Annotated in this window: 56 protein-coding genes (1 of these 56 cut by a window edge); 26 read left to right on the top strand and 30 right to left on the bottom strand. The window is 68.1% G+C overall.

Annotated elements, in window-relative coordinates; translation table 11 throughout:
• Positions 1-23 precede the first annotated feature (23 nt).
• Complete coding sequence (locus BM162_RS09705) at positions 24-713, top strand: hypothetical protein (RefSeq protein WP_093421015.1); 690 nt, start codon at positions 24-26, stop codon at positions 711-713.
• Between the two features lie 115 nt (positions 714-828).
• Entirely contained in the window at positions 829-1992 is a 1164-nt protein-coding gene (locus tag BM162_RS09700; RefSeq protein ID WP_093421013.1) for a pyridoxal phosphate-dependent aminotransferase, read from the top strand.
• A 4-nt stretch (positions 1993-1996) separates the two neighbouring features.
• Here the strand turns inward: BM162_RS09700 and BM162_RS09695 are convergent, their stop codons facing one another.
• Entirely contained in the window at positions 1997-2353 is a 357-nt protein-coding gene (locus tag BM162_RS09695; RefSeq protein WP_093421010.1) for a response regulator, read from the bottom strand.
• Positions 2354-2559: 206 nt separating this feature from the next.
• Here BM162_RS09695 and aroQ point away from each other — a divergent pair, with 206 nt between their 5' ends.
• From aroQ to BM162_RS09650, 9 genes are all read left to right on the top strand, one after another.
• A complete protein-coding gene (gene aroQ, locus BM162_RS09690; protein ID WP_093421008.1) occupies positions 2560-3000 on the top strand; it encodes a type II 3-dehydroquinate dehydratase in 441 nt (146 codons plus the stop codon).
• The gene (locus BM162_RS09685; RefSeq protein ID WP_093421005.1) at positions 2997-4094 is read left to right on the top strand and encodes a Gfo/Idh/MocA family protein; all 1098 of its coding nucleotides are present in this window, start codon (positions 2997-2999) and stop codon (positions 4092-4094) included. Before aroQ ends, BM162_RS09685 begins: the two co-directional genes overlap by 4 nt.
• Positions 4095-4098: 4 nt before the next feature.
• A complete protein-coding gene (locus BM162_RS09680; RefSeq protein ID WP_093421003.1) occupies positions 4099-4872 on the top strand; it encodes an HpcH/HpaI aldolase family protein in 774 nt (257 codons plus the stop codon).
• A 136-nt stretch (positions 4873-5008) separates the two neighbouring features.
• On the top strand, positions 5009-5449 hold the full coding sequence (locus BM162_RS09675) for a metallophosphoesterase family protein (protein WP_245759222.1): 441 nt from the start codon (positions 5009-5011) through the stop codon (positions 5447-5449).
• 102 nt (positions 5450-5551) lie between these two features.
• Positions 5552-6634: an endonuclease/exonuclease/phosphatase family protein gene (locus BM162_RS09670; protein ID WP_093420996.1), complete on the top strand. Its 1083-nt coding sequence runs from the start codon at positions 5552-5554 to the stop codon at positions 6632-6634.
• A gap of 79 nt (positions 6635-6713) precedes the next feature.
• The gene (locus BM162_RS09665) at positions 6714-7730 is read left to right on the top strand and encodes a cytochrome c oxidase subunit II (RefSeq protein WP_093420994.1); all 1017 of its coding nucleotides are present in this window, start codon (positions 6714-6716) and stop codon (positions 7728-7730) included.
• Entirely contained in the window at positions 7727-10285 is a 2559-nt protein-coding gene (locus BM162_RS09660; protein ID WP_093420991.1) for a cbb3-type cytochrome c oxidase subunit I, read from the top strand. Before BM162_RS09665 ends, BM162_RS09660 begins: the two co-directional genes overlap by 4 nt.
• Positions 10282-10725 (top strand): hypothetical protein, encoded by a 444-nt coding sequence (locus tag BM162_RS09655; protein WP_245759221.1) that lies wholly within the window; start codon positions 10282-10284, stop codon positions 10723-10725. Before BM162_RS09660 ends, BM162_RS09655 begins: the two co-directional genes overlap by 4 nt.
• A gap of 40 nt (positions 10726-10765) precedes the next feature.
• On the top strand, positions 10766-11914 hold the full coding sequence (locus BM162_RS09650) for a c-type cytochrome (protein ID WP_093420989.1): 1149 nt from the start codon (positions 10766-10768) through the stop codon (positions 11912-11914).
• A 190-nt stretch (positions 11915-12104) separates the two neighbouring features.
• Here the strand turns inward: BM162_RS09650 and BM162_RS09645 are convergent, their stop codons facing one another.
• The 9 genes from BM162_RS09645 to BM162_RS09605 all read right to left on the bottom strand — a co-directional run bounded on the left by BM162_RS09645 (position 12105) and on the right by BM162_RS09605 (position 20863).
• Complete coding sequence (locus BM162_RS09645; RefSeq protein WP_093420987.1) at positions 12105-13343, bottom strand: Gfo/Idh/MocA family protein; 1239 nt, start codon at positions 13341-13343, stop codon at positions 12105-12107.
• 97 nt (positions 13344-13440) lie between these two features.
• On the bottom strand, positions 13441-13752 hold the full coding sequence (locus BM162_RS09640; RefSeq protein WP_093420984.1) for a type II toxin-antitoxin system RelE/ParE family toxin: 312 nt from the start codon (positions 13750-13752) through the stop codon (positions 13441-13443).
• Positions 13753-13755: 3 nt separating this feature from the next.
• The gene (locus tag BM162_RS09635; RefSeq protein WP_093421136.1) at positions 13756-13983 is read right to left on the bottom strand and encodes a type II toxin-antitoxin system ParD family antitoxin; all 228 of its coding nucleotides are present in this window, start codon (positions 13981-13983) and stop codon (positions 13756-13758) included.
• A gap of 96 nt (positions 13984-14079) precedes the next feature.
• Positions 14080-15516 carry an alkaline phosphatase D family protein gene (locus tag BM162_RS09630; RefSeq protein WP_093420981.1) on the bottom strand — a complete coding sequence of 479 codons (1437 nt, stop codon included), beginning with the start codon at positions 15514-15516 and terminating at the stop codon, positions 14080-14082.
• A gap of 374 nt (positions 15517-15890) precedes the next feature.
• Positions 15891-16796, bottom strand: coding sequence for a sugar kinase (locus BM162_RS09625; protein ID WP_093420978.1), 906 nt, complete (start codon positions 16794-16796; stop codon positions 15891-15893).
• Positions 16797-16818: 22 nt separating this feature from the next.
• Positions 16819-17976 (bottom strand): fumarylacetoacetate hydrolase family protein, encoded by a 1158-nt coding sequence (locus BM162_RS09620; RefSeq protein WP_093420976.1) that lies wholly within the window; start codon positions 17974-17976, stop codon positions 16819-16821.
• 189 nt (positions 17977-18165) lie between these two features.
• Entirely contained in the window at positions 18166-19074 is a 909-nt protein-coding gene (locus tag BM162_RS09615; RefSeq protein ID WP_093420973.1) for a dihydrodipicolinate synthase family protein, read from the bottom strand.
• Entirely contained in the window at positions 19071-20267 is a 1197-nt protein-coding gene (locus BM162_RS09610) for a mandelate racemase/muconate lactonizing enzyme family protein (protein ID WP_093420971.1), read from the bottom strand. Before BM162_RS09610 ends, BM162_RS09615 begins: the two co-directional genes overlap by 4 nt.
• Positions 20264-20863: a LysE family translocator gene (locus BM162_RS09605; protein WP_093420968.1), complete on the bottom strand. Its 600-nt coding sequence runs from the start codon at positions 20861-20863 to the stop codon at positions 20264-20266. Before BM162_RS09605 ends, BM162_RS09610 begins: the two co-directional genes overlap by 4 nt.
• Positions 20864-21012: 149 nt before the next feature.
• Here BM162_RS09605 and BM162_RS09600 point away from each other — a divergent pair, with 149 nt between their 5' ends.
• The 4 genes from BM162_RS09600 (at position 21013) to BM162_RS09585 (ending at position 25886) form a co-directional block, all read left to right on the top strand.
• On the top strand, positions 21013-21774 hold the full coding sequence (locus BM162_RS09600; RefSeq protein WP_093420965.1) for an SDR family oxidoreductase: 762 nt from the start codon (positions 21013-21015) through the stop codon (positions 21772-21774).
• 10 nt (positions 21775-21784) lie between these two features.
• On the top strand, positions 21785-22708 hold the full coding sequence (locus BM162_RS09595) for an NAD(P)-dependent oxidoreductase (RefSeq protein WP_093420963.1): 924 nt from the start codon (positions 21785-21787) through the stop codon (positions 22706-22708).
• 48 nt (positions 22709-22756) lie between these two features.
• Positions 22757-23647: a phytanoyl-CoA dioxygenase family protein gene (locus BM162_RS09590; protein WP_093420960.1), complete on the top strand. Its 891-nt coding sequence runs from the start codon at positions 22757-22759 to the stop codon at positions 23645-23647.
• Positions 23648-23792: 145 nt separating this feature from the next.
• Positions 23793-25886, top strand: a complete 2094-nt coding sequence (locus tag BM162_RS09585) for a DEAD/DEAH box helicase (protein WP_093421134.1) — start codon at positions 23793-23795, stop codon at positions 25884-25886.
• 80 nt (positions 25887-25966) lie between these two features.
• Here BM162_RS09585 and BM162_RS09580 read toward each other — a convergent pair whose 3' ends face one another.
• Complete coding sequence (locus tag BM162_RS09580; RefSeq protein ID WP_093420958.1) at positions 25967-26287, bottom strand: AzlD domain-containing protein; 321 nt, start codon at positions 26285-26287, stop codon at positions 25967-25969.
• The gene (locus BM162_RS09575) at positions 26284-27027 is read right to left on the bottom strand and encodes an AzlC family ABC transporter permease (protein WP_093420955.1); all 744 of its coding nucleotides are present in this window, start codon (positions 27025-27027) and stop codon (positions 26284-26286) included. Before BM162_RS09575 ends, BM162_RS09580 begins: the two co-directional genes overlap by 4 nt.
• A 141-nt stretch (positions 27028-27168) precedes the next feature.
• Between BM162_RS09575 and BM162_RS09570 the strand changes: the two genes are divergently transcribed.
• Complete coding sequence (locus BM162_RS09570) at positions 27169-28950, top strand: IlvD/Edd family dehydratase (protein ID WP_093420953.1); 1782 nt, start codon at positions 27169-27171, stop codon at positions 28948-28950.
• A gap of 91 nt (positions 28951-29041) precedes the next feature.
• Positions 29042-29779 carry an SDR family oxidoreductase gene (locus BM162_RS09565; RefSeq protein ID WP_093420950.1) on the top strand — a complete coding sequence of 246 codons (738 nt, stop codon included), beginning with the start codon at positions 29042-29044 and terminating at the stop codon, positions 29777-29779.
• Between the two features lie 120 nt (positions 29780-29899).
• On the opposite strand, the gene BM162_RS22765 is transcribed toward BM162_RS09565, so the two are convergent.
• Positions 29900-30778 carry a diacylglycerol/lipid kinase family protein gene (locus BM162_RS22765; protein WP_177215118.1) on the bottom strand — a complete coding sequence of 293 codons (879 nt, stop codon included), beginning with the start codon at positions 30776-30778 and terminating at the stop codon, positions 29900-29902.
• A 135-nt stretch (positions 30779-30913) separates the two neighbouring features.
• Between BM162_RS22765 and BM162_RS22760 the strand changes: the two genes are divergently transcribed.
• The gene (locus BM162_RS22760; RefSeq protein ID WP_177215117.1) at positions 30914-32008 is read left to right on the top strand and encodes a hypothetical protein; all 1095 of its coding nucleotides are present in this window, start codon (positions 30914-30916) and stop codon (positions 32006-32008) included.
• A gap of 30 nt (positions 32009-32038) precedes the next feature.
• Here BM162_RS22760 and BM162_RS09550 read toward each other — a convergent pair whose 3' ends face one another.
• The 4 genes from BM162_RS09550 to BM162_RS09540 all read right to left on the bottom strand — a co-directional run bounded on the left by BM162_RS09550 (position 32039) and on the right by BM162_RS09540 (position 35097).
• A complete protein-coding gene (locus BM162_RS09550; protein WP_439332828.1) occupies positions 32039-32710 on the bottom strand; it encodes an NAD-dependent epimerase/dehydratase family protein in 672 nt (223 codons plus the stop codon).
• Positions 32711-32777: 67 nt separating this feature from the next.
• The gene (locus BM162_RS22375) at positions 32778-33050 is read right to left on the bottom strand and encodes an NAD-dependent epimerase/dehydratase family protein (RefSeq protein WP_143096135.1); all 273 of its coding nucleotides are present in this window, start codon (positions 33048-33050) and stop codon (positions 32778-32780) included.
• Complete coding sequence (locus tag BM162_RS09545; protein WP_093420942.1) at positions 33047-33880, bottom strand: glycosyltransferase; 834 nt, start codon at positions 33878-33880, stop codon at positions 33047-33049. Before BM162_RS09545 ends, BM162_RS22375 begins: the two co-directional genes overlap by 4 nt.
• Positions 33877-35097 carry an NAD-dependent epimerase/dehydratase family protein gene (locus BM162_RS09540; protein WP_093420939.1) on the bottom strand — a complete coding sequence of 407 codons (1221 nt, stop codon included), beginning with the start codon at positions 35095-35097 and terminating at the stop codon, positions 33877-33879. The genes BM162_RS09545 and BM162_RS09540 overlap by 4 nt, the downstream gene beginning before the upstream one ends.
• A 218-nt stretch (positions 35098-35315) precedes the next feature.
• Here BM162_RS09540 and BM162_RS09535 point away from each other — a divergent pair, with 218 nt between their 5' ends.
• Together BM162_RS09535 and BM162_RS09530 are read left to right on the top strand one after the other, a co-directional pair.
• Positions 35316-35495, top strand: a complete 180-nt coding sequence (locus tag BM162_RS09535; RefSeq protein WP_093420937.1) for a hypothetical protein — start codon at positions 35316-35318, stop codon at positions 35493-35495.
• Position 35496: 1 nt separating this feature from the next.
• Complete coding sequence (locus BM162_RS09530) at positions 35497-36969, top strand: sodium:solute symporter family protein (protein ID WP_093420934.1); 1473 nt, start codon at positions 35497-35499, stop codon at positions 36967-36969.
• 70 nt (positions 36970-37039) lie between these two features.
• On the opposite strand, the gene BM162_RS09525 is transcribed toward BM162_RS09530, so the two are convergent.
• A complete protein-coding gene (locus tag BM162_RS09525; protein ID WP_093420932.1) occupies positions 37040-38419 on the bottom strand; it encodes a sensor histidine kinase in 1380 nt (459 codons plus the stop codon).
• A complete protein-coding gene (locus tag BM162_RS09520) occupies positions 38416-38910 on the bottom strand; it encodes a putative pterin-binding protein (protein WP_177215116.1) in 495 nt (164 codons plus the stop codon). Before BM162_RS09520 ends, BM162_RS09525 begins: the two co-directional genes overlap by 4 nt.
• Positions 38911-39113: 203 nt before the next feature.
• Between BM162_RS09520 and BM162_RS09515 the strand changes: the two genes are divergently transcribed.
• Positions 39114-40961, top strand: coding sequence for an ABC transporter ATP-binding protein (locus tag BM162_RS09515; RefSeq protein WP_093420926.1), 1848 nt, complete (start codon positions 39114-39116; stop codon positions 40959-40961).
• An 8-nt stretch (positions 40962-40969) separates the two neighbouring features.
• Here the strand turns inward: BM162_RS09515 and BM162_RS09510 are convergent, their stop codons facing one another.
• A complete protein-coding gene (locus BM162_RS09510; protein WP_143096134.1) occupies positions 40970-41803 on the bottom strand; it encodes a putative nucleotide-diphospho-sugar transferase in 834 nt (277 codons plus the stop codon).
• Positions 41804-42054: 251 nt separating this feature from the next.
• Here BM162_RS09510 and BM162_RS09505 point away from each other — a divergent pair, with 251 nt between their 5' ends.
• Positions 42055-43035, top strand: coding sequence for a response regulator (locus tag BM162_RS09505; protein ID WP_177215115.1), 981 nt, complete (start codon positions 42055-42057; stop codon positions 43033-43035).
• Positions 43025-43414, top strand: coding sequence for an Hpt domain-containing protein (locus BM162_RS09500; protein WP_093420921.1), 390 nt, complete (start codon positions 43025-43027; stop codon positions 43412-43414). Before BM162_RS09505 ends, BM162_RS09500 begins: the two co-directional genes overlap by 11 nt.
• A gap of 73 nt (positions 43415-43487) precedes the next feature.
• On the opposite strand, the gene BM162_RS09495 is transcribed toward BM162_RS09500, so the two are convergent.
• The 8 genes from BM162_RS09495 to BM162_RS09460 all read right to left on the bottom strand — a co-directional run bounded on the left by BM162_RS09495 (position 43488) and on the right by BM162_RS09460 (position 50892).
• On the bottom strand, positions 43488-43889 hold the full coding sequence (locus tag BM162_RS09495) for a response regulator (protein ID WP_093420919.1): 402 nt from the start codon (positions 43887-43889) through the stop codon (positions 43488-43490).
• A gap of 185 nt (positions 43890-44074) precedes the next feature.
• The gene (locus BM162_RS09490) at positions 44075-44461 is read right to left on the bottom strand and encodes a Na+/H+ antiporter subunit G (protein ID WP_093420916.1); all 387 of its coding nucleotides are present in this window, start codon (positions 44459-44461) and stop codon (positions 44075-44077) included.
• Between the two features lie 7 nt (positions 44462-44468).
• Complete coding sequence (locus BM162_RS09485) at positions 44469-44738, bottom strand: K+/H+ antiporter subunit F (protein ID WP_093420914.1); 270 nt, start codon at positions 44736-44738, stop codon at positions 44469-44471.
• The gene (locus tag BM162_RS09480; protein WP_093420911.1) at positions 44735-45226 is read right to left on the bottom strand and encodes a Na+/H+ antiporter subunit E; all 492 of its coding nucleotides are present in this window, start codon (positions 45224-45226) and stop codon (positions 44735-44737) included. The genes BM162_RS09485 and BM162_RS09480 overlap by 4 nt, the downstream gene beginning before the upstream one ends.
• Positions 45223-46755: a monovalent cation/H+ antiporter subunit D gene (locus BM162_RS09475; RefSeq protein ID WP_093420909.1), complete on the bottom strand. Its 1533-nt coding sequence runs from the start codon at positions 46753-46755 to the stop codon at positions 45223-45225. Before BM162_RS09475 ends, BM162_RS09480 begins: the two co-directional genes overlap by 4 nt.
• Positions 46752-47087, bottom strand: coding sequence for a Na+/H+ antiporter subunit C (locus BM162_RS09470; protein ID WP_093420905.1), 336 nt, complete (start codon positions 47085-47087; stop codon positions 46752-46754). Before BM162_RS09470 ends, BM162_RS09475 begins: the two co-directional genes overlap by 4 nt.
• A 1-nt stretch (position 47088) precedes the next feature.
• Positions 47089-49935 carry a monovalent cation/H+ antiporter subunit A gene (locus BM162_RS09465; protein ID WP_093420902.1) on the bottom strand — a complete coding sequence of 949 codons (2847 nt, stop codon included), beginning with the start codon at positions 49933-49935 and terminating at the stop codon, positions 47089-47091.
• Between the two features lie 120 nt (positions 49936-50055).
• Positions 50056-50892: an acyl-homoserine-lactone synthase gene (locus BM162_RS09460; protein ID WP_093420900.1), complete on the bottom strand. Its 837-nt coding sequence runs from the start codon at positions 50890-50892 to the stop codon at positions 50056-50058.
• A gap of 372 nt (positions 50893-51264) precedes the next feature.
• Between BM162_RS09460 and BM162_RS09455 the strand changes: the two genes are divergently transcribed.
• Both BM162_RS09455 and BM162_RS09450 read left to right on the top strand, forming a co-directional pair.
• A complete protein-coding gene (locus tag BM162_RS09455; protein ID WP_093420897.1) occupies positions 51265-52698 on the top strand; it encodes a sensor histidine kinase in 1434 nt (477 codons plus the stop codon).
• 195 nt (positions 52699-52893) lie between these two features.
• Positions 52894-53916, top strand: coding sequence for a response regulator (locus tag BM162_RS09450; RefSeq protein WP_143096133.1), 1023 nt, complete (start codon positions 52894-52896; stop codon positions 53914-53916).
• 121 nt (positions 53917-54037) lie between these two features.
• Here BM162_RS09450 and BM162_RS22755 read toward each other — a convergent pair whose 3' ends face one another.
• Positions 54038-54184: a hypothetical protein gene (locus tag BM162_RS22755; RefSeq protein WP_177215112.1), complete on the bottom strand. Its 147-nt coding sequence runs from the start codon at positions 54182-54184 to the stop codon at positions 54038-54040.
• Positions 54185-54377: 193 nt separating this feature from the next.
• Complete coding sequence (locus BM162_RS09445) at positions 54378-54830, bottom strand: hypothetical protein (RefSeq protein WP_093420892.1); 453 nt, start codon at positions 54828-54830, stop codon at positions 54378-54380.
• A 315-nt stretch (positions 54831-55145) separates the two neighbouring features.
• Here BM162_RS09445 and choX point away from each other — a divergent pair, with 315 nt between their 5' ends.
• Positions 55146-55496: the beginning of a choline ABC transporter substrate-binding protein gene (choX, locus tag BM162_RS09440; protein WP_093420890.1), read on the top strand. It continues 579 nt past the right edge of the window; only the first 351 of its 930 coding nucleotides appear in the window; the start codon lies at positions 55146-55148; its stop codon lies beyond the right edge, outside the window.

The raw sequence follows: 55496 nt of genomic DNA, 5'->3' as shown, positions 1-55496 counted from the left end.
CGAGGACAGGCAGGAGCAGCCGCATGCAGAGCAGGCGGATCACCGGCGTCGGCGCCGGGGTGGTCAAGTACGACATCCTTACGGCGCTCAGCCTGATCGGGCTCACCGGCTCTCCGGGCTTTCGCACGTCGATGCTCAGGCTGATCTCGATGGTGACCTCGCGCTACAACTGGATCAACGACGAGGTCAGCGTGGGCCAGCGCGACCTGGCGCGGATGTGGGGCGTCGACGAGCGGACCGTCAAACGCGAGATCAAGCGGCTGACGGCGGCGAACCTCATCGTGTGCACCCGACCCGGCGTGCGGGGCAGGGTGGCCGCCTATCGGCTGAACCGGGCCGAGGTGCTGCGCCTGTCGCGGGATCGCTGGGGCGACGTGGGCACCGACTTCGCCGACCGCATGGACGGCCACGCCGAGGACGAGACGCCGCGCGTGGTGAAGGTGGATTTCGGCAGGAAGGCGCAGTCGGCCGCGGCGGGGCAGGGGACCTGGGCCGCCACCCGGCAGCGGCTTGAACGGGAGGACCCGGCGCTGTTCGGGGCGTGGTTCCAGCACGTCGACTGCGAGACGTTCACCCGCGACGCGGTGGTGCTGACCTGCGCCAAGCGCTTCGTGGCGAGTTATATCGAGACGCACCTGTCCGCCCGACTGATGTCCGCGGTCGAGGCCGAGCTCGGCCCGGTCGACCGGCTGACGATCCGGTGCGAGGACTGAGTGCGCCCGCGCCACGGAGTGCTGTGCATTACGTACGAAAAACGAGCGCCGAAGATGTTCGACGTTGACGCAGCGACGGGTATGATGCGCCGCGCAGAAAGCAGGAGAGGGACCATTGCTTAAATTCGCCGAGAGCATTCACCGCCTGGGCACCGAGTCCGCGTTCGAGGTCCTGGCGCGGGCGTCGAAGCTGGCCGCACAGGGACACGACATCATCAACCTCGGGATCGGTCAGCCCGACTTCCGCACGCCCGAGCACATCGTCGAAGCCGGCATCCAGGCGCTGCGCGACGGACATCACGGCTACACTCCCGCAAATGGCCTGCCGGTCCTGCGCGAAGCGGTGGCCGCCGACCTGGAAAAGCGCCACGGCGCTCCGGTTAACCCGGACAACGTGGTCGTCGTGCCCGGCGGAAAGCCCACGATGTTCTTCGCCGTGATGATGTTCGGCGAGCCGGGGGCCGAGATCATGTACCCGAACCCGGGCTTTCCGATCTACGAGTCCGTCATCCGCTATTCCGGCGCGACGCCGGTGCCGATCCCGCTGGAAGAGAAGAACGGCTTCGCCTTCGACGCCGACGAGGTGTTGTCGAAGATCACCGACAAGACCCGGCTCATCATCATCAACAGCCCCGCCAATCCCACCGGCGGCGTGACGCCGAAGGCCGAGATCGACAAGCTGGTCGCCGGGCTGGCCAAGCACCCGGACGTGGCTTTGATGTCGGACGAGATCTACAGCCAGATGCTCTATGCCGGGCGCGAGCACGTGAGCCTGCTGACGTATCCCGAGGTCCGGGACCAGCTCATCATGCTCGACGGCTGGTCCAAGACCTATGCGATGACGGGCTGGCGGCTGGGCTACGCTGTCTGGCCGGACTCGATGGTCGAGCATGTCACGCGCCTGTGCATCAACGACCATTCCTGCGTGAACGCCTCGGCCCAGTACGCGGGGCTGGCGGCGCTGACAGGGCCGCAGGACGCGGTGGCCGAGATGGTGGCGCAGTTCGATAAGCGGCGCCAGATCATCGTCGAGCGTCTGAACGCGCTGCCCGGGGTGCGCTGCGCCGATGCGGCGGGGGCCTTCTATGCTTTCCCGAACATCGAGGGCACGGGGATGAGTTCGCGCGAAGCGCAGGACCGGTTCCTGACCGAGGCGGGCGTGGCCACCGTGGCCGGCACCAGCTTCGGGTCATGGGGCGAAGGCTACTTGCGCTTTTCCTATGCCAACAGCGTCGAGAACATCGAGCGCGCGCTGGACCGGATCGAGACCCTGCTGTGATTGCTCAGACGCGGGGCAGGGCGGAGGGGCCGTGATCCAGCAAGCGCGGCACCGTTTCCATCGGCACGGGCTTCTGCAAGACCTGCACGTCGCGGTAGCGGTCCGGCAGGTGCGCGCGCCCGTGGGCGGTCAGGAAGACGAACGGCACGTCGTCCTCGATCAAGGCTTCCGCCACGGCCTCGCTCGTCTGGCCGGCGAGGTTGAAGTCGAGGAACGCCATGTCCGGCCGCGCCTCCTTGCAGGCGGCGACGGCCGCCTCGGGGCGGGCGAAGGGGCCGAGCACCCGGTGGTCGGCATCCTCGATCATCTGGCTCAGGTCGAGCGCGAGAAGCGCTTCGTCTTCGACGACGAGCACGAGCATGTGGCCTCCTCGGGCCGGGGCCCTTGTCTGACGGGTAACGCACCGGAGTGGAGGCGCGGCCCGTATTGCACCTGCAAGAAACGAATGCCCCTGCGCGGGGCTTTGTTCCGACCGGCGCGCTTGCGACGGCCCGGCATTTCTGGCACCGGTTTCCGCAACGAAAAGGCGAGGGCGCCCGCAGGGCGCGAACGAGAGGAGACCGCCCGGTGAGCCGAACGATCTTTGTCCTGAACGGGCCGAACCTGAACCTTCTGGGCAAGCGGCAGCCCGAGATCTACGGCCATGCCACGCTCGCCGATGTCGAGGCCGAGTGCCGTCGCGTGGGCGAGGGCTTCGGGCTCGAGGTGCGGCTGATGCAGTCGAACTGGGAAGGACAGATCGTCGACTGGATCCATGAGGCGCGCGAGCACGCGGCCGGGATCATCCTCAACCCGGCGGCGCTGACGCACACCTCGGTCGCGGTGCTCGATGCGCTCAATACCTTCGAGGGGCCGGTGCTCGAGGTGCACATTTCGAACGTGCACCGGCGGGAAAGCTTCCGGCACCACTCGTATGTCTCGCTGCGCGCGGACGGAGTGATCGCGGGCTTGGGCGTTGAAGGCTACGCCCTGGCCATGCGCCGCATGGGCACCCTGGTCGGATCGTGAGCGGGCGATTTTTCGACGAATATCCGCGCCTGGCGGTCGTTGGAGCCGGCCTGATCGGCGCGCGCCACGTGGCGGCGATCCGCGCGGCGCAGGGCGTCGACCTGGCGTGTGTGGTGGATCCGTCCGACGCGGCGGCCGAGGTCGCGACAGGGGCGGCGCATTACCGCTCGCTCGACGCGATGTTCGCCGCCGACCGGCCCGACGGCGTCATACTGGCCACGCCGAATTCGCTTCATGCCGAGGGGGCGCTGGCCTGCATCGCCCGAGGCGTGCCTGTGCTGGTGGAAAAGCCCATCGCCGCGGACCTTGACGGGGCCGAGCGGATGGTGACGGCCGCGCGCGAGGCTGGCGTCGCGCTGCTGGTGGGGCATCACCGCCGGCACAACGGGCTGGTCGCCAAGGCGAAGGACATCGTCGATTCCGGCGCGCTCGGCCGCATCGCGGCGGTGCACGGGCAGACATGGCTGCGCAAGCCCGAGGACTATTTCGACGTCGCGTGGCGGGGGCAGGTAGGAGCCGGGCCAGTCTATGTCAACCTGATCCACGACGTCGACTTGCTGCTGCACCTTTGCGACCGGGTCGAGAGCGTGCAGGCCATGCAGTCGAACGCCGTGCGCGGGTTCGAGGTCGAGGACACGGCGGCGATCCTGCTGCGCTTCGAGAGCGGCGCGCTCGGCACGTTGACGGTGTCGGACACCGCCGTGGCACCCTGGAGCTGGGAGCTGACGGCGCGCGAGAACCCGGCCTATCCGGCCACGCCCGAGGATTGCTATCGCATCGCGGGGACCGAGGGGGCGCTGGCGCTGCCGAACCTGACGCTCTGGCGCCACGACGGGCAGGCGAGCTGGTGGGAGCCGCTTTCGGCCACGCGCTATCCGTTCGAGCTCGAGGACCCGCTGGTGCGGCAGGCGCGCCATTTCGGCGCCGTCATCCGCGGCGAAGAGACGCCGCTGGTGCCGGGCGAGGCCGGGCTGGCCGCGCTGCGGGTGGTCGAGGCGGTGAAGCTGTCGGCCGCGACCGGGCGCGCCGTGGACCCCCGCACGCTGACGGCAGACGACATTCGCGGCGCGCAGGCCGCAGATCGGGAGGATTGAGTTCATGGACATGCCACGCAACCGCTTCAAGGCCGCGCTCCGAGAGGGGCGCCAGCAGATCGGCATCTGGAACACGCTGGGCGGCAACACGGTGCCCGAGCTTCTGGCCGGGTGCGGCTTCGACTGGGTGCTGGTGGACACCGAGCATTCGCCGGTCGAGGCCTGCCAGGTGATGCCGGCGCTGCAGGCGATCTCGGGCTACCCGGACGTATCTGCCGTCGTGCGGCCCGACATCAACGACGTCGCGCTGATCAAGCGCTACCTCGACATGGGCGCGCAGACGCTTCTGATCCCGTATGTCCAGACGCCGGAAGAGGCCGAGGCCGCGGTACGCGCCGTTCGCTATCCGCCGCGCGGGGTGCGCGGCGTGGGCGGATTGGTGCGCGCCAGCCGCTTCGGCAAGGTGGCCGACTATGTCGAGCATGCCGAGGAAGAGCTGTGCCTTCTGGTGCAGGTCGAGACGCAGGAGGCGCTGTCGCGGCTCGAGGAGATCGCGGGGGTCGACGGCGTCGACGGCGTGTTCATCGGCCCGGCCGACCTGGCGGCGAGCATGGGCCATCGCGGGCAGGCGGCGCATCTGGAGGTGGTCGCGGCGATCGAGGACGCCATCGGGCGGTTGAAAAAGACGGGCGTCCCCGCCGGGATCCTGACAGTCGACCCGGCCTTCGCGCGGCGCTGCGTGGAACTGGGCACGACCTTCACCGCAGTGGGCATCGACATGGCGCTGATGCTCGACGGGCTGGCGAAGCTGTCGAATTCGGTGTCGGACCTGCGGTGAGGGACGCGAGTCTTCTGCGAAGACCCGGAGGCCCGTGCCGGGCCTGCCTCCGGCGGGGATACTTGAAGACCGAAGATGAGGCGGGCGCTTTGTCCTTCGGGTGGAGCGCCCTAGCTGCCGGGACATGCGGATCGGCGTGATATCGGACACTCACGGGCTGCTGCGGCCCGAGGCGCTGGCGGCGCTCGAAGGCGTTGCGCACATCCTGCACGCGGGCGACGTGGGCAAGCCGGGGATACTCGAGGCGCTGGAGGAGATCGCGCCAGTCACCGCGATCCGCGGCAATGTCGACACCGCGCCTTGGGCCGCGGCGTTGCCCGACACGGTGACGGTCAAGCTGGGCGGGCGGCGCTTTCACATGCTGCACGACGTCAAGGAGCTGACCGCGCCGCCGCCGGGCGCGGACGCGGTGATCTTCGGCCACTCGCACAAGCCGGGGGCGGAGGCGCGTGACGGGGTGCTGTACCTCAACCCCGGCAGCGCCGGGCCGCGTCGCTTCAGGCTGCCGGTGACGCTGGCCGTCGTCGAGACCGGCCCGGAGGGGTTGCACCACGAGATCCTACCGCTGCTGGACTAGCGCGGTGTGGAACCTGCGCCGGCCGCTCCTGTTCCTGCTCCGTCCGACACCGGCGAGCAGGAGGATGGGGTGCCCGAGGAAAAACGCAGCAGGATCAGAAGAGTGGCGCGGCAGATCTGTGCCGGGCTGCTGGCAATCCTGGCGGCCGTGTCGTTCCTGCCGCTGCTGGAGACCGACGCCTGGTGGATCCGGATCTTCGACTTCCCGCGCATCCAGCTGGCCATCGGGATCGCGCTGCTGGCGGGTCTTCTGGCGGCGCTCGCCTGGCCGCGCGGGCCGGGGCTGGCGCCGGTCGCGCTGGCGGCGGCGGCGCTGGTCTATCACCTGGTGCAGCTTTACCCCTATGCCCCCTTCGCCGAGGAGCGCGCGGCGCAGGTCGCCACCTGCGACGAGGCGCGGCGGCTGAGCGTGCTGGTCGCCAACGTGCAGGAGAGCAACGAGCAGGGGCAGGAGTTCCTGGAGATGGTAGAGCGGCATCCGGCCGACCTGGTCCTCGTGCTCGAGACGGACGACTGGTGGGACCGGCATCTGTCGGCGCTGGACGAGGCCTATCCCCGCCACGTGGGCCACGTGGCCGAGGAGGATGCGGCCTTCGGCATGCACTTATATTCCCGGCATCCACTGGTCGAGCCGGATTTCGTGTACCTCTTCGACGCCTTCACGCCGTCGGTCTCGACCGGCGTGCGGCTGCCGGGCGGAGACGAGGTGCGCTTCCTGGGCCTGCATCCGCGCCCGCCGCAGGCGTGGTCGCAGCCCACGACCTCGCGAGATGCGCACCTGCTGGCCGCCGCGCTTCAGGCCGAGGCGGCCGAGTCCCCGGCGATTCTGGCCGGGGACTTCAACGCGGTGCCGTGGGAAGAGACGAACCGCCGTGCCGCGCGCCTGGGCGGGCTGCTGGATCCTCGGCATGGACGGGGGCTCTTCAACACGTTCAAGGTCGGCAACCCGCTGATCGAGTGGCCGCTCGACCAGGTGCTGTTCCAGGAAGAGCTGGCGCTGGTGTCGTTCGAGGTGCTGCCGGGCTTCGGCTCGGACCACCGGCCGGTGCGGGCCGAGCTGTGCCTGCACCCCGACGCCGCCGCGATGCAGACCCCGCCCGCGCCGCAGGAGGACGATCGGGCCGAGGCGCGCGCCACCATCGCGGCGGCCGAGCAGATGGACATGGCCGCGCCGGCCTCGGAGTGAGCCGGACGCCACTGCTGCCGAAGAAGATGCGGCAGCGGGTGGAACCGGGGCGGCCAAGCCCCCGTTCCTCAACGGTTCCATGCAATCGGGGGAGGGGACGTCGCTTCGTATCGTACACCATCCGCGGGGCCGCCGCCTGATCGTGCTGATGCCGCTGTGGCTGGCGGGGTGCGACGGGCCGCAATCCTGGCTCGCCCCGGCCGGCCGCGGCGCGGACACGGTGGCGGGGCTGTTCTGGGTCGTCGTGCCGGCGGCGGCGGTGATCTGGACGGTGGTGATCGGGCTGGCCGTCTATGCCGGGGCGATCACGCCGCGTCCGCATTCCGAGAAGGGGGCCAGCCGGCTGATCCTGTGGGGCGGCATCGTCGCGCCGACGGCGACGATCTTCGCGCTGATGGTGGTGTCGCTGTTCCTGCTGCGCGACGTCACCGGAAATTCCGCCGACCTGACGCTCAACGCGCGGGGCGAGCAGTGGTGGTGGCGGCTGGCCTACGAGGATCCGCAGGGCCGGCTGGTGCCGGTGCCCAACGAGCTGCGTCTGCCGGTCGGCCATGAGGCCGAGATCCTGCTGACCGCCAACCGCGTGATCCATTCGTTCTGGGCGCCGACGCTGGGCGGCAAGATCGACATGATCCCGGGGCGCGAGAACCGCATGACGCTGACGCCCACGACCCCCGGCGTCTATCGTGGACAATGCGCCGAGTTCTGCGGCGAGGCGCATGCGCAGATGGCCTTCCCGGTGGTGGTGATGCAGCCCGATGCCTTCGATGACTGGCTGGCGGGGCAGGCGCAGCCGGCGCGCGCCCCCGCGACCGAGGCCGCGCGACGCGGGGCAGAGCTGTTCCTGTCCGAGGGGTGCGGCGCCTGCCACACCGTGCGCGGCACGCCGGCCTCGGGCGAGGTCGGGCCGGACCTGACACATGTCGGCTCGCGCCTGACGATCGGGGCGGGCGTGCTCGAGACGTCGCGCGAGGCTCTGATCGACTGGATCGCCGCGCCCGAGGTGGTCAAACCCGGCGCGCGGATGCCGGGCTATGCCATGCTGAGCGAGGCCGAGCTGGGATATCTCGCGGATTACCTGATGGGGCTGGAATGACCGACGCCGAGGCGAACCGGGCCGACCGCCCCTCTCCGCAGGACGACCCCGAGCTGCGAACGGCGCAGGAGGAGCGGCTGAAGGCGGTCTGGAAGGAACCGACCGGCTGGCGCTATTTCTCGGCGGTCAACAACGACATCGTGGGCAAGTGGTACACGCTGGGGGCGTTCTTCTTCTTCGCTTTCGCCGGGGTGCTGGCGCTTCTGATGCGCACGCAGCTGATGTTCCCCGACAACGACTTCCTGTCGATGGAGCTTTATAACCAAGCCTTCACGATGCACGGGACCATGATGATGTTCCTGTTCGCCGTGCCGGTCTTCGAGGCGGTGTCGATCATGCTGCTGCCCGAGCTTCTGGGCAATCGCGACCTGCCGTTTCCGCGCCTGTCGGCCTTCGGCTTCTGGTGCTTTATCATCGGCGGCGTGTTCGTCACCGGCTCGATCTTCTTCGGCGCGGCGCCGACGGGCGGCTGGTTCATGTACCCCCCGCTTAGCTCGGAGCCGCAGCAGATGGGCATCGGCGCCGACATCTGGCTGCTGGGCCTGAGCTTCATCGAGATCGCGTCCATCGCCGCGGCGGTCGAGCTGATTGTGGGCGTGCTGAAATCGCGTCCGCCGGGGATGCGGCTGAACCTGATGCCGCTTTACTGCTGGTACGTGCTGGTCGTGGCCGGGATGATCCTGTTCGCCTTCCCGCCGCTGATCGCCGGCGACCTGCTGCTCGAGATGGAGCGCGCCTTCGACTGGCCGTTCTTCGACCCCGAGAGGGGCGGCGACCCGATCCTCTGGCAGCACCTGTTCTGGATCTTCGGCCACCCCGAAGTCTACATCGTCTTCCTGCCCTCGATCGCCATCGTTGCGACCATCGTGCCGACGTTCGCGCGGGTGCCGATGGTGGGTCATTCGTGGGTCGTGCTGTCGGCCGTGGGCACCGCCTTCATCAGCTTCGGGCTGTGGGTGCACCACATGTTCACCACGGGGCTGCCGAACATCTCTCTCGCCTTCTTCTCGGCCGCGTCCGAGGCGGTGGCGATCCCGACGGGGGTGCAGATCTTCGCCTTCATCGCGACGCTGCTGGTGGGGCGGGTGACGTACTCGGTCCCGATGCTCTATGCCACCGGGGCGCTGGCCATCTTCGTGGCCGGCGGGCTGACCGGCGTGATGGTGGCGATGGTGCCGTTCGATTTCCAGGCGCACGACAGCTACTTCGTGGTGGCCCACCTGCATTACACGCTTATCGGCGGCGTGCTCTTCCCGCTTCTGGGCGGGATCATCTACTGGTACCCGTTCATGACCGACAAGCTGCTGTCGGACAGGCTGGGCAAGTGGGCGTTCTGGCTGATGTTCGGCGGCTTCAACATCGCCTTCCTGCCGATGCACCTGACCGGCGCGCTGGGAATGCCGCGCCGCGTCTGGACCTATGCCGAGGGGCTGGGCTGGGACGAGCTGAACATGATCTCGACGCTCGGCGCCTATTTCATCGGCGCGGGCTTCGCCGTCTTCGCCTGGGACGTGCTGCGGCCCAAGGGCAAGCAGCCCTACGCCCCGCGCAACGTCTGGAACGCGGGCACGATGGAGTTCAGCCAGCTCGTTCCGGCCGAGCACTGGGGCGCGCGCTGCGTGCCGGTGATCACCACCCGCTACCCCCTGTGGCAGCAGGAGGGTTTCCTGAAGGACCTGGACGAGGGACGCTTCTATCTCAACGACGCCGAGGAGGGGAAACGCGAGACGATGGTGACCTCGGTGCTCGACGCGGACCCGATGCAGGTGCTGCGCGTGCCGGGGCCCAGCTACAAGCCGATGGGCGCCGCCGTGTTCGTCGGGCTGCTGTTCATCCTGGGAACCTTCGGCCTTTATGCCGCCGCCGTGATCTGCGGGGCGGTCGGCGGGGTGGTCATCCTGTGGTGGCTCTGGACCGGCACCTCGCCCATTCCCGAGAAAGAGATGAAACACGCCGGCCGCGGCGTCCATCTGCCGCTTTACCGCGCGGGGTCGGACTCGGTGGGATGGTGGGCGATGTTCATCACCATGATCGGCGATCTGACCGCGTTCTTCGGCCTAGTCTTCGCATTCTTCTTCTTCTGGACCATCCACCCCGACTTCCCGCCGCCCGGCGCCGACATTCCCGAGTTCTGGCTGGCCTGCCTGGGAATCGTGCTGGCGGGGCTCGCGTGGCTGACGGTCTGGCGCGGGCAGGCGCGCCACCATTCCGGATCCGTACGCGCGGCGCGCTTCGGCCTTCCGGCGGCGTCGCTGCTGGCGGCGGGCGCGGTCGCGGCCTTCATCGAGTCCGCGCGCCGGGGCGGGTTGGTGCCCACCAGCCACGCCTTCGACGCGACCTGCTGGATCATCGTGCTGTGGCTGGGCCTGCACTTCGCGGCGGGCGTCGTCATGCTGCTCTACTGCCTGGCGGGCAGCTTCACCGGCAAGATGACGCCGCGCTATGACGCAGACTTCGCCAACGTGCTTCTCTACTGGCACTTCATGCTCGTGACCGCCTGCATCACCTTCGCGCTTCTGGGCCTCTTCCCGCTTTTGACCGGAGACGGACCGTGACGAAGATCGACGAACGCGCCCGTGACGCCGAACTTTCGCACACCCCGCCGGGCGAGGAGCCGCCCAAGCGGCTGCTGGAAGAGGGGTCGGTCTGGATCATGATCGCCGCGCCCTGCATCTGGGCGCTGCACTTCCTGTTGTCCTACTGGGCCGCCGCGGTCTGGTGCGCCAAGCTGGCCGACCGGTACGACCCGATCCTGCCGGTGCGGGCCGGGGTGGCTGTGCTGACGCTGGTCGCGTTGGCGGTGGTGGCGTGGCTCGCCCGCTACGCCGTGCGCCGCTACCAGGGCCGGCTGCTGATACAGGAGGACCTGACCGAACACAGCGAGGCCGAGAGGACGCGATTCCTGGGCCACGCGACGCTGCTTCTCTGCGCGCTCTCCGCCGCCGCCATCATCTTCGACTCGATGCCCATCCTGGTGTTCGATTCATGCTATTAGGTTCGCCCCACTCCGACGTACATCCCGAGCGGGGGCGGGCATGAGGCTGCCGGGCCTGCACTCCCGCCGCGGGCAAGCAGGCTGGATCGCCGGCGCGGCGGTGGTGGTCCTCGCGCTCTTCGTCTGGGTCGCGCCCTACAACATCGCCGCGCGCCTCCCGCATCTGCCGGGGGTGTCCTGGCTGCTGCACACCTACATGCAGAACGCGGTGCGCACCTGGTCGCTGGGGACCGAGGCGCCGGACTGGTACGACGAGGATGACCCTGCGCTCGTCCGGCTGGGCGCGGGACATTTCGAGACAGGTTGCGCCCCCTGCCACGGCGCGCCGGGCCGCCCGCCGAATCCGGTTACCCGCGGAATGCGCCCCGCGCCGCCGCCGCTTGATGAGCCGGCGGCCGACTACGCCCCGCGCGAGTTGCACTGGATCGTGCGCAACGGCTTCAAGTACACAGGTATGCCGGCCTGGCCGAGCGCCGATCGCGAGGACGAGCTTTGGGCGCTGGTCGCCTTCCTGCGCGACTACCCGGCGCTCGACGCCGAGGATTATGCCGCGCTCGCCTATGGCCCGAGCGCGCCGCCGGACCTGAACGCGGCGCGCCGGATCACCTTCGGCGGCCTGAACGACCGGCTGGACGAGCTGACCGACACCTGCGCGCGTTGCCACGGCGAGGATGGCCTGGGCCGCGAGGGCACTGCCCCGCGCCTTGCCGGTCAATCGCAGGCTTACATGGAGGAAACCCTCGACGCCTACGCCAGCGGCTTGCGCCCCAGCGGCATCATGGAGCCCGTCGCGGCTACGCTTTCGCAAGCTGAGATCGCGCAGCTCGCGGAGCATTACGCCGGCCTTCCCGCAGGCCCCGCCGCGCCTGCCGACCCGGACCGTGACGCGCTGATCACCGAGGGCGCGGCGCTGGCGAAGCTGGGCGATGCCGAGCGCCCGTCCTGCCTGTCATGCCACGGCGAAGGCGGCGAGGTGCGGCGCAACCCGCTGTTCCCGCGCATCGCCGGGCAGGACGAACGATTTCTGCTGGTCTGGCTTCGGCTCTGGCGCGACCGTCCTTTCGGCGGCACGCCCTATGCGCAGGTCATGCACGAGGCCGCGCGCTGGCTGACGGACGCGCAGACCGAGGCGCTGGCCGCCTATTTCTCGACGCTCGACCCCGAGAGCCGCAGCGACCCCGCCGAGTGAGGCGGGGCGCAAGACGGTTGGGGCTGTCGGACATGAGGGGGCCGGCCTGCGTATACTCGGCGAGCCGAAGAACGGTGTCCTGCCGGAGCGCCCTCCCACGTCCAGACACCACGCACGCATCCTGTTCGGTCGTCGCATGGCGTTCCCGCGCGGGACCGCTCCATGACGGCCGCGGGCACTGAGCACGCATTCAGCCGTCGATCATCGTGCCGTCCGGCGCCAGATCGACCCAGCCTCCGCGATCGGCCGAGGCGTACATCGACTTGATCAGCGCCACGTCGCGCAGGCCCATCGCGCCCGGCGTGCGCGGCTCGAACCCCTCGCGCACCGCGCGCGACAGGTGGTCGATCTCGCCCGTGAACTGCCGGGCCGAGGTCGCGCCCACCGGCACCACGCGACTGCCCACCTCGGGCCCAGTCTCGTGCAGCTCGTTCCCGCTATAGGACGTCGCCGGATCCAGCAGGCCGGTGCCCTGCGTTCCCAGCATCTGGATGCGGTTTTCCGACATCGTGTAGGACGTCGCCAGGTTGGCCAGCGGGCCCGACTCGAAGCGAAGCTGCGCGGTCAGCATGTCCTCGACCTGTTGGAAGCGGATGTCGTCGGGCGGGTTCTGGATTGTGGCGACCAGCGAGGTCGGGGGCTCGTCCAGGAACCACAGGATGCCGTTCAGGGCATAGATGCCGATGTCCATCATCGACCCGCCCCCGGCGAGGTCGCGCAGCACCCGCCACTCGTCGCGCGGGCGCGACAGGTCGAGCGGGCGCATCGTGGTGCCCAGCACCATCTTCACGTCGCCGAAAGCGCCGTCCCGCTTCATCTGCACCGCGCGCTGGTTGTGCGGCTCGAAATGCGCGCGGTAGGCGATCATCAGCTTCCGGTCGGCCGCATCGGCGGCGGCGATCATGGCGCGGCATTCCTCGACCGTGTTCGCCATGGGCTTTTCGCACATCACGTGCTTGCCCGCCTGCAACGCGCGGATCGTGTACTCGGCGTGCAGCCCGTTGGGCAGGACGATGTAGACGATGTCGATGTTCGGGTCGTTGGCGATGTCGTCGAACGAGTCGTAGTCGTAGATCGCCGCGTCCGGCACGCCGTAGTTCTCGGCCACCCTCTCCGCCTTGTCGGCGTTGCCCGACACCAGCGCCGTCAGCCGGGCCGTCTGCGAGCGGATGATCGCCGGGATCACGTGGTTCAGCGCGAAGGCCCCCACGCCCACCACGGCCCAGCCCAGCCGTTCGCCGGGCGGCAGCGGCATATCGAGCTCGGCCTCCGGAAACGGGCGGCCGGTGGCCGCGTTGGGGATGTCTGGCAGCTCGGCCGGCTGGGCGCGGCCGCCATTGGCCGACAGCGCGCCCGCGACGGTGCCGGTCGCGCCGGCCAGGAAGGTGCGGCGCGACAGCGCGGGAAGGGTGGGGAAGGTCGGTGGCATCGGGAACTCCTGCGGGTGGATGCCGCACAGCCGGAGCGCGCGGCGTCCCGGCACAACCGCCCGCGGCCCCGACCGTTCCCGCGGTGTCGTGCCCGCGCTACTCGCCCTCGATCCGGTCGGCGAAATCCAGCGCCGCCTGGTTGCGCCGTTCGTGGATGACGGCGAGGATCACCGGGCCGTCCTCCTCGGGCAGATAGAAGATCACGTAGCCCCGGTGGCGCAGTGACCGCAGGCCCGGCAGGAACGCTTCGCGCGCGCGGCCCATCATCGGGAAGTCCGACAGCCGCTCGATCGCCTCGATCAGCCCTTCGAGGAAGTCGCGCGTTCGCGCCTCGCCCCAGTGATCCTCGCCCCAGGCGCGGATCGCCAGCAGGTCCGCCCGCGCGCGGGGCTTGAGCCGGACCTTCACCCGTCAGCCGTGCGGCGGCAGCAGCAGCTCGCGCAGGTCTTCCTCCTGCGTGGGCTCCTCGGCGGCGGCGGCAAGGTCGCGGCGCAGAAGGTAGAACGCCGCCGCGCCGTCATCCTCCATCAGTCGGCGCAGGCCCGCCCGCACGACTTCCGAGAGATTGGCGTAGACGCCCGCCTCGACCTGCCGCTCGGCATAGTCCTGCATTGCTTCGGGAAGCGAGATGTTGGGCATGGTCAGCCCTCCGATGTCCTGTTCCGCCAATATTTGGCCGAACGCGCCCTCCGTCAAGCGGCGACGCGCCGGAGCCTACCCGGAAAACGTCCCGCTTCACAGCGCCAGGGGCGCGGTCGCGCCGCTTTCCTCAAGCTGCCAAACGGCGGTCCAGTCGCCGTCTTCGCGTTCGAGCATCAGGTAGTTCCGTTCGGCCGCATAGATCCGGCGCAGGCCGGGAAGCGGGTGCAGGCGGATTGGGTGCTCTTTCAGCGGCGCCTCGCCCAGCCGGGCCAGCGTGCCCAGCCCGCGCGCATAGGCCTTTGGCGGCGCGGGGTGTGAGATGCCCGAGGCAACGAGCTGGTGCAGCGGCCCGTCATCGGTCCGCATCGTGCCGCGCGTGGCCAGGTGGATCTCGCCCGACAGTACCGTCAGGCTGGTGTCGTCGCGGCCATGCACCTCGATCAGCGCGCGCAGGAAGTCGCGCCACTCGTCCCGGTGCGCGCGGCTTTGCCACTGGTCGCGCAGGTCGTCCTCGTACTTCTCCATCCGCTTGGTGAGCTGCATCAGTTGCTCGACCAGCGACAGGCGCGGCCCCAGCGCCGGGACGCTCGACATCAGCAGCACCTTGCCCGGCCCCGCCTCGTCGAGCGCGCGGCGCAGCACGTCCCAGCCTTCCGCGTCCATCACCCGGTCGGGCCGGCGGGACGAACGGAGGTCGGGCGCGATGACGCTGAGGCCGGGCAGGGCGACGGACCACGTCAGGCTGCGCCCGCTGCGGTCGGGGCAGATTTCGGGGATCTCGTCCGGGGCATGACCCTGCTGGAACAACAGGAACGCCTCGCGCGCGGTGTCGAACAGGATGCGGCCCACGGGCGAGTCCAGTGCGGCGGCGGGCAGCGAACCCCAGCCGTCGCAGATGTCGTGATCGTCCCACATGGCGAGCGAGGGCACCCGCGCCGTGACCGCGTTGTAGCTGCGCTGCGCCAGCTGGCGCGCGTAGCGGTCGAAGAACGCACGCGCCAGAGTCTCGCGCAGGTCGTGTTCCTGCTCCGGCGTCAGCGTGTCGGGCAGATCCTCGGGCCAGCCGCGCGACAGCGGGTGCGCGTCTGTAACCTCGTCGGCATAGATCTGGTCGCCGCCGTGCAGGATCAGGTGCAGCGGCCGGCGCGCGTTCTGCTTTCCCAGGTGGCGCCACATCGCGTTGCGCGCGCGTTCCGGCCGGTCGAGGTCGCCGTGCTCCTGCCCGTTGCAGGACACGTAGGCGATGCGCAGATCGCCCGTCGTGTCGGCATCGACCGCGTGGCGCGCGCCGTCGAATTCATACCACGCGTCGTTGCGGGGCGGCAGGTCGAAGGCATAGCGCCAGACCGTCGCGCCAGCGCGCGTGACGAGCTTCTCGGGCGCGTGGGTGTCGCCTTCTGTGCGCAACTCACCCGGAGGCGCGCCCTCGGGCCGGACCACGAGCGCGGCCAGCCGCATCCCCCCGGCCCCGGCGTGCCGGAGAAACAGGATCGGCGCCGTGGCCGGCGCGTCGGTCTGGGTGTCGGACATGCCTGCCTCCGTGACTGCTCTCGGATGCAACTATGTGCTGCCGAAGGGCGAGGGAACCACCCTCGTGCAAGGCGGCGGAGGTAACCCGTGGATTACCCCGCGCCCCGGTGGCGCTTCGGGGCGTCCTGTCATCCCAGTGCGAACGGGACCTCCCGCCCCACGCGCCGGTATTGACCGAGCGGCTCGACTTCCCGCTCTCCGCTTTGCCTCAATCGCAGCGTCGGGAGGTTCCCGCGTCCGCGGGAATGACAGCTGAGGCGGCGAGCCCCGCCCACCGTGCCCCCCCGCCCGGGCCCGCGGCCGGGCTCTGCCCTGCGGGTGGTGAGGACCTCCGGCCGATCTTCGTGTGGCAGGCCGGGGCGGGCGGCGAAGGCTCAGTCCTCTTCCAGTTCCACCAATGCGCCGCGTTGGCTCACCACGCGGGCGGCAACGGTCATGCCGCGGCGCACGGCGTTCTCGAGGGAGCCGCCGGTGAGGTGGACGGAGAGGAACCCGGCGTCGAAGGAGTCCCCGGCGGCAGTGGTGTCGACCACCTGCGCCACAGGCTCGGGGTGGAAAACGTGCTCGCCCGTCTCCGCCGACCAGACGTGGAGCGCAGCCGGGCCGTTCTTCACCACGACCAGCTTCGCCCCCAGTTCGCGGTAGCGGGCGATCGTATCCTCCGGCGTGATGTCACCGTAGAGCGACTGCTCCTCGTCGAAGGACGGAAGCACCACGTCCGAGGCCCGCGCGCCCAGCGTCATGCCCGCGCGCATCTCGGCCTCGTCCCGCCAGAGGCGCGGGCGCAGGTTGGTGTCGAACACCGTCATCCGCCCTTCGCGCGCCTTCTGGAGCCCGGCGCAGAGGCGGCGGCGGGCATCGGGCGACAGGATCGCCAGCGTGATGCCCGAGATGAAGATCACGTCGGCCTCGGCCAGCACGCCCGCCAGCCACGCGGGGTCGTCGGCCAGCGTCTTCGCCGCCGACTGTCCTCGCCAGTACGAGAAGCTGCGCTCCCCGTCCTTGAGCTGGATGGTGTAGAGGCCGACGGTGCGGTCGTGCAGGCGGCGGATGGCGCCGGTGTCGATCCCGTAGCCCTGCATCATCGCCAGCATGTCGTCGGACACCGCGTCGTCGCCGACGCAGGTGCCGTAGGCCACGCGCCAGTCGTCCGGCAGAAGCTTGCGAGCGTAGTAGGCGGTGTTGAACGTGTCCCCGGCGAAGCCCATCCGGAACAGGCCGTCCCCGGCCGGGGCCAGTTCGACCATGCATTCGCCGAGGGACAGGAAGGTCTGTGTCATGGGGCCTCCGCCGGGGATGGGATCACAGCAGGCCGCGGCCCGCGAGGTTCCGCATAAGGGCCGAGGCGCCGAAGGTCCACTCCGGGCATTCGGTCGAAAGCCGCACCACGTTGCGCAGCTCGCCCAGCTTGTCCTCGCGGATCGTCACCACGTCGCCCGCCTTGTGGGTGAAGCCCTGCCCGTCGGCGTCGCGGTCCTGCGTCGGCGCGAAGAGTGTGCCGAGGAACAGGAAGAAGCCGTCGGGATACTGGTGATGGCGGCCGATGGTCTGGCGCACGATGTCCTCGGGGTCGCGGCTGATCTTCGTCATCGAAGAGCGGCCGTCGAGCACGAAGCCGTCCTCGCCCTCGACCCTCAGCGTCAGCTCGGCCTCGCGCACGTCGTGCATCGAGTAGTTCTCGTCGAAGATGCGCAGGAACGGGCCGATGGCGCAGGAGGCGTTGTTGTCCTTGGCCTTGCCCAGCAGCAGCGCCGAGCGGCCCTCGACGTCGCGCAGGTTCACGTCGTTGCCGATGGTCGCGCCGCGCGGACGGCCCTGGCTGTCGATTGCCAGCACGATCTCGGGTTCGGGGTTGTTCCAGCTGGAGATCGGGTGGAGGCCCACCGACGCGCCCCAGCCGACCGAGGCCATGGGCTGACACTTGGTGAACACCTCGGCATCGGGTCCGATACCGACCTCGAGGTACTGCGACCAGAGCCCCTCGGCCTGGAGCACCTGCTTGACCTGCATCGCCTTGTCGGAGCCGGGTTTGATGCCCGACAGGCTGTCGCCGATGATGCCCGCGACGCGCTGGCGGATGTCGAAGGCGAGGTCGGCGTCGCCGGCCGCCTGCTCCTCGATCACGCGCTCGACCATGGATTCGGCGAAGGTCACGCCGCTGGCCTTGATCGCCTGCAAATCGGGCGGAGCGAGGAAGCGGGGGACGCTGGACTCGCCGAGTTCGTTGGAGCCGGCGGCGACCTCTTCAAGCGTGCCGATGGCCTCGCCCTTTGCATCGCGGAGGTAGTCCACGAGGTCGTCACGCTCCAGCAGGTCGCGCATGGTCGGCGCTTCCTGCGAGGTGATGTCGTGCAGCGTGTCGCCGCGCAGCAGGGCGAGCGAGGGGCCGATGCCGGGCCGCCACACGCGGGTGACGAGAAGGGCGTCGCCGGGGAGGTCGTTGTCGAGGGGGAGGGTCATGGGGCGCTCCGGTTGGTCGTGTGGGATTGAGTTGGTGGCTCGCGCCGGGAAGACGAGGGCAGCGTCCGCCCGTGGTGGGCGCTGCCCGGCGTGGCCGCCGGGCGTGCGGGTTGTGAGGAGCGCGCACTTGTCCTTGCGGCGGGCCGCTGGTTGCCGTTGCAAAGTCGAAATGAGCGCGCGCCGCGTCCATCACTTGCCCCAGCGCAGGACGAGCGGGTCGAGGGGGCGGAGGAGCTCCATCAGCATCGCGCGGGTGTCGGGGTGGAGCGGCGGGATCGGGTGGCGGCAGAAGTCGGACCTGATCACGCCGCCCTCCACCATCGCGGCCTTGGCCGAGCGGAAACCGCACTGGCGGTTCTCGTGGTTCACCGCCGGAAGCACGCGGGCGTAGCCGTCGAACGCCGCCTGCCGGTTGCCGGCAAGGAAGTCGCGCACGATTGGGCCGATCAGGTCGGGGATCATGGCGCTGGTCATGGTGCCGGTCGCGCCCGCGTCGAGGTCGGCGAGAAGGGTGATCGCCTCTTCCCCGTCGAAGGGCCCCTCGATGGCGTCGCCGCCCTCGGCGATGAGCGTGCGGAGCTTGGCGGCGGCCTGCGGGCACTCGATCTTGAAAAGCTTCAGCATCTCGATCTCGCGCGCCATCTTCACCAGCAGCGGCACCGGCAGGTCCACGCCCGAGAGCGGCGCGTCCTGCACCATGATCGGGATGCCGACCTCGCCCACGGCGGCGAACTGTTCGTAGGTCTGCTGCGCCGTGCCCTTCATCAGCGCGCCGTGGTAGGGCGGCATCATCATGACGATGTCCGCGCCGAGGTCTTTCGCAAAGCGGGCGCGCTCCACGACGATGGGCGTGGCATAGGCGCTGATGGTGACGATTACCGGCACCCGGCCCGAGACGTGTTCGAGGCAAAGGCGGGTGAGCGTCTCGCGCTCGGCGTCCGAAATCAGGAACTGCTCGGAGAAGTTGGCGAGGATGCAGATGCCGTCGACGCCCTGATCGATCATGCAGTCGAGCACGCGCTTCATGCCGGGAAGGTCGAGCGTGCCGTCGTCGTTGAAGGGCGTCGGCGCGACGGGCCAGATGCCGGAATATGTCATGGGGTCTCCGATGTCTGTCTGGATACGGTGAAGGCGCGGTCGAGCTCGGGGTTGAGCTCGAGCCCCAGGCCGGGGCCGGGGGGCACGGTGATCTGTCCGTTCTCGACCGGCGGCAGGGCGGTGACGAGGTCACGGTACCAGGTGCGGTAATAGGCGCGCACGCTTTCCTGGATCAGCGCGTTCGGCATGGCGAGCGACAGGTGCGTCGAGGCGGCGAGCACCACCGGCCCTGTGCAGTCGTGGGGCGCGATAGGAAGCTGCGCGGCCTCGGCCATCGCGGCGATCTTGCGCGCCTCGGTCAGGCCGCCGCACCACGCGACGTCGAGCATGATCACGCCGGCCGCACCGGTTTCGAGCAGGTCGCGGAAGGCGCCGAGGCCGCCGAGGGTCTCGGAGGCGCAGATGGGCGCGGGCGAGACCTCGGCGTAGCGCTTGAGGAGAGACAGGCTCTCCATCTTCAGCGGGTCCTCGTGCCAATAGGTGCCGTAGGGGGCGAGCGCGCGGGCGATCTTCATCGCGGGCAGGAGTTTCCAGAGCGAGTGGAACTCGACCATGATGTCCATGCGGTCGCCCACGGCGCGGCGGATCTTCTCGAACGGCTCGAGCGCGGCGGTCAGGTCGGCGGCGGAGATGTCCCAGCCGTCGGTCTTCTCGGCGGCGGCGTCGAAGGGCCAGATCTTCATCGCCGTGATGCCGTCGCCGAGCAGAGATTCAGCCAGCTCGTCGCCGCGGTGAAGAAAGCCGTTTAGGTCGTCGAAGTCGCCGCCCCGGCCCAGCCCGTAGTTCCCGGTCTGTTGTCCCTTCGCCTCGGCCATGTATCCGGTGCCGGCGCAGGTGTTGTAGGTGCGGATACGCTCGCGCGTGAAGCCGCCCAGAAGCTGCGCGACCGGCTGGCCCGTGGCCTTTCCGTTCAGGTCATGGAGCGCGATGTCGAAAGCCGAGTTGGCGCGGCTTTCGACCCCGGTGGAGCGGAAGCCCAAATATCCTTTGACCTTGCGCGACAGGTGCTCGATCCGGCGCGGGTCCTCTCCGATCACCAGCGGGGCGAGGGTTTCGTGGACATGCGCCTCGACTGCGCGGGCGCCGAAGAAGGTCTCGCCCAGGCCGGTCAGCCCCTCGTCCGTGTGGACGAGCAGCCAGAGCAGGTTGGGGCGCTCGGCGATGCGGATGGTTTCGAGCTTCGTGATCCTCATGCGACCTCCACGGCCGAAGCGATGGCGAGGGCGACGACGGCGAGCATCGAGCCCGCCATGACGAAGTTGATCCGCCGCTGCGCGCGCGCGCTCAGGTCCAGCCGATGCAGCGCGGCCCCGGCCCAGAGCCAGGCGAGGTGGATCGGAATCCAGATCAGGTTGACGATGACGAGCTTGGTCGCCGTCTCGACGGCGAGGCTGGCGGGATAGAAGGCGAAGCCGGTGAAGAGCGCGGTGTTCACGGCATAGGCCTTGGGATTGATCGCCTGAAGCGCGATCCCCGCGCCCGCGCCGGGGGCCTCGCGTGCCTCGATGAAGGCAATCTTCGATCCGGCGAAGGCGATCTTGGCGGCGAGGTAGAGAAGATAGGCGATCGAGGCCGCCATCAGCACGCTGCGAACCCACGGCACGCCCAGCACGATGGCGGCAAGGCCCGAAATCACGGCGGCGGCGACGAGGTTCGTGCCGATGAACAGGCCCGTGACGTAACGCAGGCCGAAACGGAAGCCGAAGGCCGAGCCGACGCCGGCGGTGGAGAGCACGCCAGGCCCGGGCGTCACGATCAGGAAGAAGACCGCCGCGGCGAAAGTCAGCATCGGCGCCTCGGCGCCGTGTCCGTGGTCTCGGTCATCCGTGTCCCCCCTGGCCGCCCGGTCCGGGGGCGGCTTGCATGGTCGCCAAAATGGTATACCATTTCGCAGCAGCATCAAGGCGGTTCCCGGAGCCGCTGCAAGGGAGCGATTTCATGCAGATTTTCGACCTGAGCGGGCGCACCGCGCTGGTCACCGGTTCGTCCATGGGCATCGGCAACGCGCTGGCGCGGGGGCTGGGGCAAGCAGGTGCGCGCGTCGTGCTGAACGGGCGCAACACCGAGCGGCTGGAAGAGGCGGCCGAGGCATTGAGGGCCGAGGGTGCGGACGTGGGCGTGCTGGCTTTCGACGTGTGCGACGCGGGCGCCGTGCAGGAGGCCGTCGACCGGTTCGAAGCCGAGGAGGGCGCGCTCGACATCCTGGTGAACAATGCCGGGATGCAGCACCGCGCCCCGCTCGAGGAGTTTCCGGTCGAGGCGTTCGAACGGCTGATGCGGACGAACGTCGAGTCGGTGTTCCTGGTGGGGCAGGCGGTGGCGCGCCACATGATCCCGCGCGGACAGGGCAAGATCGTCAACATCGCCAGTGTGCAGACCGCGCTCGCCCGGCCGGGCATCGCACCCTACACCGCCAGCAAGGGAGCGGTGGCGAACCTGACCAAGGGCATGGCGACCGACTGGGCGCGGCACGGGCTGAACTGCAACGCCATCGCGCCGGGCTATTTCGACACGCCGCTGAACGCCGCGCTGGTCGCGGACCCCGAGTTCTGCACCTGGCTGGAAAAGCGCACGCCCGCCGGGCGCTGGGGCCGGGTCGAGGAACTGGTCGGCGCCTGCGTGTTCCTGTGTTCGGACGCCGCGAGCTTCGTGAACGGGCACACCCTGTTCGTCGACGGCGGGATCACCGCGAGTTTGTGAGGGAGGAAAGATGAGCGACAAACCGACAATCGGCTTCATCGGCGTGGGCTACATGGGCCACGGCATGGCGAAGAACATCCTGAAGGGCGGCTATCCGCTGTGGGTGAAGGGCAACGTCAACCGTTCGCCGGTGCAGGACCTGGTCGAGCAGGGGGCGCAGGAGGCGTCCTCCCCGCGCGAGATGGCGGAGCACTGCGACATCATCCATATCTGCCTGTCGAACTCGCCCCAGGTCGAGGCGATCGTGCGGGGCGAGGACGGGATCCTGGCGAGCGGGAAGAAAGGGCTGATCGTCATCGACGCCACGACCTCGGATCCCGTCTCGACCGAGGCGCTGGCCGAGGAACTGGACGACGCGGGCATGACCATGGTGGACGCACCCCTGGGGCGCACGCCGGCCGAGGCCGAGGCAGGCACCCTCGACGCGATGGTGGGCTGCTCGGACGAGACGTTCGAGAAAGTGCGCCCGGTGATCGAGTGCTGGGCGGGCAACATCAACCACGTCGGGCCCGTGGGCAGCGCGCACAAGATGAAGCTGATCATGAACTTCATCTCGATGGGCTACGGCGCGCTGTTCGCCGAGGCTCTGACGCTGGGCGCGAAGGTGGGGCTGTCGCCGCAGACCATCCAGAAAGTCATCGGCGGCAGCCGCCTGTCGAACGGCTTCTTCGAGACCTTCATGCGCTATGCCGTGGACCGCGACCGCGACGCGCACAAGTTCACCATCGCCAACGCCAGCAAGGATGTCCGCTATGCCGCGAACATGGCGAGTGCGGCAGACGTGATGAACCTGATGGGCGCGTCGATCAAGCACTACTACACCCACGTCGAAGCCATCGGGAAAGGCGGGGACTATGTCCCGATGCTCGCCGACCATGTGGCGCGGCTGAATGGCATCAACATGGCCGCCGAGGTGGAGAAAGGAAAGAAGTGACAGGGACGGCCGCGAGAGCGGCCGTTCTTCGTTCCAGGGAGGAGAGACATGCTGACGGCCGAGCAGAAACGCTTCTACGGCGACAACGGCTATCTGATGGTCGAGAACGCGGTCACGCCCGAGCAGCTGGGTGAACTGCGGCGCATCGCCTACGAGTTCATCGACCGCTCGCGCGCGGTGAGCGAGAGCGACGACGTGTTCGACCTCGACTCGGGGCACAGCGCCGAGACGCCGCGGCTGACGCGGATCAAGCTGCCCCACAAGCAGCACCCGTTCTTCTGGAAGGTGCTGCAAGACTCACCCATGCCTCGGGTGCTGAACGACCTTCTCGGGCCGGACACGCTGCTTCAGACCTCGAAGCTGAACACGAAGGCGCCGGGCGGCGGGGCGGCGGTGGAGTGGCACCAGGACTGGGCTTTCTATCCACATACCAACGACGACATGCTGGCCTTCGGCCTGATGCTCGAGGACGTGGACGAAGAGAACGGCCCGCTGATGGTGGTGCCCGGCACCCACAAGGGGCCGCTTCTGAGCCATCACCACGACGGGCGCTTCTGCGGCGCGATCGACCCCGACGACCCGCTGTTCGAGAAGGACCGGATCGTGACGCTGACCGGAAAGGCGGGCAGCATGACGGTGCACCACGCACGCACGCTTCACGGCTCGGCCCCGAACATGAGCGACCGCAACCGGCTGATCCTGTTCTACGAGTGCCACGCGGCGGACGCCTGGCCGCTTCTGGGCTCGAACAGCTATATCCACTCGATCGGGCAGCAGAGGTTCTGGGCGGACCTGCAGGAGCGGGTGATCACGGGCGAGGTGTGCCTGACCCCGCGGCTGGAGCCGGTGCCGGTGCGCATGCCGCTGCCGCCGGCAAAGGACGCGAGCTCGATCTTCACCATGCAGAAATCCGGCGGGGCGAAGAGCGCTTTTGCCTGACGAGCGCGGCTGGCGCAAAGCAGTCGCGCGATTTCGTCAGTATACAGGCGCGCCCGAACGCGGTAGAGGTGCACATCTGGCCCGTCGATTCGACGAGGCCGCCGACGCTGTTGCGTCGCCCATGCACCTTCCAGATCGGCTTTCGATGATCCAGACCCTTTCCGACGCGCTCGCCGAGCGCGGATACGACACGCTGACGCCCGTTCAAAAGGCCGTCACCGACCCCGACCTGCAAGGCGCCGACCTGCTGGTCTCGGCTCAGACCGGCTCGGGCAAGACGGTGGGCTTCGGGCTGGCCATCGGGCCGACGCTGCTGGACGCGGAGGGCACGCTGGGGCCGGCGGCGGCGCCCTTGGCGCTGGTCGTCGCGCCCACGCGCGAACTGGCCTTCCAGGTGATGCGCGAGCTGTCCTGGCTTTATGCCAAGGCGGGGGCGCGCGTCGCCTCGTGCGTGGGCGGGATGGACATGCGCGACGAGCGCCGGGCGCTCGAGCGCGGTGCGCACATCGTGGTGGGCACGCCCGGACGCCTGCGCGACCACATCCAGCGCGGTTCGCTCGACATGAGCAGCCTGCGCGCGGTGGTGCTGGACGAGGCGGACGAGATGCTCGACCTGGGCTTCCGCGAGGACCTGGAGTTCATGCTGGGCGAGGCCCCCGAGGAGCGGCGTACGCTGATGTTCTCGGCCACCGTGCCGCCGATGATCGCCACGCTCGCGCAGCACTACCAGCGTGACTCGGTGCGCGTGACGACGCTGTCGGACCGCAGCCAGCACGCCGACATCGCCTATCAGGCGCTGAAGGTTGCGCCGCAGGACGCCGAGAACGCGATCATCAACGTGCTGCGTTACCACGAGGCGCAGAACGCCATCGTCTTCGCCAACACGCGGGCCACCGTGAACCGGCTGACGGCGCGCTTTGCCAACCGCGGCTTCGCCGTCGTCTGCCTGTCGGGCGAGTTGAGCCAGAACGAGCGCAGCCACGCGCTTCAGGCGATGCGCGACGGGCGGGCGCGGGTCTGCGTGGCCACCGACGTCGCCGCGCGCGGCATCGACCTGCCGAACCTTGAACTGGTGATCCACGCCGAGCTTCCCTCGAACGCCGAGGGGCTTCTGCACCGCTCGGGGCGGACCGGGCGCGCGGGGCGCAAGGGGATCTCGGCCCTGGTTGTGCCGCCGAAGGCGATGAAACGCGCCGAGCGCCTGCTGAAAAGTGCCCGCGTCACGGCCGAGTGGACCACCGCGCCCGATGCCGAGGACATCCTGCGCCGCGACGAGGAGCGGCTGCTGTCCGACCCGGCCTGGGACGCCGAAATGAGCGAAGCGGAGGCCGATTTCGCCGCCCGCCTGCTGGCGCAGCGTGCGCCCGAGGCTGTGGCGGCGGCCTATCTGCGCCTGTACCGCACCAAGCATTCCGCGCCCGAGGAGCTGTCGGCGCCAGACGCGCGCCCCGCGCCGCGCGAGCGCGCGCCGTTCGGGCCGAGCGCCTGGGTCGCGCTGTCGGTCGGGCGCGACGACCGGGCCGAGCCGCGCTGGCTGCTGCCCCTGCTGTGCCGCGCCGGCGGCCTGGACAAGGACGTGATCGGCGCGATCCGCGTGCAGAATTCCGAGACGTTCGTGGAGCTGGCCGAAGCCCGTGTGCCCGACTTCCTGGCGTCGCTGGGCGAGGGCGGCGTTCTGGAAGAGGGGGTGAAGGCCCGCCTTCTGGATGGTGCGCCCGAGATGGGCACGGCCCCGGCGGCGGCGCGGCGGGCGACACCCGCGGCACGTCCATCGCGCCCGGCTCCGGAAGTCACGTCCGGCGAGGCCGCCCAGGAGACGCCGCGGCGTGAACAGCTTCGGCGCGATCCGCAGCCGCGCCGCGAGGCCCCGCCGCAGCGGGAGCCGTCGGCCGCGCCGTCGAAGCCATCCGCACGTGCCAAGCCGCGCGCGACGGGGCCCGAGCGGAAAGCGAAGGCGGAAGCAGGTCCGACCGGTGGCAAGCGCAAGGCCGAGTGGCGGCCCGCAGGGACCGACAAGCGCGGCGGAGCGACGGCACCACGCGGCAAGGGGCCCGGTACGGGTGCTACGGCGCCGCGGGGAAAGGGGCCTGGCGCGGGCCTGCGGCGGAGTTCTGCCGCCTCTGACACCTCCAAGCGGTTCACGCCGCCTGGCGGCGCGGGCGGTGGCAAGCCGCAGCGTGGGACGGCCGGCAAACGGACCGAGGGCGGATCGGCGCGGCCAACACGCCAGAAGCGCTAGGCGGGCTTCGGGCGGAGCAGGGGGGGGTTCCCCCCCGTCCGAGGATATTTCAGGACCGAAGATGCACGAAGGCTGACGGCTCAGAGCAGGGCCTGCAGGAGCCAGAGGCTGCCCATTCCGGCGACGATGGCGGCGACGACGCCGAAGCGGAAGCCGGCGGCGAAGGCGGCGATGGCGCCGAGAAGGCGGGCGGGTTCGATCTCGCCCCCCGTGGCATCGGGCCACAGCACGAGCGGCGTGACCAGCGCCGGGAACACCGCGACGGCCACGTAGCGCAGGTGGAGGAGAAGCCAGCCCGGCAGCTCTTTCCCTCCGAAGAAGCCCAAAAACGAAAACCGGATCAGGAACGTGCCGATGCCCAGCAGGATCGTCACGATCCAGAACGATGTCGTGTCGATCATGTGCGGGCCTCTGTGCGGCGCTTGAAGAAAAGCTCGGCTTGCGCGCCGGCGATGATGGCAAGGAGCGCGGCCACGATCAGGCCGAAGTTCCACGGCAGCCAGGCGAAGGCGATGGCGGCGACGACCGAGACGCCGGCGGAGATCACGTGGGGGCCCGAGCGCAGCATCGGCGCTGTCAGCGCGATGAAGCAGACCGGGACCGCGAAGTCGAGCGACAGCGAGGCCGGGATCGCGCGCCCGAGCGCGGCGCCCAGGAAGGTGCACGCGTACCAGATGGGGCAGATCAGCGCCATGCAGCCGAAGTAATAGGCGACCTTCTGGCCGCCGGTCATCTTCGGCTCTTCCTCGTATTTCTTCGCGGCGACGGCGAAGGCCTGATCGACCATGAGATAGGCGATCAGCGCGCGCACGCCGAGCCGGGCGTGGCCGAGGTGCGGCACCAGCGCCGCCGAGTACATCGCCATGCGCAGGTTCACCGCCAGCGCGGCGAGAAGCACGATGAAGACCGGGACGTTGTCCTGCAGCAGTGCCAGCGCCGTGAACTGCGACGCGCCGGCGATCACCAGCACCGACATCGACATGACCTGCAGCAGGTCGAGCCCGGCGTCGCGGGCGACCACGCCGAAGAGCAGCGAGAAGGGCACGACGATCAGCACGAAGGGGCTACAATCGACGAGGCCCTGCACGAAGGGGCGGGCCGTGCGGGGGCCGGGGTCGGCGACGGCGGCGGGGCGGGTCATGGTGTCTCCGGATCGGGGCGGCGCGGTGGGGCCGCGAATGGCTCTTGCATTTGGTATACCAAATCGGTTTGCTGTCACAAGGCACACACGGGCCGCCCCCGCGGCGGCCCCGTTCGACGTGAAAAGGGAGGGCCGCTCGCCATGGGCGATATGCGCGCGCACAAGAAATTCAGGTCGCAGGAGTGGTTCGACAACCCGAACAACCCCGGCATGACCTCGCTTTACCTGGAGCGGTACCAGAACCAGGAATATACCCGCAAGGAGCTGCAGAGCGACCGCCCCGTCGTGGGCATCGCGCAGACGGGCAGCGACATCGCGCCCTGCAACAAGATCCACGTCTTCCTGATGGACCGCGTGAAGGCCGGCATCCGCGACGCGGGTGGCATCCCGATGGAGTTCCCGGTCCACCCGATCCAGGAGACGGGCAAGCGCCCGACCGCCGCGCTCGACCGCAACCTGGCATATCTCGGACTGGTCGAGGTGCTGCACGGTTATCCGATCGACGGCGTCGTGCTGACCACGGGCTGCGACAAGACCACGCCCGCGATGATGATGGGCGCGGCGACGGTCGACCTGCCGGCCATCGTGCTGTCGGGCGGCCCGATGCTGGACGGGTGGTGGAACGGCAAGCTTGCCGGGTCCGGTACCATCGTCTGGGAAAGCCGCCGTCTGCTGGCCGAGGGCAAGATCGACTATGAGGAGTTCATGGAGCGGGTCTGCGCGTCGGCGCCGTCGCTGGGGCACTGCAACACCATGGGCACCGCCTCGACCATGAACGCGATGGCCGAGGCGCTCGGCATGTCGCTCACCGGTTGCTCGGCAATCCCCGCGCCGTTCCGCGAGCGCATGGCGATGGCCTACGAGACCGGGCGGCGCATCGTCGAGATGATCTACGAAGACCTCAAGCCCTCGGACATCCTGACGCGCGAGGCGTTCGAGAACGCGATCGTCGTGAACTCGGCCATCGGCGGCTCGACGAACGCTCCGCCGCACCTGCAGGCCGTGGCGCGGCACGCGGGCGTCGATCTGAACGTGAAGGACTGGCAGACCGTCGGCTTCGACGTGCCGCTGATGGTCAACATGCAGCCGGCGGGCGAATACCTGGGCGAAAGCTTCTTCCGCGCGGGCGGAGTGCCGGCGGTGATGGCCGAATTGCGCAAGGCCGGGCGCATCCACGGCGGCTGCATGACCGTCACCGGCAAGCCGATGGACGAGAATCTGGAGGGCCGCGAAAGCCGCGACACGCGGGTGATCACCACGTACGCCGAGCCGATGCGCGAGAATGCGGGCTTCCTGGTGCTGTCGGGCAACCTGTTCGACTCGGCGCTGATGAAGACCAGCGTCATCTCGCCCGACTTCCGCAAGCGGTTCCTGTCGAACCCCGGGCACGAGGACATCTTTGACGCGAAGGCCGTGGTGTTCGAGGGGCCCGAGGATTACCACGACCGGATCAACGACCCCTCGCTGGACATCGACGAGAAGACGATCCTGTTCATCCGGGGCGTGGGCTGCGTGGGCTACCCCGGCTCGGCCGAGGTGGTGAACATGCAGCCGCCCGACGCCATGATCCGCGAAGGCGTGAATCACCTGCCGACGGTGGGCGACGGGCGGCAGTCGGGCACGTCCGAAAGCCCCTCGATCCTCAACGCCTCGCCCGAGGCGGTGGTGGGCGGCGGGCTCGCCTTCCTCAAGACCGGGGACAAGGTGCGGCTCGATCTCAACGCCTGCACGCTGGACGCTCTGGTGGACGATGCCGAGTGGGAGGCACGGAAGGCCGACTGGACGCCGCCCGAGATCCATCACCAGACGCCGTGGCAGGAGATCTACCGCAAGAACGTGGGCCAGCTGGCCGATGGCGGCTGCCTGGAACTCGCCACCGCCTACCAGAAGGTGCGGCGCGAGCTTCCGCGCGACAACCACTGAAGACGGGGGCGCTCCGCCCCCCTTCCTTGTCTCACATATATCCCCGCCGGAGGCCCCGCGTCGCCTCCAGCGGCGCGTTTCCGGAGGACACATGACCCGCAATATCCTGATCACCGGCGCAGGCAGCGGCATCGGCCGCGTGACCGCGCGCCTGTTTCTCGACAGCGGCTGGACGGTCGCGCTGGCCGGCCGCCGGGCCGAGGCTCTGGAGGAGACGGCCGGGGGCCACGGCGACGCGCTGATCCTGCCGATGGACGTGACCGACCCCGACCAGGTGACCGCGCGCTTCGTCGAGATCGCCGACACCTGGGGTCGGCTCGACGTGCTGTTCAACAACGCCGGCATCAACATCGGCAGCGCTCCGATCGACGAGATCCCGGTCGAGGACTGGCTGGCGCTGTCGAACACCAACATCACCGGCATGTTCCTGTGCGCCCGCGCGGCCTTCGGGTTGATGCGGCGTCAGGACCCGCAGGGCGGGCGGATCGTCAACAACGGCTCGATCTCGGCCCATGTGCCGCGGCCGGGGTCGGCGCCCTACACGATGTCGAAGCATGCGGTGACGGGGCTGACGCGAACGCTGTCGCTGGACGGGCGGCCGTTCAACATCGCCTGCGGGCAGATCGACATTGGCAATGCGCTGACCGACATGGCCGAGAAGATGACCCGCGGCGTGCCGCAGGCGGACGGGTCCGAGAAGGTCGAGCCCGTGATGGACGCGGCGCACGTCGCTTCGTCCGTCATGCACATGGCGAGCCTTCCGCTCGAGGCGAACGTGCAGTTCATGACGGTGATGGCGACCGCCATGCCGTATGTCGGGAGAGGCTGAGGAGCATCGGACGCGGGCGACTGGATCGACCGCGTCTGCCTGACCCGTGAGCATGGGGCGGGGCGGCCAAGGTCGTAGCCGTCCGCCAGGTCCGGGGGCGGCGGTCGATCAAAGCGGCGGTCACGGCTCGTCCTTCGCGGCGGGAACGGCGATGCGCAGCGCGTCGGGCTCCAGTGCCAGGGTGAGGGTGCGGAGCGCCTGCCGCGGGTCGAAGAAGTCGTCGTCTATGCGCAGGGCGGCATTCGCCAGGTCCATCTCGACGCGCGCGGCGGGTATCACCTCGAGCGGCACGCGGCTCTCGCCCGCCTCTAGCGCCCGAAGCGCCGCGTCCCGCTGCTCGGGGCGCAGGATGGCGACGGCGAGCCGGTCGTCACCGGGGTCGGCGTCTGGGGCCGGGCAGAGGTTGGGACCGACGAACGGGGTGTTGAGCACCTCGACCATCAGCGCGTCGCCGCCGATCTCGTGCCCGTCGGCGGTGAGGCGAAGGTCGAGCGGGACAGCGCGGTCAAGAAGCATGGCGAGGACGCGGCGCGCGAACTCGCTTTTGCGGGCGCTCGGAATGTCGCGGCGGTGGGTCTGGGTCATGGCCTGCGCGAGTGGTCCCGCGCCGACGCCTTCGACGAAAGGGGCGGCTTCGCCGGCTACGTCTACGTGGCCGACGTTCAGGCTCCGGGTCGGCGCGTCGGCAAGACGGGGCACCAGGTCGGCCACCGTGCCGCGAATGCCGAGTGCGCGGGCGATGTTGTTGGCGGTGCCCAGCGGCAGGATGGCAAAATCGCGGACGGCGTGATGGAAGCGTTCGACGGCCGACTTCACGGTACCGTCGCCGCCGGCGACCACGACCAGCTCGACATCCTTTAGGTCGCTTTCGTCGACGGGGCCGCGTTTCTTCTCGCGGTAGACAGCGTCGTGCCCGGCGCGTCGGAGTGCAGTGAGCACGTTGTCGGCCGGGATGTCGCCGTTGCCCGCGCTTTGATTGTGGTACAGCAGCACACGCATCGCAGCGGCAACGCCGGCTGCGCGGACACGTTCCGCGCGGCCGGCGGCTGGATGAGTGGGCGGCACTGCTTTGACTTTCCGTCCCGGACGGGCGCAAAAAGGGCGGACAGAGAAACGGCAACCGGAAGTGCAGGCGTGGCAGGAGCGGACGACCCGGACGCGCAAAGGGACCCGACCTCGGCCGGGGACGGCGATGCGTGGTTCCTGCGCCAGCCGCCCGAGGACGCGGCGTGGGACATGCCCGGCCCGAGGGCCGAGCTTCGGCCCGACGGTCCCCGGGCCGAGGCATGGATCGCCGCGCAGGCGCGCTGCGCCGTGCCGCTGGCGCGCGCGGCGGCGGCCTTCGGCGCGCTGGACGAGGCGCTGCGGCAGGGCGGCGCGGGCCTGCGGCGCCGCGTGGTCCTGATGGAGGTGGCCGAGCTGAGCTGGCACCTCGGCGACCGGGTGCCGGTGGACCGGCTGGGCCTTTACCTGGCCGCGCGGCTGTCGACGGCGGCGGACGACGCCCGCGCGCTGATGCGGGCGGGCTGGGCAGTGCGGCGGCTGAGCGGCGGCGGTCAGGGTCCGTTGGGGAGCGGCGACGCCGCGGCGGCGGGGGCGCTGGCGGATTTCCTGGGGCGGCGGATCGGCGGTGACCCGGCGGCCGACGCGGACCCGGCCGGCAGCCCGCGGGGCGAGGAGTTTCGCCTGCTGTCCGAGGACTGGGCGCGCGCCGTGTTGGAGGCGGAAGCGCTGCATCCTGCCGCTCGCGCCTGCTTCGCTCGCGCAGCGTGGGAGGCGGCGGACGTGTCGGGCGACGACACGGGGCTCGAAGGCGCCGTGGTCGCCGCCCGGCTGGGCGCCGACGGCGCGCGCGGCGGCGCCACGTTTCTGCCCGTGGCCCTTGGCGGTCCCGGGGCCTTCGAGGGGCGCGGCGACGCGCAGGAGCGGCTGGAGGCCTGGCTGGCCTCGGTCGAGCGGGCCTGCCTGCGTGCCCTGATGGAGGCCGACCGGCTGTCGGCGTGGACGGCGCGGGCGCGCGAGGCGATCAGTGACCTGTCCGGCCGCACACCCCCGCGGATCATCGCGGCGTTGTCGGCGTGGCCGCTTGCCTCGGCCCCGATGCTCGAGGCCGAGACGGGCGCCTCGCGCGCCGCCGTGCAGCGCAACATGAAGACGTTCGAGGAGCGCGGGCTGGTGCACGAGGTCACGGGGCAGGAGCGGTTCCGCTTCTGGCGTGCGCGGCTCTGACGGGAACCGAAGCGGGCGAATTGGCGGCGGTCAGCCTCCGGCCAGAGCCTCAAGTGTGCCGTCCAGCGCTCCGAGGCCGCCGGGCCGCCAGCCGAGCGAGCGTAGGCGGGTCGTGTCCATCTCACTGACCTGTTTCGGATCGCCCGGGAGGGGCAAGCGGCCGTGGCCTCCAGTCAGGTCGGCGTAGCGTCGCAGCAGGTCGCGGCGGTCGAGTACGATGTCCGAGACGTTGAGCAGGGGCGGCGGCTGCGGGACGGTCAGGGCGAGGCGGACGGCGGCGGCGAGGTCGCTCGCGTGCACCTCGGTGGCGATACGAGGCGACAGGGTTTCGCCGCGGCCGAAGGCGCCGAAGAGGTTCTGCCACTTGTGCGGGCGGCCGGGGACGGGCGGACCATAGACGCCCGTGGCGCGCAGGCTGACGCCGGTGAGACCGGCGGCGGCAAGCGCCTGTTCCGCCGCCAGCTTCACGTCGCCATAGAGCGTGTCGGGCCGCGGGGGCAGGTCCTCGGTCAGCCGCGTGCCGGGCGGGTAGTCGCCATAGACGGCGCGGGTGGACAGGAAGACGACGCGGGACAGCCCGGCGGCGCGGGCGGCGTCGAAGAGGCGCAGCGTGCCGTCGAGGTTGCGGCGGCGGAAGCCCTCCGGATCGTCGCCCTCTCCGCCGCGATAGCGGCCGGGGACGTGGTGGAAAGCAGCGTGCACCACCGCGTCGCAGCCTTGTTGTTGATCCAGTGTCCGACGAGGCCGGTGGCTCCGGTGACGGCGACCTTCATGCCGGGGCGGGCAGCTCGGACAGCGCGGGAACAGGGCCGTCGCCCTCTCCGCCGCGATAGCGGCCGGGGACGTGGTGGAAAGCAGCGTGCACCACCGCGTCGCAGCCCTCCAGCGCGGGGACGTCGCCCAAAACGTACGGCAAGTGGGCCGCCGTTGGGTGCGCCGACGGGGTGTGGCCCAGGGTGACGACGTTGTGCCCATGCTCGAGCAGGTCGGCGGCGACCCAGTGTCCGACGAGGCCGGTGGCTCCGGTGACGGCGACCTTCATGCCGGGGCGGGCAGCTCGGACAGCGCGGGAACAGGGCCGTCGCCCGCGTAGGCGTGCCAGAGGTCGATCAGGGGCGCGAGGCGGTCGGCCTTGGGATGCGGGTTCTGCCAGGGCTTTTCGTACTGGTAGTGCAGGATGTGGATGCTGTCCCAGTTCCAGAGCCCGGGCAGGTTGAACCACACGTATTGCAGCATGTTGAAGGTCACCGGAAGGCCGTGCCAGTCGGGGAACGCATGCTGCAGGAAGGTCTGGTCGGTGCGCCGCCAGAACGCGCCGGGCGTGTCGAGCTCGGCGAAAATCCGGTCGAACGTGGCCTGAGAGGGACGCGCGGTGAACACGCCGGAGTTCATCCGGTGAAAGTCGGCGAGGCTCTCATACACGTTCGGCGCGGCGCAGAACTCCGGGTAATCGAACAGCCGGTCGCAGTTGCGCAGCACAAGCGTGTCGGCGTCAAGGAACACCACCCGGTCATAGTCGAGCTGCCAAAGCCGCAGCTTCGCGAAATTGTCGAGCGGGGTGTGGAAGGCCGGTTTCTCGCCCTTGGTGAAGGGGGCTGCCCCGTGCAGTGCATCGCGGGCGTGGGCAGTGTTGAAGGCGTCGGAGGTCGGCAGAAGGTCCGTCTCCACCAGCCGCGCGCCACGTTCGCGAAGGGGGGCGAGGCTGGCCTCTTCCACCCCGCCGGTGTGCAGGACGACGAGGTCGGCCTGCGTTTCGCTCAGTCGCAGCGAGCGCAGCAACGCCCCGGCTCCGAGCGCGAAGTCGGCGTTGGTGACGAGCGTGACGTAGGCGCAGTCGCTGCGCGCCTCGCGTACGGGTCTCAGGCCGCTCATGACACCGATTTAAGCGCCTTGCCCTCGGGGTCGCGGTTCAGCTTCTGCGCAAGGTCCCGCGTCCAGGCCGACACGGCAGGCACGCGGCTGCGGTCGATGCGGTGGGCGTATCTCTTCGCCACCTCGACGACCTCTTCCAGCAGCCCCTCGGCCAGCGTCGTGGGCTCCAGCCCCAGCGCAAGGAACTGGTCGTTGCGGACCACCAGATCGTTCTCCTCGGCCTCCTTCCGGGGGTTCGGCAGCCAGGCGATCTTCGCGCCCGTCAGCTTCGATACCAGCTTCGCCAGGTCGCGGACGCGGTGCGTCTCGGTCATCTGGTTGAAAATGCGCACTCGCTCTCCGGCCTGCGGCGCGTCGCCAAGCGCGAGTTCGATGCAGCGCACCGAGTCCTGGATGTGGATGAAGGCGCGGGTCTGGCCGCCGGTGCCGTGGACCGTCAGCGGATAGTCGATCGCGGCCTGGATCAGGAAGCGGTTGAGCACGGTGCCGTAGTCGCCGTCATAGTCGAAGCGGTTGATCAGCTGCTCGTGCCGGCGGGTCTGCGCGGTGTGTGTGCCCCAGACGATCCCCTGGTGCAGGTCGGTGATGCGCAGGCCGTCGTTCTGGGCGTAGAACTGGAAGAGGATCTGATCGAGGCTCTTGGTCATGTGATAGACCGAGCCGGGCTTCGTCGGATACAGGATCTCCTGCTGCGCCTTGCTGCCGTCGAGCGTTTCGATATCGACGTCGAGGTACCCCTCGGGAATTGCCGCGCCGACGCTGGAATAGCCGTAGACGCCCATCGTCCCGAGGTGGACGAGGTGCGCGTCGATGTCCGTCTCGACCAGCGCAGCCAGCAGGTTGTGCGTAGCGTTGGTGTTGTTGTTCACGGTATAGACCTTGTGACGGTCTGTCTTCATCGAGTACGGCGCGGCGCGTTGCTCGGCGAAGTGGATGACGGCGTCGGGGCGGTGCTCGGCCAGCCAGCCCTTGAGCCGCTCGTATTCCTTCGCGAGGTCGATCAGGTGGAAGTGGATTTGCCTCCCCGTCACTTCGCGCCAAATGCGGCAGCGTTCCTGGATCGAGTCCATCGGCGTGAGCGACTGCACGCCCAGCTCGGTGTCGATCCAGCGGCGCGAGAGGTTGTCGACGATGTGAACCTCGTGGCCCAGGTCTGACAGGTGCAGTGTCGTAGGCCAGCCGACGAAGCCGTCCCCGCCCAGTATCGCGATCTTCATCGTCTCTCCTTCCGCTCGAAGCCTGTCCCTGTTTGGCCGTCCGAGGTGACACCCGTGCGACGGGGGCAAGCTACACGGTTTACGCAGGGTCGCAACGGGAAGTGCCGCGGCGCGGCGACGAACCGCCGGGCCGTCGTGCGCGGCAGGGCAACTAGCTGTTGCGGGCGTTCCGTGGCGTCAGTAGGTGTCGGCCGAAAGAGGGGCGAGAGGGGCGTGACATGAAGGGTTTCCGGCTATGGCTCACCGTCGTGGGCCTGACCATCGTCGAGGGCATCGCGGTGCCTTACAACATTCTGTCGCAGAGCCCGGCGCCGTTGGACGTCTTCGTCTTCTGGTGCGGCTTCGGCGTTGCGGTGATCGCGCTGATCGTCGCGGGATTCGCGCGGTGGAGGGCGTGACATGATCTCTCCCTTCCTCGTCTGGGGCGCGGTCGCGGTCTTCGCCGTCATCGGCGGCATCGTCGCCTTCGCTGCCGCGCGCGGAAACACCGGCACGGCGGTGGACTACTACCTTGGCGGACGCCGCATCGGCGGGATGGTGTCGGGGCTGTCCTATGCCGCGACGACGTACTCGGCCTTCATGCTCGTGGTGCTGACCGGCCTGACCTATCGCGGCGGCGTCGGCGCGCTGGGGTTCGAACTGATCTATTTCTCGGGGCTGACGTTGCTGATCGTGTTCGGGCCGCGCTATTGGCTGGCCGCGCAGAAATGGGGCTTCATCAGCCCGGCCGAGATGCTGGGCGCGCGCTACGGCGACCGCAACATCGCGCGGCTGGTGGCGGTGATCAGCCTGATCTTCCTGATGCCGTACTGCACGACGCAGATGGCGGGGATCGGGCTGCTGCTTTCCGGTGTGACCGGCGGGGCGATCGGGCTTGAGGCGGCGATCACCGTGGGCGCGCTCTTGGCGATCTTCTGGACGCTGGTGGCCGGGCTACGCTCGGTCGCGTGGACGGATGCGGGGCAGGCGGCGGTGATGCTGGTGTCGGCCCTGCTGGCGGTTGGCTTCGTGATCTCGGCCATCGGCGGCGTGGGTACGTTCATCGAGCGGCTGAGCACTGACAACCCGGCGTGGCTGGACGTGCCGGGGCCGGGGTTGTGGAGCCTGCCGACCTTCCTCGCGCTGGCGCTGCCGTGGTTCTTCTTTCCCCTGTCGAACCCTCAGGTGAGCCAGCGCCTGTTCGTGGTCCGCGACGTGGGCGAGATGCGCAAGATGATCCTGTGGGTCCTGGGCTTCGGGCTGGTCTTCACGCTGGTCGCGGTGATCTGGGGCCTCGCGGCGCTGGTGCTGGCGCCGGGGCTCGAGAATCCGGCGAGCGCCACGCCGGCGCTGCTGCGCTCGGGCGCGGTGCCGGTGATCGTGAGCCTGCTGCTGATCATCGGTATCCTGTCGGCGGCGGTCTCGACGCTCGACTCCATCGCGCTGACGCTGGGGTCGATGGTGGCGCGCGACCTGATGCGGCAGGAAGAGGGGCGCGACGCGCGGCAGGTGTTCGTCGGGCGCATCATCGTGGTGCTGGTGATCCTGTTCGCCGCGATCTTCGCGGTGCGGCAGGCCAGCATCGTGGATCAGCTGGCGGCGCTGTCGGCAGCCGGCCTGATCGTGACGGTGCCCGCCATCGTCGGCGCGTTCTTCTGGCGCGGCGGGACGGCGTGGGGCGTGCTGGCGTCGTTGATCGGCGGCTCGGCTACGGCGATCTGGATGGCGATGGTGTCGGGGGTGAGCGTCTTCGACCCGGCGCTGGCGCTGACCGTGGTCGGCGTGACGGTGGCGCTGTTCGTGGGCGTGAGCCTGGTGACCGAGCCGCGGGACAGCGCGCTCGACTTCAAGGGGGCGCTGCAGGAGGAGCTTGCGCGTATGCGCGTCTGGTAGCGGCCCGGCGCTCCGGCCGGTCTCCTCTGGCGACGCAGCGACCGGCGGCAAAGGCGATGCGGTTGCGGGATCAGGCGGTGGCCGCCTGCGCCCGGCCTGCCTCGAGGACCGGAAGTTCGACGTAGAACGTCGTGCCCTTGCCGACCTCGCTTTCGAAAAAGATGCGGCCGTTGTGCCGCTCGGCGATGGCCTTCGAGATGCTCATGCCCAGCCCGGTGCCGCCGACGCTGCGAGTGTTGGACGAATCCTCCTGCGTGAAGCGATCGAACACCTTGGACGCGAAGCTTTCCGAGATCCCGCTGCCGAAGTCGCGCACCACGATCCGCGCGCGATCGCCGGTGCGGTCGACCGTGACCTCGACCCGCTCGCCCCTTGGTGAGAATTTCAGCGCGTTCGACAGGAGGTTCGACACCAGCTGGACCAGCCGGAACGTGTCGCCCTCGACCTGCACGTCCTCGTCGAGTGCGGGGACCGTCATGGTCACCCCCTGCCGCGCCTCGAAGCCGCGGTTGGCTTCGATCGCCTCTCGCACCACCGAGGCGAGCGTGACCGGCTTGAAGCTGTAGTTCAGCTCGCCCGACTCGGACTTCTCGAAGTCGAGGATGTCGTTGATCATGGCGGCCAGCCGGTCGCTGTTACAGTGTGCGATGTCGACCATACGCGCCATCTTTGGCGGCAGCTCGCCCAGCAGCCCGCCCTTCATCAGGCCCAGCGTGCCCTTGATCGAGGTGACCGGAGTGCGCAATTCGTGGCTGACCGTGGCCAGGAACTGCGACTTGGCGCGGTATGCCTCTTGCGCCTGTTCGAGCAGGTCGGCCTTTTCCCGCGCGAGCCGGCGGTGGAAGCGCGTCTCGGCCAGAAACAGCACGGCGAGCAGGAGCGAAGCCAGCCCCATGCCGACGCTGAGATAGACCATCACCCGCGACAGCGAAATCAGGTCGGAGCGTGCGACGAAGTCCATCTGTGCCTGCTCTTCTTTCGCGGCAAGCGTGTATTCGTGCACGTCCTCGCTGTAGGCGGCGAAGATGTCGTAGAGCCGCGCCGCCTCGGGCGCGTCGCCCGGTGACAGCGATAAGACCGCGTCCTCCTGTTGCCTGAGCTCATCGCCCAGGCGGTCGAGCACCTGCGCCTCGGGCGCACCGGCGGCGGCGGGCATGCCTTCCTGTCCGGTTTCGGCGAGGTTGTGGCGACTCCAGAGGATATCGAAGCGGAACTGCAGATCGTCTGGCGTGACCTCCGGGCTGCCGCCGGAGAACCGTGCCAGCGCCTCGGTGAAGCGCAGCAGCTCGAACTCCATCTGGTTCGCGATCCACATCGGGCCCGCGCGCTTGGTTTCCGAGATCTCGTCGAGGCTGGATTGCAGCCGGACGAGCCCGACAGCGATCAGGCACAGCGCGAACAGCACCGTGCACACGATCGTCCAGCGGAAGACCTTGAATCCCCCGTTCATTCCGGTTGCGTGAGCTCCACCTTCGAAAGCTGCCAGATTAGCCGGTCGTTGAATTTCGGCTCCTGCAGCTCCGGATTGTCGCTCATCGGGTAGATGACCCAGAACGGCCCCTTGTCGCGCACCGACATCGGTTCGCCGTCCATGAGCACCGCCACGATGACGTCGTAGTCGAGAACGTCCTCGGCGGGTATGCTCGTGCGGTAGTCATTCAACGCGGCGACCTGGATCTCGTCCCCGGGTTCGAGATCGGCGTCAGCGAGGAGGGTGCGCAGGAGCGGTCCGGTGAAGGTCGCGGGGCCGTCTTCGAGGTAGTCGTTGTCGGTCGTCACCTCGACGCTTTCGAGCGCGAGTAGCTCGTCCGCCGTGTATTCCGTCGCCCGGGACGCGTCGTCGGGGTCCACGGTCACCGTCAGCACGGGCTGGGCAGATGCGCCGGCCGCGGAAAGCAGCAGCGCGGCATAGAGCGAAAGAGCGGTCAGGAAACGTGTCATGTCGTGCCTCGACATCCTTTCCATTCAGGGTTCTGTTGCAGAGCCGGACAGCGCCGGCGACTTCGGCGCTTATCTCCGCTTTTGTCCATGAAGTCATCGGTCCAAAAGGACCGTACCTTGGAGAGTTGCCGTTATACACAATCGCGGATAAAATCTATGGTTGTTTCAAATTATGCGAGTTCACGCAGGTGTGGAGGAGCGCGGTGTTCCGCCTTTTCGAAAACCTAGTCGACCCGTTCCTGCCGCGTGAGCCGTCCGTGCCGCCGTCGGACCTGTTGCGCTATCTGCGCGCGCAGATTCGCCCGTACCGCCGCTGGCTGCCTTGGATGGGGGCGGCGGGCTTCCTGAAGGCGGCGGTCGAGTGCGGCCTGATCTTCTACGGCGGCCGCCTGATCGACCTTATGGCGGCAGAGGGACCCGCGGACTTCTGGGCCGCGCACGCGGTCGAGGTCACGGTTGTGGCGCTGCTAGTCCTGCTGGTCCGGCCGCTGGTCATCGGGCTCAATCACCTGTTCCTCGACCAGACGCTATCGTCGAACATCCAGGAACAGGTCCGGTGGCAATCCCACCGCCACCTGCTGGGCCAGGCCCCTGCCTACTTCCAGAACGACTTCTCCGGCCGGCTGACCAACCGCGTGATGCAGATGGGCAAGGCCGTCGAGGAAATGTTCTATTCGGGCTTCGAGGCGATCTGGTTCGCGCTCGTCTACGTCGTCTCGGCCACGCTCATCCTGAGCGAGATCGACCTGCGGCTCGGGCTGCCGCTGGCGGCGTGGCTGGTGCTTTACATCCTTTACGTCCGGCGCATGGTCGTGCGGATCACCGAGGCTTCGGAAACCTGGTCCGACGCGCGGTCGGACGTGACCGGCCGGGTGGTCGACGCCTATTCCAACATCGAGACGGTGAAGCTGTTCTCCCACGGCGAAAGCGAGGCACAGTATGCCCTCTCAGGCATGCGCCGCGTGCGGGAGCGGGCGCAGCGGTTCCGGCGGCTGATGACCGAACTGGGGCTGGGGATGAACGCGCTCAACGGGCTGATGATCCTGGGCGTCGTCGGCCCGGCGGTTTGGCTTTGGACGCAGGGCACGGCGACCCTCGGGCAGGTCTCGGCGGCCTGCGCGCTTACCATCCGGCTCAACGGCATGACCGGCTGGATCATGTGGGTGGCGACGCGGCTGTTCGAGAACGCGGGCATCGTTCGCGAAGGTCTGCGCTCGGTCTCGGTCCCGCACACGGTGACGGATCGCGCACGGGCGCCGGCGCTGCGGGTCGCAAGCGGCGCGATCAGCTTCGAGAACCTGCACCACCGCTACGGCAAGGCGCGGGGCGGGCTCGAGCATGTGGACCTCAAGGTGCCGGGCGGGCAGCGGGTGGGACTGGTCGGCCGGTCCGGCGCGGGCAAGTCGACGCTGGTAAACCTGCTTCTGCGGTTCCGCGATCCGGAGGGCGGCTGCATCCGTATCGACGGGCAGCGGGTGGACGAGGTGACGCAGGAATCGCTGCGGCGGAACATCGGCGTGGTGACGCAGGATCCGTCGCTGCTGAACCGCTCGATCCGGGACAACCTGCTTTACGGTCGGCCCGAGGCGACGGAGGCCGAGATGATCGCCGCGGCGAAACGAGCCGAGGCGCATGACTTCATCCTGGGGCTCAGGGACGTGAAGGGCCGCACCGGCTATGACACCGTCGTGGGCGAGCGCGGAGTGACGCTGTCGGGTGGACAGCGCCAACGGATCGCGATCGCGCGCGTGATCCTGAAGGGCGCACCGATCCTCGTGCTGGACGAAGCGACCTCGGCGCTCGACAGCGAGGTGGAGGCTGCAATTCTCGAGACGCTCTACGAGGTGATGGAGGGCAAGACGGTGATCGCGATCGCGCACCGATTGTCGACCATCGCCCGGATGAACCGCATCGTCGTCCTGGACGAGGGACGGGTGGTCGAGGACGGACCACATGGCGAACTGCTGGCGAAGGGCGGACTTTACGCGCGGCTGTGGGAGCGGCAGTCCGGCGGCTTCATCGCCGATGGCGCCGCGACCGAAACTGCCTGATCCGGGGTTTATTCCGCCGGTTGTTTAAGCGGCGCCTTCGGCTTCGCGGGCGCTTTCGGCGCCACGTCTTGGGGCGCGAACCTCTCGGCGAGGTGAAAGCGTTCGGCCGGGTTATCGGTCGGGCAGATGCCCGAAGCCGCCCATTCCTCGGCCAGAGCCTCGCGCTCGGCGGCGAGGATGGCGGCAAGATCTGTCAGTCGCTCGTCGTGGCCGCGCAGGTGTTGGAGCAGGCGGTGCGAGTGGATTATGGTCGGGCGGGCATCCAGCGGCTCCCAGGCGTCGAGGACGGTGACGCGGCGCAGGTTGAACTCGGGCGGGAGCACGTAGAAGCGCAGGTCGGAGGACCATAGAAGATCGCGGAAAGTGATCTGGTCGCGCGCGTGTCCGGCCTCGGCATGCCGGCTTTGCCATTCCGCGAGGAACGCCAGCACGGTGGCACTGGAGCGATAGAGCAGCACCCCTGCATTCATCTGCGGGAAGGCATATGGCGGCCGCTCGGAATGGCTTTGCTGAATCAAGCCCGAGGTGCGGCGGACATCGTGTGCTACGGCGAGATCGAAGCGCTCCACAACCTCGAACAGGTCCGCGAGCGGCGCGCAAACCAGCGTGTCGCAGTCCAGGTAAAGCGTGCGCGTGAAGCGCGACCGTCCGAGAGAGGCAAGCTTGGGCGACCGGCCCGCGGGAATTGTATGCACGCGATCAAAGATGCCGCTAACCGGTGCGCGGTCGGTGAAGATATCCACCGGCACGTGCGGGTTGTGCGCCTTCAGCGACCGTGCTGATTGTTCGGCCAGGTCCAAGTAATCGGCACCTTTGGCCACATAAAGCACGCCGTCCGTCATGCATCCCCCGAATCAGTTGCTGTGTCCACTCTACCGTAGGTGGTTCCGCGGGGTCACGGACTGGCTGTGCGACGCCCGCCCCGGTGATGCGTCCGGGTGACGCGGCTGCCACCCGCTCGCGATACAGAATTAGCAACGAATGGGCGTCAGCCCGCCACAGTTCCGCCCAGTTGCGGGGCAAACCTGTCTCCCGTGGGGGCCGGATCCGTGCGATCCCGGCCGGTTGTTGGGGTAAAGAAAGGTCGGCCAGAATGAAGATCCTCGCCGTAGACGACGATCCGCTCCTGCTGGAGCTGCTGGAGACGACGCTGGAGTCCTCGGGCTACGAGAACGTGTCGCTCGCGTCATCCGGACCCGAGGCGCTACGCCTGCTCGATTCGGCGCTCAAGCCGTACCAGTGCATTCTGCTCGACATCCAGATGCCCGAGATGGACGGCATCGAATTGTGCGCACGTATTCGTCGGATGGACGCTTATCGCGACGTGCCGATCCTCATGATCACCGCGATGACAGAACGCTCGTTCGTCGAGCGAGCGTTCACCGCGGGGGCCAACGACTATATCAGCAAGCCGTTCGACCCGTTCGAGCTGACAACGCGCCTGCGCCTCGCGGGCGAGCGGATCGAGCAGCAGCGTGCGGTTTCCGACAAGGTTTTCGCGATCCAGTCGATGAAGCAGGAACTTGAGCGGACCAGTCGTTTCGCCCCCGATCAGCCGATCCAGATCGAGGACGTGTCGGGCGTGGTCGACCAGGTGATGCTGGAAAACCACCTGTTGCGGCTGCCGCGGGCCGACCAGTACCAGGCTGCGGCCGTGGCGTTCCGGATCGAGGAATTCGACTACGTCTATGCGATGTCGCGCCCGTCCGAGCTGTTCCTGTTGCTGACTGACGTGGCCGAGTGCATCTCGGAGCAGTTCAAGCACGGTGAATTCCTGATGAGCTATGCCGGATCGGGCAGTTTCGTTTGCCTGACCCAGCGCACCTCGCCGGCGCTCGACCCGCAGCTCCTGACCCGGATCCAGGACTCCATCGACGGGCTCGAACTGGAATACGAGAACGGGCGTCCGTGCAACATCAGCCTCGTGATGGGAAAACCGGCGAGCAAGCCGCTGTTTTTCGGCGGCCAGCCCACAACGATTATTTACGAAGCGCTGGAGTCCGCTAGAGTTGCGACACGCCCGAAGCGCTCCTTCCTGTCGGTGGTGCATTCGCGGGCTGCAAATGTTGGCTGAGAACGACGCGAGCGGCATGATGGACGGAACAGAGATGTCGAAGCTGCCGGCCCTGCTGCGACCCAAGTTCATCCGGCGGCTCGCCGATGGGCGCGAGCGGATGGAGACGCAGCTACACCGGCTCAGGGACGGCTCGGCCGAAGCGTCTGATTTGCGGGAACTTCAGGGAGAGGCGCACCGGATCGCCGGCATAGCCGGAGCCCTGGGCTATCCGGCTCTCGGCAACATCGCGGCGCGGACCGATTCGATCCTCGGCCGGATGCTTGCGGAAAAAGACCCGGGGCCGGACGTGACCGATGCCGTGCGCCATGTCGATGTGTTGAACCGCGCCATCTCCACGGTACTTCGGACGACCCAAGCCGTTAAGCAGTCCGCCTGAGGTTTTCCCTCATCTCGGCGACGCGGGAAGGCGTCGGTCCAGCGGATCGGCGCCTTCTTCGTCGAGCCCGGCCTCAGCCGGCGCGGCGGGCTTCGCCGCAGCGGCTCCAAGCGTCCTGCACCTCGTCGCACAGGGTCATCACGTCGAACGGTTTCGTGATCACAGCGATCGCGCCCGAATCCGCCGCCACGCCGTCAATTTCTCCGCCGGTCTTGGCCGTCATGAAGATGGCCGGCACGTCCTCGAGCCCCGGCTCGGCGCGCAGTGCCTCGAGCGTGGCGCGACCGTCCATGTGGGGCATCATCATGTCGAGGATCACCAGGTCGGGCCGAAAGTCGCGCGCGATGCCGGCGGCGTCCTTCCCGGCCGAGCCCTGCGCCAATTCGAACCCCCCGACGTCCCTCAGCGCGATGCCGACGATTTCGCGGATGTCGTCGTCGTCGTCGATGTGAAGGATCCTCTTGAGCTGAGTCATCTGTCGACCATCCTCCCGTCACTGGCTCTCGTCGCACCGCACGCAAGCGCTGGCGCCGGACATTCCCGCTGCTCGGACGTCACCCATACACGGAATCGAGGTGCATAAAAGTACAGGAGCCCGCCTGCGCATTTCTGAGGTTGCACGAATGCATGGGTGTGGCCGATGCGCCGCCCTGCCGGGAATCAGATCAGCCGCTTGGTGCTGTCACCGTCCTCGAGCGGCGATTCGGCGGGGGCTTGAACGGCCCACGTTTCGCCTTCGGGCGGATCCGGCAGGCGGCCTTCCTCGGTGTTCCAGTGGATGTGCGACTTGGCGAGGAAGTGCGCCGTCAGGGGGGCCGTCACGAACAGGAAGGCGAGGATCAGGATCTCGTGCAGGGACCCGTCTTCGGTGGCGAAGAAGTGCAGGACCGACGCGATGAGCAGGGCACCGACGCCAAGCGTGCTGGCCTTGGTCGGCGCGTGCAACCGCGCCATGCAGCGGTCGAGCTTCACGAGACCGTAAGATCCCACCAGCGTGAAGACGCTGCCGATCACGAGCGCCGCGGCGATGAGGATGTCGAGGATCATGGCAGCCTCACTCGATGATGTTGCCGCGAAGGATGAAGCGGGCGTAGGCGACGGTCGAGACGAAGCCGAGCATCGCGATGATGAGCGCCGACTCGAAATACGTCTTCGAACCCGTGCTGACGCCGTAGATGACGATCAGGCCGATGCCGTTGATGATCATCGTGTCCAGCGCGAGCACCCGGTCGATGGTGTTCGGTCCCTTGATCAGGCGCCAGAGCGCCAGAAGCAGCGACAGCGCGATGCAGACATACGCGAAGAGGAGGGCGTAGAAGATCATTCGAATATCTCCTTCAGGCGGCGCTCGTAGCGTTGTTTGATCTGGTCGCGAACCTCGTCCGGGTCTTCCGCGTCGAGGCAGTGGACCAGCAGGGTGCTGCCCTCGCTCGACAGGTCGGCCGACACGGTGCCCGGCGTGAGCGTGATGGTCGAGGCGAGCGCGGTGATCGCTTCGGGCGTGCGGATGTCGAGCGGGATGGCAACCCAGGTGCTGCGGATGTTCGCGTTGCTCTTGAACAGGATCGTGGCGGCGACCACCATGTTCGCGACCAGGATGTCCCAGAGCAGGATGCCGACATACTCGAGAATGCGCAGCGGCTTCTTCAGCGCCGGGCGCTTCGGCCAGTAGGCGGCGGTGAAGACCGGGATCAACAGGCCGAGGATCAGACCGACGACGAACGCCCCGAGCGACAGGCTGTTGTGCAGGACCATCCAGACGGCCGTCAGCAGCGCCGTCAGGTAGGGATGTGGAAGCAGGCGCCGGATCATTTCGCCACCTCATCGGTCGTCAGCACGGCGTCGATATACTGCGACGGAGAATAGAGCTGCCGCGTCGTCTCGCCCACGTATTCCGTCAGCGGGCCGGCCAGCACCGTGATGCCGACCAGAAGCGTCAGCAGGCCCCCGATCGACACCAGCGGCAGGACGGTCGAGCCGGCGGGTCCGGCCGGATCGGCCTCGGCCGTGTCAAGCTGCGCGGTCTTCCAGAACACGGTGCTGCCCGCCCGCGCGAAGCCCACCAGTGCGATGAGCGATGTGACGAGGATCGTCGCCCAGATGGTCCAGACGGGGTCGGAGCTGCGCGCGGCATCCATGACCAGAAGCTTGCCGACGAAGCCCGACAGCGGCGGCACCCCGGCGAGTGCGATGGCGGCGGTGAAGAACATCGCCGCGACAAGGCCGTTGCGCGCGATGGGGGCCGCGGCCTCGATCCGTGCGCCGGCCGCGCCGCGGCCCTGCACGACCAGGTCGACGACCAGGAACAGGACGGCCGAGGCGAAGGTCGAGTGGATGATGTAGTAAAGCGCCGCCGTCGTCGCCTGTGGCGTCAGGATTGCCACCGCGATCAGCAGCGTGCCCATGGAGCCGATGACGGCATAGGCCGCCAGCCTGTCGAGCCGCTTGGCGCCGAGGATGCCGATCATCCCGATGGCGAGCGTGAGCAGCGCAGCGGGCAGCAGGATGGCGCCGAACATGCCCTCGGTCGCGCCCAGCTCGGGCGGGAAGACGAGCGTGAAGAACCGCAGCATGGCGTAGGCGCCGACTTTGGTCATGATCGCGAACAGCGCGGCAACCGGGCCGGGTGCGTTGGCATAGCTGCCGGGCAGCCAGAAATGCAGCGGCAGAACCGCTGCCTTTACGGCGAAGACAAGCGCGAGGAGCGTGGCGCCCACGCGGATCAGCGCCGTGTCGGCTTCGGGCAGGGTGGCGACCCGCTCGGCCAGGTCGGCCATGTTCAGCGTGCCGGTCACCGCATAGATCGTGCCAAGCGCGAACAGAAACAGGGTCGAGCCCAGCAGGTTGTAGACGACGTACTGCATGCCCGCCCGCAGCCGCGCCGTGCCGCCCGAGTGGATCATCAGCCCGTAGGACGCGATCAGCAGCACCTCGAAGAAAACGAACAGGTTGAAGGCGTCACCGGTCAGGAACGCGCCCACGATGCCCATGAGCTGGAACTGGAACAGCGCGTGGAAATGTCGCCCGCGCGTGTCCCATCCGGTTCCGATGGCGTACAGCACCACGGCGTTCGCCAGCGTCGCCGTCAGAAGCACCATCATGGTCGACAGCCGGTCGGCCACCAGCACGATGCCGAAGGGCGCCGGCCAGTCGCCCAGCTCGTAGACCGCGATTTCGCCGGTCGAGGCGCGCAGGGCGAGCCCGACGGCGATGACGAACAGCGTCACCGTGCCCGCCACGGACAGGACGCGCTGAAGGGCGGGGTGGTTGCGGGCGGCGAGCGTGATCAGCGCCGCCAGCATCGCCGGAAGGACGATGGGCGCGATGGTCCAGTGGGTCATCCGGCGCTGTCTCCTTTCGTATCGACGGCGTCGTCGTCGGCGTTGAGGAAGGCGGCCAGCGCGATCACCACCAGAACGGCCGTCATCCCGAACGAGATGACGATCGCGGTCAGCACCAGCGCCTGGGGCAGCGGGTCGGTGTAGCCCGCGGCCGTGTCCGACAGGATCGGGGGCAGGTTCACCACCAGCCGCCCCGAGGCGAACAGGAACACGTTCACCGCGTAGGACAGAAGCGACAGCCCGATGATCACCGGGAATGTCCGTTTGCGCAGCGTCAGATACAGGCCGGCGGCCGTCAGCACGCCGACGGCGCTGGCGACGAGAAATTCCATGTCACGCCTCCTCGCGCGAGGGATCGATGTCCATTGCGTATTCGGGCACCGTCTCGCCCGATTTGCGGGCGATGCGGGCGAAGCTTTCAAGCGACAGCAGCACCGCGCCCACGACGGCCAGGAACACGCCGAGGTCGAAGGCCATGGCGGTGGCCAGTTCGAACTCCTGCATCGGGGGGATGCGGAAGTAGCCGAAGGCGCTGGTCAGGAACGGCTCGCCCGCGAACCAGGCGCCGATGCCGGTCAGCCCGGCGATCAGCACGCCCGCGCCGATGATCCCGTGATAGGGATAGCGTTGCCGCGCGTCTGCCCAGGCGAAGCCCGAGGCCATGTACTGCATGATGATGCCGATGGCGACGACGAGACCGGCGATGAAGCCGCCGCCGGGTTCGTTGTGGCCGCGCAGGAAGATGTAGACGCCGACCATCAGCACGACGGGCATCATCAGGCGTGTCGCCACCACCATCATCAGCGGATGCGCGTCGCCGGCATCGGTCTGATCGCTCTTCCAAGCCAGAAGGCGCGCGCGGACGGGTCCGGACAGCAGCGCCTCGGTCGCCGCGTAGATGACCAGCGCGGCGATGCCCAGCACGATGATCTCGCCGAAGGTGTCGAAGCCCCGGAAGTCCACGAGGATCACGTTGACGACGTTGGTGCCGCCGCCGCCCTTGTAGGAGTTCGCGAGGTGGTAGTCCGAGATCGTCGGGAACGCGAAGTCGCGCATCATCAGGGCGAGCGACAGCGCGCCTGCGCCAAGCCCGCCGACGATGGCGATGAAGCCGTCGCGTGTCCGCCGCGCGGATGAGCTTTCCACCGGCGTTTCCTTAGGCAGGAAGTTCAGCGCGAGCAGAAGAAGGATGATCGTCACCACCTCGACCGAGATCTGCGTGAGCGCGAGGTCGGGCGCGCTGAGGTAGTTGAAGCCGACCGAAACGACGAGGCCGACGATCGCCATCAGCACCAGCGCCAGGAGGCGGCGGCGGTGGAACATCACCAAGCCCCCGGCCGCCAGGAGCAGCGAAGCCCAGCCGACGAGCGGTACGATGGCGGGCGCGTGCATCTCGCGCGTCGCCGGCCCCACGGAGCCGGTCCAGTAGGCGAGGGTGCCGAGCGCGAGCGTGGTGACCGCGAATATTGCGGCGTAGCGCGTCATGGTGCCGTCGTGCAGCCTGCCCGTGATGCCGCCGGCCGCGCGGGCGGCGGCGGCAACGACGGCGTCGAACATTGCCTTCGCCTCGGGCCGGGGCGCGGCGAGCCAGGCCCGGTCCAGTGGGCGGTGCAGGGCGAGCAGGATCGCACCGCCGACCACGGCGATGATGGACATGTAGAGCGCGGGCGTCAGGCCGTGCCAGATCGCCAGGTGATAATATTCCGGCACGTCGCCGTGCGCGCCCATGACGGCCTCGGCCACGGTGAAGACGATGGGCTCGATCGGCGCGGGCAGGATGCCGATGACGAGAACGAGGATGACCAGGAAGCCAGCGGGCGCCCACATACCGAAGTTCGGGTCGTGCGGCTTCGACGGGTAGTCGTCACGCTCCGGACCGCCGAAGACGTGGAAGATGTAGCGGAAGGCGTAGGCGGCCGAGAACATCGCGCCGATGGTGGCGAGCACCGGGACCAGCCAGGGATTGTCGATCCACGTGGTGTGGGACGCCTCTTCCAGCATCATCTCTTTCGACAGGAAGCCGTTGAAGAAGGGGATGCCCGCCATCGACAGTGCGGCGATGCTCGCGACCACGAAGGTGATCGGCATCAGTTTGCGCAGGCCGCCCAGCCGCTTGATGTCGCGTGTGTGCGCCTCGTGGTCGATGATGCCCGCGGTCATGAAGAGCGCGGCCTTGAACGTGGCGTGGTTGATCACGTGGAAGACGGCGGCGACCGCGGCCAATTCGGTGCCGAAGCCCAGCAGCATGGTGATCAGGCCCAGGTGGCTGACGGTCGAGAAGGCCAGAAGCGCCTTCAGGTCGTCCTTGAACAGCGCGATGACCGCCGCGATCACCATGGTCAGAAGGCCGGTCGTCGCGACGATGTAGAACCACCAGTCGGTGCCCGACAGCACCGGCCAGAGCCGCGCCATGAGGAACAGGCCCGCCTTCACCATTGTCGCGCTGTGCAGATAGGCCGAGACCGGCGTCGGCGCGGCCATGGCATGCGGAAGCCAGAAGTGGAACGGGAATTGCGCCGACTTGGTGAACGCCCCCAGCAGGATAAGCAGCAGCGCCGGCACGTAGAGCGGCGAGGCCTGGATCGCGTCACGCGCCTGCAGGATGTCTGAGATGTTATAGCTGCCGGCGATGTCGCCGAGGATCAGCATCCCGCCGATCATCGCCAGCCCGCCCATGCCGGTCACCGCCAGCGCCATGCGCGCACCCTGCCGCCCCTCGGCCGTGTGTTTCCAGTAGCCGATCAGCAGGAACGAAGACAGCGACGTCAGCTCCCAGAACACCAGAAGAAGCAGGATATTGTCGCTCAGGACGATGCCCACCATCGCCCCCTGGAAAAGCAGCAAGTAGGTGAAGAACTCGCCCATCGAATCCTCGCGCGAGAGGTAGTAGCGCGCGTAGATGATGATGAGCAGCCCGATCCCGAGGATCAGGAACGCGAACAGCATCCCGAGCGGATCTAGGAAGAAGTTTGCGTTCATCCCCAAAGCCGGAAGCCATTCGACCCGGGCCTGTATCACCTCGCCCCGCAGCACGGCGGGCGCGTGGGCCAGAAGTCCGATTAGGGCGAGCAGCGTGACGCTGCCGGTGGCCATGGCACAGGTCCGGCGGCCGGCCTGGATCATGATGCCGGGCAGCAGCGCACCGAGGAACGGGAGGGCGACGATGAGAAACAGCGACATGGGCCTCAATTCGCACGAATAGGGGCTGGTTGACCAGATCTTGCGCGTAAAAGCACATTCTGTTGCGGTTCGGAAGTCTTAAGCCCGCCGTCGCTGATTATTCTTGGCCTGCCATCGCCCCTAGGTCAGCGCATCGTGCCTTGATCCCGCAGCGCGGGCGGCGCCGGGCACCGGCTGCCTGCGCAGGCGCGACTCGATCGCCGCGGCCTCCTCGGCCGTGGCGTCCAGCGTCATCATCGCGACCTGTGTCTTCCAGCCGTCGATGTCGATGACCGGCCCCGCGGGGACCGCGTGCAGCTTCAGCCGCCCGATCCAGCGCGACCAGACGGCGGGCACGAGGCCAAGGATGACGCGGCCGCCGCTTTGGCGCGCGGCTTCGATCATGCCCTGCATCATCATCGCCTGAACGCGCATGCGAAGCGCGGCGGGCACGTCGCCGACGACGAAGACGCGGGACGATTCCCATACGTCTGGTTCCACCGGCGCTTCGAAGTCGAGCAGGTTCGGCGGGATCGAATCGAGCAACCCGCGCTGTGCGTCGCGGATCATGTAGGTGTAGATGCCGCAGTAGGTGGTGCTGGGCGTCAGCCGGATTCCTGCGAGAACCTCGCCGTCCTGGTGCACGACGATCCACCGGCTGGCCGGCGTATCGTACTGGTCGTACTCCATTCCGCTGACCTCGCTGAGGTCCCAGTCGTTCTTTACGATGAAGGCCTCGCGGCGGGCCTTGAGGAACTTTACGAACAGTTCACCGTGAAGGTGCAGGTTCTCGAACGACAGGATTGCGGTCGAAAGCTCGCCCTCCGTCCGCTTATTTTTTCGCGTTGGGTCCGCACTCTCGCCGCCCTGCGGAAGAACGTTGGCCCGCGCCCGATCGCGATCCGGACTCGCCGCTCCCTTCGGAACGGCTGCGGTCACTGCCTCGTGACCGCTGTTTCGAATGACGTCCTGCCTCATCTGTCCAGCACCCGCATAAGGAGACTCGATCGTACGTTGGACGTAGTACGCCATAATTACGACATAAATGCCAAAGTGTTACGTCACGAAAGTCTGGAGGGCTGGCGAAAGCGACACACTTCCGTGGCGTGAGAGAACTTGTCCCGTTCATCCTGCGGCTGTCGGACTGCTCGCAGTGGAGGTCTCGTGCCAGAGCTTTGCGCACTCGCAAGCGCCTCCGGGAGCGATTGTGGCATCTTGGCCTGCACCGTCGAGCTGTTGTTGAAAAGGGACCCAAACCGGGCCACCGCATTTCCTTATTTGATCTCTATCAGCAATAGTGCCGACCGTACGCGGTGCAGCAGAGTAGTACCGGATGATAAGCGTGGTTGAATGACGAGTCAGGACATACAGACGCGGCGGCCCGGCAGCTCGGGCGTGCGCGCGGCGAGAAGTGCGCTGCATCGGTCCATCCGTTCGGTAATCCGAACAACGTCCCTGGCCAACGTGCCCACCGAGCGACTCGAGACGCAGATGCGGGACTTCGTGTCCGGCGGTATCGCCCTCTTTTGGCAGCGCCAGGGCATGTATATCGGCGCGGGGCTTCTTGCCGCGATATACTACGACCTCACCCAGGCGATCATCTGCTTCCTGCTTCTGCAGCTGACGGATCTTGCAGACACGATCCTGTCCAAGCGCGTGCTTAAGCGCGTGGGCGGATCGCGGCGCATGGTGCGCCGGTATCACAACCTGCTGCTGCTCACGTCGTTTCTGAGTTCGCTTGCGGTCGCGTATTTCACCCTTAGTGTCGCTGCCCTCGAAGGAGAGGGGACGCACTTCGCGCCCCTGTTCTTCCTGTTCGCTGCCGGGCTGTTCGCCGCGGTCAACAACCATCAGCTTCCGCGCGTGCTTTTGGTGCGGCTGGTTGTGTACGGTGCGGTGTTTCTCTACATCCCTGCCGCCGACCTGATCGCACTCCGCCCGCCGCTGAGCTCGCCCCTGTGGATGGGAATGTTCACGGTCGGGTTCGTGCTGTTCTTCGTGATCGAGTGCTCGATCATCTTCCTGCAGATGTATCGCAGCAATCTCGACCGGATCGACGAGCTCAAGCGCGAGCGGGACCGTGCGACCAAGGCCTATGAGGTGAAGTCGCAATTCGTCTCGGTCGTCAGCCACGAGCTGCGCACGCCGCTGACCTCGATCATCGGGTCACTCAGCCTCCTGCAATCGGGGCTTTTCACCAAGCAGCCCGAGCGGGCCGAGAGCATCGTCGAGATCGCCTACAAGAACGGGCGGCGGCTTTCGGACCTGATCAACGACTTGCTCGACTTGCAGAAGATCGAGAGCGGGCAGATGCGCTATTCCTTCCAGTGCGTCGACCTCAACGACCTTGTGGAAGAGGCCGTGCGGATGATGGACGGCTATGCGGACCAGGCGGATGTCCGGCTGGATTTCGAGCCCGCCAGTCGCGAACTGTTCGTGCGGGCCGACCGCGGCCGGCTCGCCCAAGTCGTGAACAATCTTTTGTCAAACGCCGTGAAGTTTTCCCACAAGGGCGGCACGGTGCGGGTGGCGGTCCATGAGGCGGACGGGCGCGCGCGAGTCTCGGTCGAGGATACGGGCACCGGTATTCCGGAGGACGCGCGCGAGCGAGTTTTCGGCAAGTTCAGCCAGGTGGATTCGTCCGATCACCGGTCGTACCAGGGTACGGGGCTGGGTCTGAACATCGCGCAGCAGATCATGCAGGCGCACGACGGGACCATCGACTACGAAAGCGTCTATGGCGACGGAACGACCTTCACGCTTGAGCTCGACGTGGCGGAGTAAAACCGACGCGTCCGTTTCGAATCGGGAAACGTCGAGGAAGGGCCGGCACCGCGCCGGCCCTTTCGAGTCCGTAGAATACCCTTGCGCCGTCAAAATGCTGTCCAACTCCGAGGCGAAACATTGAGAGTAGGTTAAGGCCGGTACGTCGCCGAAGAATCGAAGCGCGCCGGCATCACTGCTGCAGTGGAGACGCACGTGGCGAATGAAGATTTCGAAATGCGGGTCCTGGCCGTCGATGACGACCCTTTCATTCTGCAGGTCCTGCAGCTCGCGCTGACCGCGATGGGCTGCAAGGAGGTGACGACGGCGGAAAGCGCAGAAGATGCGCTGCACAAGATCCGTGAAGCCGCCGTTCCCTTTGACTGCCTGCTTCTCGATATCCAGATGCCGCAGGTGGACGGGATCGAGCTGTGCGGCGCGGTGCGCCGGCTGCCGCAGTACAAGCGGTGCCCGATCATCATGCTCACGGCCATGTCCGAGCGCGAATACATCGACCGCGCCTTCGCGGCCGGCGCGACGGACTACATGACCAAGCCCTTCGAGACGCTGGAGCTGAACGCCCGGCTGCAGATGGCGCTGCGGCTCAATCGCGAAATCCGGTCGAAGCAGGAGGTCGAGAAGGCGCTTGCCGCCTATGTCGGCGAGAAGGATCTCGAGCCTGCCGTCGATATCGAGGACGCGCTGTCGTTCGAGGACATGCCGGGCCACCTGGACCTCGATGCCTTCCGCAACTACGTCGGACAGCTTCGTGTGCGCGATCTCGTGTTCGGCGGGCTGGCGGCGCTCAAGATCGTCGAGGTCGGGGCCATCTTCTCGCGCATGAAGTCGCGGGATTACCTCAACTTCCTCGCCGATATCGGCGACGCGATCTCCGAGACGCTCCCGTGGGAGGATTGCCGCTTCTCGTACGCTGGCGGAGGGTATTTCCTGATCCTTGCCGTCAACGGTGCGCGGCCGGTCTTCGAGAACGGCCTGTCCGACGCGATCCAGGGCGCGTTGGACGACATGGACCTGCGCTACCGCGACGGTGAACGCATCATGCCTATGGTGGTGATGAGCGACGTCAAGAGCCGCAGCATCCTAAGCGCAGCCGGCAGCGAGGCGTTGATCGAAGCGGCGGTGAAGGATGTTGAACTCAAGATCGCCGGGCAGACGCGCGTGCGCATCGTTCCCGCGTCGGCCGCGCGGATAAAGCCGGCGCTCCGGGTCTACCACTAGGCCGGCACGCGGCCGGGAGCGCGCAACCTCGAAATGAATGGCACCGCCGAGTTGGGCGGTGCCTTTCACGTTGCGGATGCTGCTTTGGCGACGCTCCCCGCCCAAGCGAGTATTCCGACCTTCAACGTGTCTTGGTGTCGGCGCCGGGGGCTGGATCAGAAAGGCCCAGGCCTTCGGGCCGCTCAAGCGTGCGTTTGAAGACCTGGAGGCGCTTGATCACGTAAAATCCGAACACGACGAACATCAATGCAATTACTGCTTCAACCATGCCTCTTCCCGTGTTGACCGGCGCCAGCGGTACAATCCGCTGCCTCCTGCGCCGTACTTCCAGTAATACCTAACCCCGCTCGGTACATGCAGCCATAACCTCAAGGCGAAGGCAAGTCACGATTGCGCCTTTGACGGGAATTGGTCCGGCCGCGTCACGACAAGTCCAGGGCTCGGTGCATGCCGCCGCGTCCTCAGCAGCGCTTGACGCCCAGCTCAATCACGTTCTCGCCGGTCACGGTATAGTAGCCCGCGATGCGGAACCTCGCTTCTTTCATGAACCAGCGGCGCAGTGGCTCCGGGTAGTACGTGGCCATTATCTCAGACCAGTAGTCGAACTGATCCTCGGTCAGCGGCCTGCCATAGAGGCTGGGCCCGTGAAAGCCGAGCTTGGCATCCGGATCGACGCAGACGTCGCCCGCCCCCAGCAGCATCGTGCACGACGACAGGCACAGCGGCCCGCGGATCTCGACCCGCTGGCGCAGGGCGCGGATGCGATCGATGGCCGTCACCCGCTCTCCGATGACGCCGCCGCGGTCGGTTGACACGACAAGCGGCGCATTCTGTGCCTCCGTCCCGGCGGGGACGAACGCCGCCACACTCGCCGCGACCGAAAGTACCCCCACGAGTTTCCGCATCTTGCGCATTGCTTTGCTCCATCCGTTGATTGTGAAGCGCCCACCGGCACGGCAGCGCCTGGGGAAGGTCATGCGCGACGCGGCTTAACCTAAGGTTGCCGAACGCGCGCTCCGTGCCAGGTCGGAGCGACTTCCGCGCAACGGCCGAACGCGTGCCGCATTCGCGTCCCGCCGATTGCCGGGGGCTGTTAACGGGGGGTCACGATCAGAGAGATGCGGAGCCGTGGGCGGAGCGCCGGGCGCGCCTTTTCGACAGCTTGCGAACATTGCACCGAGTTGAGAGTTGGGGCGCCGTACATCGAACCAGACATCGGGGAGAGACCCATGAAGCTTCTGACCACCACGGCGATGGCCGCCGCGACGAGTGCCGCGCTTGCCGGGTCGGCGATGGCGCAGGCGCAGTGCGACGAGATATCGTTCTCGGACGTGGGCTGGACCGACATCACGACCACCACAACCGCCGCCGCCGAGGTCTTCGAGGCGCTCGGCTATGACGTGAACGTGCGTGTCCTGTCGGTGCCGGTGACCTTCGCCTCGCTCGGCTCGGGCGACGTGGACGTGTTCCTGGGCAACTGGATGCCCACACAGCAATCCGCGATCCAGCCCTACCTCGATGAGGGCAGCATCGAGACCATCAACGAGAACCTCACCGGCACGATCTATAACCTCGCCGTG

The sequence above is a fragment of the Tranquillimonas alkanivorans genome (genome assembly GCF_900115595.1).
In the GTDB taxonomy this organism is placed as follows: domain Bacteria; phylum Pseudomonadota; class Alphaproteobacteria; order Rhodobacterales; family Rhodobacteraceae; genus Tranquillimonas; species Tranquillimonas alkanivorans.
Note: the sequence above shows the minus strand (reverse complement) of the source record. Positions and strands in the feature narration are given on the sequence as shown.

Bases quoted from the DNA above. Each gene is read 5' to 3' on its own strand.
- BM162_RS09545 (WP_093420942.1), bottom strand. From the start codon at position 33,880: ATGAGCGGCCTGAGACCCGTACGCGAGGCGCGCAGCGACTGCGCCTAC.
- BM162_RS09660 (WP_093420991.1), top strand. From the start codon at position 7,727: ATGACCGACGCCGAGGCGAACCGGGCCGACCGCCCCTCTCCGCAGGAC.
- BM162_RS09455 (WP_093420897.1), top strand. From the start codon at position 51,265: ATGACGAGTCAGGACATACAGACGCGGCGGCCCGGCAGCTCGGGCGTG.
- BM162_RS09500 (WP_093420921.1), top strand. From the start codon at position 43,025: ATGTTGGCTGAGAACGACGCGAGCGGCATGATGGACGGAACAGAGATG.
- BM162_RS09585 (WP_093421134.1), top strand. From the start codon at position 23,793: ATGATCCAGACCCTTTCCGACGCGCTCGCCGAGCGCGGATACGACACG.
- BM162_RS09490 (WP_093420916.1), bottom strand. From the start codon at position 44,461: ATGATCCTCGACATCCTCATCGCCGCGGCGCTCGTGATCGGCAGCGTC.
- BM162_RS09695 (WP_093421010.1), bottom strand. From the start codon at position 2,353: ATGCTCGTGCTCGTCGTCGAAGACGAAGCGCTTCTCGCGCTCGACCTG.
- BM162_RS09445 (WP_093420892.1), bottom strand. From the start codon at position 54,830: ATGCGCAAGATGCGGAAACTCGTGGGGGTACTTTCGGTCGCGGCGAGT.
- BM162_RS09495 (WP_093420919.1), bottom strand. From the start codon at position 43,889: ATGACTCAGCTCAAGAGGATCCTTCACATCGACGACGACGACGACATC.
- BM162_RS09595 (WP_093420963.1), top strand. From the start codon at position 21,785: ATGAGCGACAAACCGACAATCGGCTTCATCGGCGTGGGCTACATGGGC.
- BM162_RS09570 (WP_093420953.1), top strand. From the start codon at position 27,169: ATGGGCGATATGCGCGCGCACAAGAAATTCAGGTCGCAGGAGTGGTTC.
- BM162_RS09650 (WP_093420989.1), top strand. From the start codon at position 10,766: ATGAGGCTGCCGGGCCTGCACTCCCGCCGCGGGCAAGCAGGCTGGATC.
- BM162_RS22375 (WP_143096135.1), bottom strand. From the start codon at position 33,050: ATGAAGGTCGCCGTCACCGGAGCCACCGGCCTCGTCGGACACTGGGTC.
- BM162_RS09565 (WP_093420950.1), top strand. From the start codon at position 29,042: ATGACCCGCAATATCCTGATCACCGGCGCAGGCAGCGGCATCGGCCGC.
- BM162_RS09600 (WP_093420965.1), top strand. From the start codon at position 21,013: ATGCAGATTTTCGACCTGAGCGGGCGCACCGCGCTGGTCACCGGTTCG.
- BM162_RS09505 (WP_177215115.1), top strand. From the start codon at position 42,055: ATGAAGATCCTCGCCGTAGACGACGATCCGCTCCTGCTGGAGCTGCTG.
- BM162_RS09620 (WP_093420976.1), bottom strand. From the start codon at position 17,976: ATGACCCTCCCCCTCGACAACGACCTCCCCGGCGACGCCCTTCTCGTC.
- BM162_RS09610 (WP_093420971.1), bottom strand. From the start codon at position 20,267: ATGAGGATCACGAAGCTCGAAACCATCCGCATCGCCGAGCGCCCCAAC.
- BM162_RS09470 (WP_093420905.1), bottom strand. From the start codon at position 47,087: ATGGAATTTCTCGTCGCCAGCGCCGTCGGCGTGCTGACGGCCGCCGGC.
- BM162_RS09575 (WP_093420955.1), bottom strand. From the start codon at position 27,027: ATGACCCGCCCCGCCGCCGTCGCCGACCCCGGCCCCCGCACGGCCCGC.
- BM162_RS09510 (WP_143096134.1), bottom strand. From the start codon at position 41,803: ATGACGGACGGCGTGCTTTATGTGGCCAAAGGTGCCGATTACTTGGAC.
- BM162_RS09535 (WP_093420937.1), top strand. From the start codon at position 35,316: ATGAAGGGTTTCCGGCTATGGCTCACCGTCGTGGGCCTGACCATCGTC.
- BM162_RS09665 (WP_093420994.1), top strand. From the start codon at position 6,714: ATGCAATCGGGGGAGGGGACGTCGCTTCGTATCGTACACCATCCGCGG.
- BM162_RS09625 (WP_093420978.1), bottom strand. From the start codon at position 16,796: ATGACACAGACCTTCCTGTCCCTCGGCGAATGCATGGTCGAACTGGCC.
- BM162_RS09465 (WP_093420902.1), bottom strand. From the start codon at position 49,935: ATGTCGCTGTTTCTCATCGTCGCCCTCCCGTTCCTCGGTGCGCTGCTG.
- BM162_RS09530 (WP_093420934.1), top strand. From the start codon at position 35,497: ATGATCTCTCCCTTCCTCGTCTGGGGCGCGGTCGCGGTCTTCGCCGTC.
- BM162_RS09605 (WP_093420968.1), bottom strand. From the start codon at position 20,863: ATGCTGACTTTCGCCGCGGCGGTCTTCTTCCTGATCGTGACGCCCGGG.
- BM162_RS09635 (WP_093421136.1), bottom strand. From the start codon at position 13,983: ATGCCCAACATCTCGCTTCCCGAAGCAATGCAGGACTATGCCGAGCGG.
- BM162_RS22755 (WP_177215112.1), bottom strand. From the start codon at position 54,184: ATGGTTGAAGCAGTAATTGCATTGATGTTCGTCGTGTTCGGATTTTAC.
- BM162_RS09460 (WP_093420900.1), bottom strand. From the start codon at position 50,892: ATGAGGCAGGACGTCATTCGAAACAGCGGTCACGAGGCAGTGACCGCA.
- BM162_RS09485 (WP_093420914.1), bottom strand. From the start codon at position 44,738: ATGATCTTCTACGCCCTCCTCTTCGCGTATGTCTGCATCGCGCTGTCG.
- BM162_RS09525 (WP_093420932.1), bottom strand. From the start codon at position 38,419: ATGAACGGGGGATTCAAGGTCTTCCGCTGGACGATCGTGTGCACGGTG.
- BM162_RS09590 (WP_093420960.1), top strand. From the start codon at position 22,757: ATGCTGACGGCCGAGCAGAAACGCTTCTACGGCGACAACGGCTATCTG.
- BM162_RS09680 (WP_093421003.1), top strand. From the start codon at position 4,099: ATGGACATGCCACGCAACCGCTTCAAGGCCGCGCTCCGAGAGGGGCGC.
- BM162_RS09615 (WP_093420973.1), bottom strand. From the start codon at position 19,074: ATGACATATTCCGGCATCTGGCCCGTCGCGCCGACGCCCTTCAACGAC.
- BM162_RS09645 (WP_093420987.1), bottom strand. From the start codon at position 13,343: ATGCCACCGACCTTCCCCACCCTTCCCGCGCTGTCGCGCCGCACCTTC.
- BM162_RS09540 (WP_093420939.1), bottom strand. From the start codon at position 35,097: ATGAAGATCGCGATACTGGGCGGGGACGGCTTCGTCGGCTGGCCTACG.
- BM162_RS09630 (WP_093420981.1), bottom strand. From the start codon at position 15,516: ATGTCCGACACCCAGACCGACGCGCCGGCCACGGCGCCGATCCTGTTT.
- BM162_RS09480 (WP_093420911.1), bottom strand. From the start codon at position 45,226: ATGATCCGGCGCCTGCTTCCACATCCCTACCTGACGGCGCTGCTGACG.
- BM162_RS09705 (WP_093421015.1), top strand. From the start codon at position 24: ATGCAGAGCAGGCGGATCACCGGCGTCGGCGCCGGGGTGGTCAAGTAC.
- BM162_RS22765 (WP_177215118.1), bottom strand. From the start codon at position 30,778: ATGCGTGTGCTGCTGTACCACAATCAAAGCGCGGGCAACGGCGACATC.
- BM162_RS09520 (WP_177215116.1), bottom strand. From the start codon at position 38,910: ATGACACGTTTCCTGACCGCTCTTTCGCTCTATGCCGCGCTGCTGCTT.
- BM162_RS09580 (WP_093420958.1), bottom strand. From the start codon at position 26,287: ATGATCGACACGACATCGTTCTGGATCGTGACGATCCTGCTGGGCATC.
- BM162_RS09475 (WP_093420909.1), bottom strand. From the start codon at position 46,755: ATGACCCACTGGACCATCGCGCCCATCGTCCTTCCGGCGATGCTGGCG.